Source organism: Anaerobacillus sp. ABR4_321 (assembly GCF_056158505.1).
This window is the reverse complement of sequence record NZ_JBSWTK010000001.1, coordinates 2,705,701-2,763,371: the sequence shown is the minus strand read 5'-3', so window position 1 is coordinate 2,763,371 and position 57,671 is coordinate 2,705,701. Positions and strand designations below refer to the sequence as shown.

Below are 57,671 nucleotides of genomic sequence, written 5' to 3'. Positions count from 1 at the left end.
AGTTACGCAGCTACTTCGTGAAAAGAAAGTAGTAGGTAAGTTTGTTGAATTCTTCGGTCCTGGTCTATCTAGCATGCCGCTTGCAGACCGTGCGACGATTTCAAACATGGCTCCTGAACAAGGGTCTACATGTAGCTTTTTCCCTGTAGACGAAGAAGCTCTTGAGTATATGCGCTTAACTGGACGCTCAGAAGAGCACATCAACCTTGTGCGTGAGTACTGTAAAGCAAATGGTCTCTACTATACGCCAGAATCAGAGGATCCTGAGTTCTCTAGCGTCGTAGAACTTGATCTTTCAACAGTTGAGCCAAGTTTAGCTGGACCTAAACGTCCACAAGATTTGATCCCTCTTTCTAGCATGAAAGAAGAGTTCAATAAAGCGCTTGTTGCTCCTCAAGGTAACCAGGGGCTAGGCATGGATAAGGATGAAATCAAGAAAGAAACAACTGTAAAGTTCCATGATGGTAAAGAGGTAACGATGAAAACAGGTGCGGTTGCAATCGCTGCGATCACAAGCTGTACGAACACATCGAACCCTTCCGTAATGCTTGGTGCTGCACTTCTTGCGAAGAAAGCAGTCGAAAAAGGACTTCAAGTACCTGAATATGTTAAAACAAGTCTTGCTCCAGGATCTAAAGTTGTAACGGATTACCTCGAGAAGTCTGGACTAATGCCATATCTTAAAGATCTTGGATTCCACCTTGTAGGTTATGGTTGTACAACATGTATCGGTAACTCAGGTCCACTTAAAGAAGAGATCGAAGACGCGGTAGCAAAGAGCGATCTAACAGTAACATCTGTTCTTTCTGGTAACCGTAACTTTGAAGGTCGTATTCATCCATTAGTAAAAGCAAACTATCTTGCTTCACCACCACTAGTCGTTGCTTACGCACTTGCAGGAAGTGTAAACTTTGACCTTCACAATGAATCATTCGGTAAAGACAAAGATGGCAATGACGTGTATTTGAAAGACCTCTGGCCATCTCCTGAAGAAGTAAAAGAAGCTGTAGCAGAAACGGTTACTCCTGAAATGTTTAAGCGTCAATACAAAACTGTTTTTGAAGAAAACGAGCGTTGGAACCAGTTGAGCACGAGTGAAGGCGATCTTTACAACTGGGATGAAGAGTCAACTTATATTCAAAACCCTCCTTTCTTCGAAAACCTTTCAAAAGATCCAGAAGCGATTCATGAGCTCAAAAACATGAGAGCCATCGCGAAGTTTGGCGATTCAGTAACGACGGACCACATTTCTCCAGCAGGTGCCATCGCGAAGGATATGCCAGCAGGTCAATATCTTCAAGACAAAGGTGTTCGTCCGATCGACTTTAACTCCTATGGTTCTCGCCGAGGAAACCATGAAGTCATGATGAGAGGAACGTTCGGAAACATTCGTATTCGTAACCAAATCGCACCGGACACTGAGGGTGGCTGGACGACGTATTGGAAAACAGAAGATGTTATGCCAATCTATGATGCAGCGATGAAGTATAAAGAAGACGGAACTGACCTGATTGTTCTTGCAGGTAAAGATTACGGTATGGGAAGCTCGCGTGACTGGGCAGCAAAAGGAACTAACCTTCTTGGTATTAAAACAGTCATCGCAGAGAGCTACGAAAGAATCCACAGAAGTAACCTCGTATTGATGGGTGTATTACCACTTCAATTCAAAGAGGGAGATTCTGCTGACTCTCTTGGCCTAACTGGGAAAGAAACATTCGCAGTAGAAATTACTGAAAATGTTAAGCCTCGTGAAGAAATTAAAGTAACGGCTATTTCTCCAGAAGGTGATGAGAAGACGTTTAATGTAGTCGCTCGTTTCGATAGCGAAGTAGAGATCGATTACTATCGTCACGGTGGAATTCTACAAATGGTTCTTCGTGACAAGTTACAAGCAAATTAATAAAAGTTCTAGACCGTCGAGTAAAACTCGACGGTCTTTTTTGTATCATTTCACAAAAAAATTGCGTTTTTTGTATTAAATATTCTGAATTCGGGAATACTTGCAATAAAGCGACGCGTTACGAAAGGAGAACATGATGAGAAAAACACAAAAGATTACTTTCAAAGAACTGGTCTCTCAGTATAAGCAGGAACTCATGAACGACAAAGAAGCAATCGAGCGTATTGAAGACAAGTTTGAAAAGAAACACGCAAAAAATTAACACGAAAACCTGATAATTCTCCTCTTATTGCACAGTATAACTGTAAAGGAGGAGATCTTTATGAGTAATCCAAAGCGATTTCCGAAATCTTTTGCTCCTAACCATTTATCTTCCCTTCACCCAGAAGCAGAAGGAAACAAAGGGAAGCAGATGCAAACGAAAGGGAATCCAAAGCCAGACTATGCTCCCCCTAAAGGGAAATAATGCTTCCTAGACCAGAAGGAGTGATCTTTCTGGTTTATTTCATTTATAACAATTTATAACAAAGTTTGTAAAAACGTCTTAAAGGTAATAAGAAAAGCGAATGATTACAATAGATATGTTTTTCGGGGGGATCTTTATGACGATTACAGCAAGAATAGAACCAATTTCAAATTTCAGTTCCAAAGAGGCACCAGAAACTGGACTCCTAATCAAGGAGTTAGAAATAAAGATGCAACAGATGGGTTACCTAGTTCCTTACCGTGAAGAGTTAAATTGGGAGAAGGCGATCGCCAGCCTAGAACTAGGGGAAAGTAAAACGTTGCATAGCTTGAAAAAAGCAGCAGCGAAGAATGACCGTGTGTTATTAACGTATGCGAAGCTTTTTAAAGGTACAATTTTTCAAAATCTAATTCTTCATCCAAACCATACAGGCATTTATCTTCCTTTTCGATTTGAAGAACCGTTCACACTCCAAATCGAAGGACAAAAAATTTGGGTAGGATCATCGATAAGGCTGCTTGAAGAATTGTCATGGTTACAAATTAGTTTTGATCAAGGAAAATACGATGAGAACGTAAAGGAATATTGGCGAAACTTCATCGACATCACTCAGAAAAGTATCGACTTTATGAGCCCTATTATCTTTGAAGAAGCCGTTTAGACGATTTTTTCCAATAAAAAAAGGGTAAAGGGTCCGTAAGGTGGGTGATGATCATGGAAAGAAAAGATTTACTAGGCAGTGAAATCTTTAAAATGTTTGAAGCTTCAGGTCCTCCGTATGGTTGTGGAACAGCCGCACTGACTGGAGGATTTGCCTCAAGACTAGCGGTCATGACGTTAACGATCTCAGGAATCGAGCATGACCTTGAAGATGTACCTAGAACATACTTCTTACTTTGTGATGAAGATGATGTGCAATTCGAAGAGTTCTTAGAGAATGGCAGTGCTAAAACGTTAAACGATGTACCGATGAGGCTTTTAGAATGTACGTATCGTCTTATGCTTGAACTCTCACAGTATGAGAAAGACATAAAAAAGAACGTAGTCGTTGACTACCGAATGGCGATGCGATTGTTAAGGCAAGTATTTGAGGCAGCGGAAAACATTTTGCTTTCAAACGGATGCAGTGCAGAAATGCGGAAAGACATGCTTGCTTACGAAAATGCCCTCTATGGAACCCTTCCAAAAAGCTTGCAAAACTAAAGGATAAAAGGATAGGACCACCCTTTCTCACACATACTAGTAGGGCAACTGAGTTGCAGGACTGTATGAATAGGGAGGGCAACATAATGAAAGCAAAACCTGATGATAGACGAGATAATGCTGAAAAGTTGAAGAGAATGGTACAGGATACGATCGAAAACATCCATGATGCTGAAGCATCGATTGAATTTACGGATAGCGATCAACAAAAACAGCAAATTCAAGCCAAAAACGAACGTCGTGCGGATAGCATCGATGCGATGAGAGAAGAAATTAAAGACGAGGAACATAAATAATCGGTAACCGATTGGAGCTGAATGGCGATTTCCATTCGGCTTTTTTCATTACGTAACGTGCAATTATGATAAACTAGAGATGGTTAGCTATAAGTAAGGAGGATATCCAGTGTTTATATCAACTACACCAATCACTGTCCGCTATGCTGAAACGGATCAGATGGGCGTTGTTTATCATGCCAACTACTTGATCTGGTTTGAGCTCGGACGAACCACTCTAATAAATGATCTCGGATTTAAATACGCTGATATGGAAGAAGAAGGGATCTTATCTCCTGTTGTTGACATTGAAGCGAGCTATAAACGCCCTGTGCGTTACGGAGACGAAGTACGAGTCAAGACCTGGGTTGAACACTACGACGGAATTAGAGTCGTTTATGGGTATGAAGTGACGAAAGAAGACGAAACGATTTGTGTGACAGGAAAATCGGTACATACTTGTGTGAAGAAGGAATCTTTTCGACCGATCTCGATCAAGAAACGTTTTCCGAAGTGGCATGAAGAGTATGAAAAAGTGAAAAAACCGTTGAGTAAGGAATTATAAAACGATGGCATTTGGACTTTCAAAAGAAGAATTAAAAGAATGGAAACGAAACGTTGCGAATGGAGAAGTTGCGTTTCTAACTCATTATTGGTATGACCCTCGATTTCCTCAATACAAAACTGTTACAAAGGCTGGCTGTAGAGATATAGCTAAGTTAGTGGAGTGGGGGAAGAAATACAATTTTAAAGGCGAATGGATCCATGATCGAGAAGGGTATCCGCATTTTGACTTATTAGGGAATGAGCAAGTGAGAGTGCTTAAGAGCGAAGGACTCATCAGCCATCTAGAAAGGTTTAAGCTGATTTGAAAACGCGAAAGCTTCATTGCTTTCGCGTTTTTTTGATCACTGCTTCCCATGTTGAAAAACGATTTCGTCTTTTTTTCTGCTGTATTTAACAGTGAAGTCAAGTTCTTCGAAAAACCAAATGTCTTTTTCTTCAACGAAAAACGTAATGCCTTCTTCTTCGGTCGATAAAGCTGGTTCAGTTGGGGCCTCAACGGTCATTCCGAGTGAGAAACCATCTTGAACGGTGCTGCATCCTCCTACGCGTACAAAAAAGCGGAGCGAATCACCTTTTTCTAATGCCATTTCACGCTTGAACCAGTTCAATGCTGGCTGGGTAATCGTTATCATCATAATTATTCCTCCTGACACTACACTACGTTACATATCTATTATAAAGATGTAATGTTATCTTGCAAAGGAATGCATCTGTTAGAATTAGTAGTTATAAGAAGATATAATAAGGGTATAGAAGGTATTGAACTGAGGAGGGCTTTAACTTGAGTAAGAAAAATATTTGGCTGATCGTTTTCCTCACCTTCGCCGGTGTCATCCTATTGAGTATCAAGCCAATCATGGAGCATAGGAGTCAGCGGCTGAATGAACTAAAACAAGCAGCTTCGATGATGGTCGTGAATGAAGTACCGAATGAAACCGTCATCTCTTCTATCGCTGAAAGAAACGAATTAGAAGAGGAAGAGGAAGCTGATTCACAAGAAAAAACGAAGGCTGCCCAAAACGAGAACGAACCTGAAGAGATAGAAGATGCTGATATAAGAATGGTTGGACTAGGGGATTCCCTTACAAAAGGAAGCGGTGATTCCACTGGTCAAGGCTATATCGGGCGTCTATCGACGAATATAGAGAGTGACACGGATACACGCGTTTCAGTCCAAAATTACGCAGTACATGGTAGACGAACACCAAAATTATACAAAATTCTTTTCGAAGAAGAAGTTGAGAATGCAGTGAGCGACGCTGATGTTATTTTGATGAGTATTGGCGGGAACGATTTGATGAAAGTCGTGAGAGAACATTTCTTAGACTTACAGATGGCAGATTTTCAAAGAGAGCAGTCTTCCTATGTCGATCGTCTTGATAAGATCATGAATCGCATTCGTTCTTTGAATAGCGATGCACCGATTATTTTCATCGGACTTTATAATCCCTTATTAGAGAGTTTCCAATCAATAACTGAGATCGATCAAATCGTTCAAAGGTGGAATGGCATAACACAGACCACTGTAGAAAAAGATGAGAACACAACGTTTGTGCCTGTTTATGAACTTTTCAATTCAGTTGATGAAAATCTGTTCTTTGAGGATCAGTTCCATCCAAACGACGATGGCTATGAATTGATGGCACGACAAATTCAATATCACTTAAATCAAAGTGACATCATGGATGATATCCCGATCGAATGAAGAGCACCTATAAGATATGAACAAAGGCAGTGGTTAACTTGGATAAACAATATGAAGAAGAATATAATCGATTAGCTGAGCGTTATTGTGTTGAGCCATTCATCACACCTAAATCTAGGTTGATTTTCATTCTAGAATCACCTCATGTTGCGGAGGTTAAGAATGGGGTTCCTGTAGCTGGAGCTTCAGGTGCTACGATGGCAAAAAAGCTATTCGGTCAGGAATACAACAAGCCGCTAGGATTATTGTTAAAAAAGCATGAAGAGGATGACGTCGATCGGCCTTCACTAGATACGATCGGATTGTTGAACGTATGCAACATCCCGATGCAGAAGCGTCCCTATCATCAAAATGACATCGAATCTGCTGCGGATTTATTAGAACGATTAGAAACAATTCGAAAATATAACCATAAGGATACTTTTAAAGAAGAAGAGCTCAATATCGTTCAATCGTTCATACTTCATAAGTTTAGGGAGCGTCTTGCTGCTTTATTAGATAAAGAAGTGACATTAGTACCGTGCGGGAGATTCGCGCAAAAGTTCTTCCGTCTCGCAAACGTTTCTAGCGAAAATTGGACGGTTATCGAAGATGTACCACATCCATCTTATAATTCATGGAGTCGAGAGCGCTATCAAGAGCCTGTTTCACAGGTGATCGAAGCATTAAATCGTCATAAAGTATAAGTAAGTTTATTGAAATGATCCATAAGCCTTATCCTAAGAAGGATAAGGCTTTTTAGTTATGTCCAAGCATAGAATAGGACAAACGCATAATTTTTCCCAAACCTGTAATATAAGTGTAACAAAGGGGGGTGAAGTGATGAAAAGATGGTCATTAATGCTACTCGTTTCCATCGTTTTATTAGGTGGCTATGCGATTGCTCCAGTAGAATCGAATGAAATGGCTCAAGGGGTTATGGTTCAACTCGATGAAGACGATCTACCATACTGTCACTAATTAATGAAAAGGGGTCTTTCACGTGTGTGCAAAAATGAAATACGATCGTAGAAAAATGAATAGTCCATAGCCTCATACGAAAGGAGGTAGCATGATGGAAGAGCTAATGTTATTCATCACTGCTGGTTTATTCTTTGTATCATTGTTTAACTTTATTGTGATTTTAATAGAAAAAACGAAGCATAAATAGGGTTAGCACCCAATCTTTTTAACAAACGTCTCGACGTGTTCTTTATAGGGTGTATTTTCTTCTAATTGAAAAATGGTGGATGAGGTGGACAAGTATGTTTGTGCAAGATCCTTGTTCCCAAGAAGGTGATGTAGCTTTCCACATTGAAAGGTGAGCTCACCAAATAAATAAAACCGCTGTTTCTCTCGACAAATTTGCACGCCATCTTTCGCAATTGAGAGCGATTTTTCGTAATCACCGGTAGAGGAAAGAGCTTTAGAATAATTATAGTATAGTCTGATCTCAATCGTCTCATCGTTGATGATAGGGTAAAAGCGAACATGATAGAATGCTTTCTTATACAAAGGAAGCGCTTGATCCCATTCTTTTTCTTCACAGTGTAAAATCGCCATACTGATTAATATTTCTATTTCTCGCTCAGAAAAATTTTTCGAGGTGGTTGCAGTTAATAGAAGGGCGTCCTTAAGTAACTGGAATGAACTGTGAGGATCATGCTCGATATAATAGTGGCAGATCGCCTTATGCCACAACAAAAACTGACGATTTTTAATCGTAGAAAAGAGAGGGTTGTTTTGTTCATCAGAGAGGATTTCAGCGACGGTATGATACTCACGGTTCTTAATGTGTCGCCTTACCTGACGACATACTTCGTTCACATAATCCAGGCGAGGCGTTTCTATCATATTAAAAAAGTAGTTGATGTCTACTCCTAGTCTAGATGCTAGGTGATAGAGAAGTTCTGCTGACGGTGAAACGTCACTGTTTTCAATCTGACTGATCAATGCTTGAGTACAGATGCCATCTGCTAAATCAGCCTGCGATAGCCCAAGGTACATTCGAAGTTCACGTAAGTAAGTTCCGAGTGTATCCTGTCGCATCTGCTATCCCCCTTTTAGTTTGATTATATCACAAGGAAATATTATCCATACATAATCTTTTTGTTTTGATTACCATAACAACATTATGTTAATTAAATAGTTGCAGGAAGTTCGCCCGATATCTAGAAGGAATTCATGTGACACAATTTTTACAAGGGGTGGGCTTTGGTGAATTATTTACCTTCATTCGAATTGACAGATCAAGTAGTAGTAGTAACAGGAGGAGGAAAAGGGATTGGAAGAGCCGTTGCGATCGGTGCGGCTGAAGCAGGTGCAGATGTTGCAATCCTTGCTAGAACTTCTTCTGATATTCAAGAAACGGCAGGTTTGATCAGAGATAAGGGGAGAAAGGCTTATCCGATTCAAACAGATATAACGAGCAAACAAGAAATTGAAGAAGCGGTGTCGCAGGTTTATCAAGAAGCTGGGAAGATCAATGTATTGATTAATAACGCTGGCATGAATATCCGATCGAAAGCTTCAGACGTAACGGAAAATGAATGGAATAAGATTTTCCAAACGAACCTTCAGGGGGCGTTTTTTATGTCGCAAGCATGCGCAGCCATCATGAGGGAACATGGGGGAGGTAAGATAATCAATGTTTCCTCAGTTGCAGGACATGTAGCTCTTCGTACGGGTGTTGTGTATGCTGCAACGAAAGCGGGCATGATACAAATGACGAAGAATTTAGCGCTAGAGTGGGCAGAAGATCGTATTTCAGTAAATGCGATCGGTCCTTGGTATTTCAGAACACCACTAACGGATCAATTGCTTGAGAATAAGGAATATCTTGAAGATATCTTATCAAGAACACCGATGAATAGAGTAGGAGAGTTGAAGGATCTCGTCGGAGCTGCCGTGTTTTTGTCCTCTGAAGCGTCGGACTATATGACGGGGCAAACACTATTTGTAGATGGCGGCATGACGATCTATGGATTTTGATCTATATGAAGTCAATATAAAAAACCGTTACAGAGTAACGGTTTTTTATATTAGTCAGCTACTTCTGCAGAGATGCTTGGAGCTGTAAGTCCAGCGTCTTCGTAAACTGTTGCTAACTTTTCTTCAGCTGAAGCGAATAGGTTATCTGATTCTTCATAAACATAACCAGCTTCATCAGATAGGTTTGATGCTTTTGTTTCATATGCTTTTGCAAGATCTTCTAGAGCGGCTTCAAGGTCACTCTTGTGAGCTTCAAGTTCTGCAGGAATTTCCATGCCACGAATATCTTCAGCGATCGTGTTTGCAGCAGTTTTTGCTTCTTCTTTCATCGTTGCAAGCTCTTCTTCAGATGGCTTTTCTTCTTGCGCTTTAGCAGCTTCAAAAGCGGCGATCGGTGCATCCTTTTCATTGATCATACCTGTAAGGTTCATTTGGAAATCAAGTAATGCACCTTTAACATCAGTTTGATCACCATTTTCTTCAGAGCTAGCTTGCTCGTTGTTCTGGCCGTTATTCTCAGAAGCATTTTCGTTAGCGCTATTACCATTGCTACAAGCTGCTGCGAATACTAAAACCAGAAGCATAGTTAGAGATAAAACCTTTTTCATCCGTGTAACCTCCTGAAATGTTAGAATGTTCTCTACAGATACAAATACTAGTCTAATAGCCACAATTTGTAAATAGATAATTTGTATTAAAATTAAAAAGTGTGTTTATACTTTTGACACAAAGAATATGTTAAGGTGAAATGGTATATATGTTAGACGGGAGTGGATTAACATGATTCTATTAAATGATGAAATAATATCAAAAGAAAACGCTTCTATTAATATAGAAGATAGAGGATATCAATTCGGTGACGGTGTCTATGAAGTGGTACGAATCTATGATGGCCGCTTCTTTGAATTAGAAGGTCATTTTGAGCGATTAGTAAGAAGTGCCAAGGAAATTCATATTGATCTGCCTTTCGATCAAGCAACGTTCACTAAGAAAGTGAATGAGCTAGTCGAACGGAATAACGTTTCGAATGGACACCTCTATATGCAAGTTTCTCGAGGCGTCGCACCTCGTAATCATCCATTCCCTTCAAAAGCTGAACCTGTGGTAGTAGCATATACCAAAGAATATGAAAATAATGAAACACCTCCACCTGGGAAGGCCATGTTCACAGAAGATATTAGATGGCTGCGCTGTGATATTAAAAGCTTAAACTTGCTAGGGAATGTACTAGCAAAAGAAGAGTCCAAAAAACAAGGGTTTGATGAGGCGATCTTCCATAGAGGAGAAATCGTGACAGAGGGAAGTTCTACGAATGTATTCATGGTGAAGGATAGCGTTCTTTACACGCACCCTGCTAATCAATTCATCCTTGATGGCATTACGAGAAGAGCAATCTTACGTGCTGCAGAGGATTCTGGGATCACCACTGTTGAAAAAGCGTTCAGTAAGTCACAACTACTTGAAAGCGATGAAGTTTTTATCTCGAGTACAACACAGGAAGTTAGACCTATTATCGAAGTTAGTGGTAATCAAATCGGATCAGGAACCATGGGGGATGTAACCGCTCTCCTGCAAAAGGAATTCAAAAAACGACTTCCGAATGCCGATTCATAAATGTAAAATATTTTTTTCTCGCAGTTGAATTTTTAATGCGATAGTGGTACTGTTAATTAGCGCTATATGTGAATGAAGAATTGCTTGTTTAGAGCATTTTCCAACATAAGGAAAATGCTCTTTTTAAAAATGATGTGGAGAGCATTCTCCAGTTTATAGCATTTAAATGTAAAAAGGAGTTTTTATACGTTGAAAAAATTTCAAGACCTTGGATTAAGTAATACAATACTCGAAGCTTTAAATCAGATGGGCTTCGAAGAAACGACACCAATTCAAGCTGGTACGATTCCTCTAGGACTACAGAATAAAGATGTAATCGGACAGGCTCAAACGGGTACGGGTAAAACTGCAGCGTTTGGTATTCCGATGATCGAGAAAATCGATACATCTCTATCACATGTACAGGGAATCGTTCTTGCACCTACTCGTGAGCTTGCTGTACAGGTAGCTGAAGAATTGAATCGTATCGGCCAAGCAAAGGGTGTCCGTGCGCTTCCGATCTACGGTGGTCAGAGTATCGGTCATCAGATCAAAGCCCTTAAAAAGCGCCCTCAACTCGTTGTAGCAACACCAGGACGCCTAATCGATCATATGGAACGTAAGACGATCCGTCTTCAAGAAGTTTCCTTCGTTGTCCTTGACGAAGCAGATGAAATGCTTAACATGGGCTTCATCGAAGATATCGAAAAAATTCTTAAAGGTGTTCCTGAACAGCGTCAAACGCTTCTATTCTCAGCGACGATGCCTAAGCGTATCGCGATCCTTGCAGAGAAGTTCATGACGAACCCTGAGACGGTTAGAACGAAATCAAAGGAAATGACTGTTCCTCAAATCGATCAGCATTACTACGATGTACGTGAACCGAAGAAATTCGATCTACTTTGTCGTCTTCTTGATATTCAGGCTCCTGAGCTAGCAATCGTTTTCGGTAGAACGAAAAAACGTGTTGATGAAGTAGCGGAAGGCCTTAAGAAACGTGGCTATATGGCAGAAGGCATCCATGGTGATCTTCCTCAAGGCAAACGTGACCAGGTGATTAAACAGTTTAAAGACGGTACCATCGATATCATGGTAGCGACAGACGTAGCTGCTCGTGGTCTTGATATCAGCGGAGTTACACACGTTTATAACTTCGATATTCCTCAAGACCCAGAAAGCTATGTTCACCGTATCGGTAGAACAGGACGTGCTGGTAAGTCCGGTCTCGCTTCAACATTTATCACGCATCGTGAATACGATCACCTTAAGACGATCGAAAAGATCACGAAGCGTTCGATGCAAAAGCGTTCGATTCCAAGCTTTGCTGAAGCGATGGAAGGGCAGCAGCAGTCTGCTATCCAACAGCTTCAAAGCACGATCGAAGAACAGGATCACAGCGGATATCGTTCTTCAGCTGAGCAGCTTCTAGACGATCACGATCCAGTAACGCTCGTATCTGCAGCTCTTAAGCTTCTAACTAGAGAACCAGATACAACGCCAGTTAAAATTACAGACATCGCACCTCTACGTGCGAAGAAAAGCCATGGCCGAGGTGGTGGTGGCGGCCGCGACCGTCGTAACCGCAACGACCGCGGTGGACGTAAAGGAAACTACCGTCAAGACCGTAGTTCTGGTGCAAAGCGCCGTAAGTTTAACGACAAAAAGAAAAATTCTTAATTATCATAGCCGGGGCCTTTCCCGGCTTTTTTTCATATATAAATACTGGGAAAAACCCTTTGAAAACGTTATCCTTATAGAGACACTACTTTGAAAGGCAGCGGAACGATATGAAAAACAGTCAGCAGACAGTACAACTAAAAAATACAGAATTACTGATAAAGAGGCTAGCACTAATCAAAAACGAGTTGGATTCTAAAGAAGTTTCTAAAATCGAACAGCTAATTGCGAAGCTTGAGAGTGGAGAGCAGCACTTTTTATTTTCTGGTCATTTCTCTGCTGGAAAGTCTACTTTAATCAACTCATTATTCGATCGAGATCTACTACCATCGAGTCCGATACCTGCTAGTGCAAACACAGTAAGGGTGAGAAGTGGAGAAGAGGGTGCAGCCGTAGATTTCTTTAATGGCAAAAGAATGGTGTTTCAAGCACCATACAATATTGACACAGTAAAAAACTACTGTCTGAACGGTGATGAAGTGGCTCAAGTCGAGTTGAGTGCTCCGTCGTCTTTTCTTGAAGAGGACGTCATTCTTATCGATACGCCAGGAATCGATTCAACGGATGAGGCGCACCGATTAGCGACTGAGAATTCAATGTATGTAGCTGATGTTGTGTTTTATGTAATGGATTACAACCATGTTCAATCTGAAGTGAACTATCAATTCATTCGTGAGCTCCATCGTCAGAAAAAGAAAATTATTTTAATCGTCAATCAAATCGATAAACACAAAGAATCAGAGTTATCCTTTAGCGCGTTTAAGAAGTCTGTAGCTTCTTCTTTTCAAGCTTGGGGCATGACGTTAGAGTCCTTCTTCTTCATCTCACTCAGGGACCGTTCTCACCCACATAACCAGTTTGAGCAACTGAAGGTGTATATTGAAGGACTTGCAAAAAAATCAAAAGAAGACAAGGTTCTGAGCGTATACGAGTCTGCCCAATCATTGATTAACGAAGTGACGACGGTTCATCCAGAAGATGATGAAGTGAGCGACGCTGTGTCTGCTATGTCAAAAGCAATCGCATCACAAAAAGAAAGAATTGCTCAAATGCAGGCAACGTTCGATTCTGAGGCAACAAACATTACGAAGGGTGCTATGTTGATGCCTTATGAGGTAAGAGAGGCAGGAAGGGCATACCTCGAATCCATACAGCCGGGCTTTAAAGTTGGATTGATTTTTCGCGATAAAAAAACGGAGCAAGAAAGAGAACAGCGGCACGACGTTTTCGTAGAGAAACTAAAAGAACAGGTCAAGTCTCAATTAGAATGGCATTTTCAACAGTTGCTACTTTCACTAGAAGAAGAGGCAGGAATGGTTCAGAAGAATGAATTAGCTGACTATGCCGTTTCGGTTGATTACGCGATTGTGAAGCATGAAGCTGAAAAAGGTACAGGAGCAACTGGCGAGGCTGTTTTACACTTCACAGAGAATATATCAAACAGGTTGAAGTCTCAGGTCAAAGGACAATCAGAACGTAAAAAAGACGCTCTTATAGAGAAGTTAGAGAAAGAATTGCAAAATTTTCAAGAAGAAGAGAAAGAGAAATTCTCTAATGCAGTAGGTAAAGAACGAGCGAAGGAATATTTCAAGTTAGTGAATGAAGCGTCCAAAACGCAGGAAGGATTGGAAGATCTATTAACAGGGAAACGCGATTCAGAAGCTAAAGGAATCGATATGGAAGAGCTTCTTGAGCTTCCTAAAAAAGAGGTTATTTATGTAGAACCTGATCACTCGACTGAATCTATAAAAAGAACGCATGTAGAGAGAAAAAAAACAATTGCCGATACCAGCTCTCATGATGATCTACCGTCTCGAAAAGAAACCGTTACAGCATTGAATAAGGCTGCCGAGATAATCCAAGACGTTCCTGGACTTACTCAAAGTCGTCGTTCACTGCTGTCAAGAGCGGATAAGCTTGAGCACAAATCGTACACAGTTGCTCTCTTTGGGGCGTTTAGCGCTGGTAAATCTTCATTTGCTAATGCGCTGATCGGTGAAAGAGTTCTTCCTTCATCTCCAAATCCTACGACGGCAACTCTAAACAGAGTATGTCCCGTAAGCCCTGATCACGTGCACGAAACAGCTGATGTGTTTTATAAAACTGAGGAAGAACTGCTAAAAGATATTCAGCATTCACTTGCGTTCTTCGGTGAGAAAACTTTCTCGATTGAAGATAGTTTACGCTTAATTGAGAGTGGAAAAATATTCGCAAGAGAATCCTCAGATACAAAACCACACGCATTGTTTTTAAGAGCGGTTTTAGAAGGTAAATCACAGCTTGACTATTTAGGAAAACGTCGTACTGTTGCGATAGAAGAGTACAAAGATTTAGTTGTTAACGAATCTAGAGCTTGTTTTATCGCTTCCATCTCCTTATATCATGACAACGCTCTTACTAGAAAAGGAATTACTCTAGTCGATACGCCAGGGGCTGACTCGATCAATGCGAGGCATACAGGGGTTGCTTTTCAATACATCAAGGAAGCAGATGCGATTCTCTACGTTACCTATTATAATCACGCATTTTCAAAGGCTGACAGAGAGTTTCTCATCCAGCTCGGTAGAGTTAAAGACGTTTTTGAAATGGATAAGATGTTCTTCTTGTTGAATGCGGCAGACCTTGCAAAAGATAGTGAGGAACTTTCGATTGTTGAAGAACATGTTGAGGACCAACTTGGTCAATACGGGATACGACAGCCTACGTTATTTCCAGTATCGAGTTTAGTTGCCATGACCGATGAAGCTGGCGTTTCAACACTTCCAGACGTATTGCAAGAAAAGGGCGGTGTGAAACGGTTTGAAGATCGTTTCTATACGTTCATTGAGTCTGATCTATCGAAAATGGCAATCCAGTCGAACTGGAGTGAGCTTAACCGAATGATTGTGATGCTTGAATCATGGTTAACGAATTTTGATAGTAATAGTGTTGAGAAGGAAGAGGATATCGAGCGGTTAAAAACAGCGAAGTCGAATGCGGTCAAGAAGATAAATGAGTTTTCTGTTAAGTCTACAGAAAGTAAGATCAAACAAGAAATTGAAGAGCTAATTCATTATATTCCTCAACGTCTTTTTTATCGGTTTGGTGATTTTTACAAGGAAGCATTTAACCCGTCCATGCTTACTAGAAAAGAGGGGTTAGGTAAAGCGATAAACGACCTTATAGGGGACTTAGAAAAAGATTTGATTCAAGAAATGAGAGCAGCTTCACTAAGGATGGACTATTTTATTCAACATGAATTGAAATCAAATCATCGAGAATTATTCAATTTGATCAACAAAGAGTTGCCAGATTTCTTAAGTGAAATGGATAAAATTGAGGAGATGGAAACTCCAGAATTTACAGCTTCTTTAAAAAAATGGATTTCTAGTGAAGAACTAGTGAAGACTGCTCGGTCAGAATATAAAAGTTCAAAGCAGTTCTTTGAACAACAAGGTAGTGCAAACCTGCAAACAAAACTCTCAGCTCTTCTAGAGGAGCCGGTGAAACGATATGTGGAACGTATTAAAGAAAGTTTAGAGAGCAAGGCTCATCGCTTTTATGATCAGCAAGTGATCAATGTAAGAAAAAACATCGAGAAGAGTGTAGATCAGTTTGTAGAGTCTCAAATCGAAATGAAAATGAGCTCTATTGAGAAAAAGCAGCTTGCAAGTAAGATCAACGAACTTAAGTACCTAGCAATGTAGAGGAGGGAGACAGATGAACAATATTGTATCAGTTGACTGGTTAAAGAAACACCTCGGTGATGAAGATACTATAGTAGTAGACTGCCAATATGATTTATCTGACAAAGAAAGTGGGTACAACGCATACCTTAATGGACATATCCCTGGTGCTCGTTATGCAGATCTAGAGAAGGATCTATCAGGACCAGAAAAAAAGCATGGCGGTAGGCACCCCCTCCCGAACAGGGACAAGCTACAGGCTGCATTAGAAAAGCTTGGAATCAACGAGAACTCAAATGTAATTGCATATGACAGACAGATGGGCGCTATGGCTTCAAGGTTATGGTGGCTACTTGGCTACGCTGGTCATACGAATCGAGCAGTTCTCGATGGTGGAATTAAAGCATGGGAAGATGCTGGGTATAGACTTGAATCGGAAGAAGTAGAAGTGAAGCGTACCGCATACCCTATTACACTTAATGAGGAAATGATCGTTACGATGGAAGAGGTAAGAGACGCAATCAAACGAGGAGAAAAAATCATCGATTCAAGAGCGGAAGAAAGGTATTTAGGACAAAATGAACCGATCGATAATCGAGCTGGCCATATCCCAACTGCGACGAACCTGTTTTGGAAAAACCACTTAAATTCAGATCATACGTGGAAAGACAAAGAGAGTAGGGGAGGGGTAACGAAAGAAAATAATGCCCCCATCATCTACTGTGGCTCAGGTGTAACCGCTTGTGTGAACCTACTGGCCTATCACGATGCAGGAATTGACGCAAAGCTTTATCCCGGCAGTTTTAGTGACTGGATTAGCTATGAAGACAATCCTATCGAACCGTAAAAAAAAGCGAGTCCTGATTCAACAATCAGGACTCGTTTTTTATTTTATAACTTAGAGAGGAATGACTCGAGACGATCCATGCCTTCTTTTAGAATTTCCATATCGTATGCGAACGAAATCCTCACATAGCCTTCACCATATGCTGAAAACGCGCTTCCTGGGACTACAGCAACGTTTCCTTCATTTGCAAGCTTCATCGCGAAGTCAAAGGAAGACATGCCAAATTGTTCGATCGATGGGAGGATATAAAAAGCGCCATCAGGCTTAACAGGAGAGAGGCCCATGTCTACAAGTCTGTTAAACACATAGTTCATTCGGTTTTCATATTCTGTCCTCATTGGAATGGAATCATTTGCCCCATGTTCGAGAGCTTCTAATGCAGCATGCTGTGATACGGAAGAAGCACACGAAACGTTGTACTGATGAACCTTTAAAATATGCTTTGCGATATTCGCTGGGGCGAATAGGAAACCGATTCGCCACCCGGTCATTGAGTGTGATTTAGATAATCCGTTGATGACGATCGTCTTATCTCGCATCCCTTCAAATTGTGCGATCGAGGTATGCTTTCCGGAAAATGCTAACTCTGAATAAATTTCATCAGATAAAACAAAGATCTCCTTATCTTTCAGTAACTCGGATAGATCAGCTAATTCTTGCTCAGAAAGAGCTACGCCTGTCGGATTTGAAGGCGAAGGAAGAATGATGCATGTTGTTTTTGGAGTCAAAGATTTTTCAATTAAGTCACGTGTAAGCTTAAAGTCATTCTGTCTTGTATCGATATGAACAGGTGTTGCTCCACAGAGTGTAATGATCGGCTCATACCCTGGGTACACAGGTCCAGGCAATAGAACTTCTGAGCCTTCCGTTAGAATCGTACGTAACGTTATGTCTATAGCTTGGCTCGCTCCTGAAGTTGTAATGATCTCATGATTTGGATCATAAGATAAGCCATATTTTGATTGGACAAAATGTCCAATTGCTTTCCGTAACTCGATCATACCAGCATTGTGTGTATACGTAGTTTTATTGTTATCGATTGCAACTTTCGCAGCATCTTTAATGTGCTCTGGAGTATGAAAGTCTGGCTGACCGATCGTGAGTGAAATCATGTCTTTGTAATCAGCAACCATATTAAAGAATTGTCTTATACCTGATATTTCAATTGATTTTACTTTTGGGTTGAGGAGGTGTTCCATAGTCGCGTCTTCCTTTCAGAGAACAATATAAACATAATTGTAGCATAGTTTTATTGGTATCGTCGAAATGGACTGAATCGATCCTTTTTTCCACAATCCCCTTTTTTCTCACCTGTTGATAAATGCAGGAATCCTTAGTATGATAAGCTTTCTGACACTTATCAACAGGTGAAACCATATACCCTGTAGAGGTATTTTTGAAAGTTTAGGGGGTATCATGGTCGGTGAGTAATTACCCACAGAATTCTGTGGATAACCAATTTTCTGACGATATAAAAAGTCCGCACGCTCAAATGCGTGCGGACTTTAATTTGAAAGAATACGGTCGGTTAGATAAGCTAACAGTGCGATTTGAATGTGAATGCGAAGCTCGTAGGAATAAATGTTGATTCCGGTTAATTTCTCAAGCTGTTTGATTCGATAGTTTAATGTGTGGCGATGAACAAAAAGTTTTTCTGCGGTTCGATTGATGACGAGATTGTTTTCAAGAAACGTCTCAAGTGTTTTAAGAAGTTCTGACTGATGTTTTTCATCATAATGGATAATTGGAAGCAAAAGAGGTTCGTAGTACGTTTTGAGGTCTACGCCATTGTCTTTTAGCTGTATAAACATTTGATACGCGCCAAGTTCTTCATACATTACGATTGGATTACCTTTATACTTTGAGAATAAATGAGCGGCATAAGCTTCTTTGAGTGCCTTGTCGAGATCATGAATTCCGACGACGTAGGAGCTGATGCCAGAAGAAGAGCTCTGAGTTTGAAATGCATCGATGTCAGTGAAATCTCCTGTGAGTAAAAGTATAAGGTGATCGATTTTCCTTTTTGCAATGCCTTTTGTCTTGGTTATAAGCCGTTCGTGAACGAACTTTTCTAGGTGTTCGAGGTTATTTGAGGAGATGATGACGATTCGATTCTTTCCTTCGAAATCAAATCCTAATTCATTGCTTTTCTTTAGGATGGCTTCTTCACTTTCATAGTTCTTTGTAAGCAATATATCTAAGAAATCAGCTTGAATTTGAACTTTCGTATCATGAATAATTTGTAGTTTTTGAAATTCGATTGCAAAGATCGGGATAGCTTGCTCTAACGCTAGGCGGTCTAAAGGTGAGATGTCACCTTCTTTTTGAATCACCATCTTACCGATGACCCGTCCATCTCCTCTTATCTGATACGTCTCCTCTACGTGAATTTTTCTATGAACGAGTGATGAACTTGCTAATAGGTTTTGATCTTTATCATATAAGAACACATTTCCGTTGATAAGCTTCGATAGAGATCGTGAAATGACAGAAAGTCCCACGTTTTTTAAAACGAGTGAAGTTAAATCTTCTTGTATTCGCTGCGTATATGCGAGCATAGAAAGCTGTTTGTTAACGAGCTGTTCGAGGATACTCCTCGTCACAGTTGAAAAGTTCATCGTTCTAGGTATCTCGAGTAAAGGTAGCCCCGAACGATTAGCAGCTTCGATCATACTAGTTGGAATCACATCGAGATAGAAGCCAGTATGAATGGCGAGTGCTGATAGTTTCCTGCTCGCTAGCGTATCGATTAAATCTGAATAAAATCCTTCTGCTTCATGCCAACCATACGCTGTTGTAATTAAAAACTCACCTTCATGTAAGCGTGAAACATCCTCCATCACTTCTACAATCGTGATCCATTTAATGTTATTGTGAAGCCCCTGTTTTCCTGCGATCAATTTTATTTCTTTCATCTCTGGTAATTGAAGCGCTTCATATACTGTGATCGACATGGATGTCCCCCCCTTCTCTTATCCAAATCGTACAATAAAGTCAGAATTTTTTGTATAAAAAGTAGATAGAAAATTCCTGTATTTCATCATAGGCTAATAATAAAAAGAAAAAGGGGAAGTGATTTTATGAATAGAACTCATTTAATCAAACCACTTCTCGGATTGGACTATGGGGTCATTTCTCACGGTCAGGGAATTTACTTGTATGACGAAGATGGCAATACGTTTATAGACGGTTCTTCTGGTGCCATAACTGCGAACTTAGGTCATGGCGTTAAGGAAATCAATGAAGCGATGACCAAGCAAGCTGAGAAAGTATCGTTTGTTTACCGTTCACAGTTCACTAGTCGTCCCGCTGAAGAATTAGCCGAAAAATTATGCAACTCAGCACCTGGGGATTTAAATTATATCTTCTTTGTAAATAGTGGTTCTGAAGCGATGGAAACAGCACTGAAAATCGCTGTTCAATTTTGGCAGGAGCAAGGGAGGCCTACAAAGAACAGAGTAATATCAAGATGGATGAGCTACCATGGGATTACGATGGGCGCATTATCGATGTCAGGACATGTGATACGTAGAAGTCGCTTTTCTTCCATGCTAGAACATTACCCATCTCTCTCTCCGCCTTATTGCTATCGATGTACGTTTGAGGGGAAGTGCCCGAACTGCTCGGAACTTTATGCGGCAGAATTTGAACAAACAATTCAGAGACTCGGTGCTGATACGATCGCAGCATTTGTTTGTGAGCCAGTGATCGGCGCAGCCGGAGGAGCCGTTGTGCCGCCTGATCACTATTTTAAAGCGATGAAAAAAGTTTGTGATCGCTATGATATTTTATTTATCGCTGATGAAGTAATGACTGGACTTGGGAGAACAGGAAAGATGTATGCGATGGAACACTGGGGCGTTCAACCTGACATCATCGCATTAGGGAAGGGAATGAGTGCCGGATTTACACCTATGGCAGGAACGTTAGTATCAGACCGAATCATCGAAACGATCTATAATGGGTCGAAGATTGTCCTGAGTGGTCATACGTTTAGCGCGAATCCCTTATCATCGGCAGTTTGTCTAGCGGTCTTTGACTATTTAGAACGTAACAACGTCATCAAAAATGTTGAACAACAAGGTAACCATCTTATGAAAGGTTTAGTGAAGCTCAAATCCTTTTTTCCAATCATAGGAGATGTAAGAGGAAAGGGTCTACTCACAGGCATAGAACTTGTGAAAGATACGATATCAAAAGAACCGTTCCCACTTGAACATCAAATAACCAATAGGTTGATCAGTCATTGCTACGATGCTGGGTTACTCGTCTACACTGCTGCAGGAGGACTAAACGGATCAGCAGGCGATGCAATTCTCGTTGCACCACCCCTCATCATAAACGAAAAAGAAATAGACTTGGTACTCGATAAACTTTATAAAGGATTCACGAGTTTAATGAAAGAATTGATGGATCAGGGACTATATGAAGCAAGATCGATCAGTTGATAAAGGGGAGGAAGAAAATGAGAAAGAGTAAACTCTGCCATCTAGATGATCTTGACCTTTTGAAAGATGGAATGACGATCATGTGCGGTGGTTTTGGAGGCGTTGGTTCTCCACCAACCTTGATCGATTGGATATTGGATTCTGGCATAAAGGGTATTACGTTGATTTCTAACGATGCAGGGTTTCCCTGGATCGGACCAGGAAAGCTCGTCACTGAGAAGCGTGTGAAAAGGTTGATCGCTTCGCATATAGGTTCGAATCCAGAGGCTGGGAAGCAGATGCATAGCGGAGACCTTGAGGTAACGTTTTACCCTCAAGGAACCCTTGCTGAGAAAATTCGAGCAGGCGGCATGGGACTCGGAGGAATCTTGGTGGACGTTGGACTAGGAACGTCGATCGAAGAAGGAAAAGAGAAAGTTACCGTTAATGGAAGAGAATATATGATTGAACCTGCATTACAAGCAGATTTAGCGATAATTTCGTGTAGAAAAGCCGATGGGTATGGGAACCTCATTTATGATCAAAGTGCGAGAAATACCAACCCCCTCGTCGCTTCAGCAGGGAATATTACGATAGCAGAAGCTGATGAAGTTGTGGATATTGGACAGCTGCATCCTGAAGAGATCATCACACAGGGTGTTTTCGTTGATCATGTCGTACAAAGTAAGGGGGTTGATTGGAAATGGGTATGGGAGCTGAAACAAGAAAGTTGATCGCTAAACGAGCAGCAGAGGAGATTGAGTTCGGGATGATGGTTAACCTTGGAATCGGTATTCCTACTCTCGTAGCTGATTATATTCCGGATTCTTTAGGGGTCATGCTCCACACGGAAAACGGGATATTAGGAATGGGAGGAAGTCCTGAACGAGGACACGAAGATGGAAATCTTTCTAATGCGGGAGGCTATCCCGTATCGATCATCAAAGGAGCTTCATTTTTCGATAGCGCTGAAGCGTTTGGGATGGTTCGAAGGGGCCATCTCGATATTACGATTCTTGGCGCATTAGAAGTAAGTGGTAAAGGTGATATTGCAAACTGGATCGTCCCAGGAAAACGGGTGCCAGGTATGGGAGGAGCGATCGACCTCGCTCAAAAAGCAAAAAAGGTGATCGTTCTGATGAGTCATACCACAAAGGATGGCAAGCCCAAAATACTTACAACCTGTTCGCTTCCTCTTACTGTAAAGGAAGGAGCAAACATGATCATAACAGAGAGGGCTGTACTTAAGATCGAGAGTGGTGGTCTGAAGCTGATTGAAATTATGCCAGGATACACCGTTGAAGACGTCCTTAATTCAACTGAAGCGGAAATTGAAATCGAGCTCGTCAGGAGGAATTGAAGCATGGAAAAAAACGTAAAGGAATGGATGGAGAGAAACAAAGAATATGGAATAGAACTTTTACAAAAGCTCGTTACATGTGACAGTGTGCAAGGGAACGAAGCGTATGTACAAGATATCGTTGAAGCAGAACTTAAGCAGTTAGAGTTACAAGTCGATCGGTTTGTTCCGGGTGAGGAAACGACATCTCACCCTTTCTTCTGTGCCAACCGTACTGACTTCTCAGATAGCCCGAACGTCGTAGGTGTAAGAAGAGGTACGGGTGGAGGACGTTCACTGATATTAAATGGTCACGTTGATGTTGTGCCCCCTGGTAAGAGAGAGGACTGGACTAGTGATCCATACAGTGGTGAGGTAAAAGACGGAAAGCTTTATGGAAGAGGTTCGACAGATATGAAGGGCGGCAACACCTCTATGTTACTCGCTCTTAAATGCTTGAAAGAACTAGGTGTTTCTCTAAAAGGAGACCTGATCTTTGAAAGCGTCGTAGAAGAGGAAAGCGGTGGGACAGGTACGCTTTCAACCATTCAGAGAAATTATAAAGCAGACGCTGCACTCATTCCTGAACCGACTAATTTGAAAGTGTTTCCGAAGCAACAGGGTTCCATGTGGTTTCGATTACGGATCAACGGTCAATCTGCTCACGGGGGAACACGGTATGAGGGAGTTTCAGCGTTAGAGAAGAGTTTGATTGTAATCAACGCGATTCAAGCTCTCGAAAGAAATCGCAACCAAAATATAAACGACCCACTCTATAAAGAAATTCCTATTCCAGTTCCGATCAATTTAGGAACAATAAAAGGAGGCGACTGGCCGTCTTCTGTTCCTGATCAAATTACGATCGAAGGCAGGATGGGTGTTATTCCAGGGGAGACTTTAGAGGATGCCAAGGAAGAGATGGCGAGCGCGCTTAACGCGATTGATGATGAATGGTTAAAGAAGCATCCCGTCGAACTCGAGTGGTTTGGAGCTAGGTGGCTCCCAGGAGAAGTACCTGTCGAACATCCATTGCTAGCTATCTTACAGCGTAATTATAAGAAGAGCGCTGGTGAAGAAATACAAATCGAAGCATCTCCTTGGGGGACTGATGGAGGCCTACTTACTGAATTGGCAGATACCCCTTCTTTAATCTTTGGTCCTGGAGAAACAGCTCTTGCTCATTATTCGAATGAATATGTAGACATTGATAAAATGATGCTCGTTGCAGAAATTTACGTTCATACCATTATAGAATGGTGTGGCCAAGCATAAGAAAATATAGTTAGCAATTCTTTCAGTTTAACTGATGAAGGTGATTAGCGTAAGCATCTAATAATTAGAACACGTCATTAGACATTTTTTTAAGCTTGATAAGAACGGGAAACCGTTCTTATTCTTTTTATTGTGGAGGAATTCAGTAAGAAAAAAGCGAAAAAACCTAAAAAGGAAATAAAGGTGGGGGAAGGAATGGAAGAGCATAGAGAATTAGCGATGGACCAGCACTATAAAGGGACTGACTATGCATTTCAATGTAATCACGATCTTTTTAATGAACGTATTAGAATTGAACACTACTCAGGAAATATAAAGCATGTGATCGCTCATGTGCTTCGTCTTTTTACAGACGATTATTCAAAATGTATCGTCAAAGTGAAAGAAGGAGATTTTTCAACATTTATCAGCATGGGATTTTCATATGAAGGAACAATTAATCGCTACTTTTCTGGTGTCGATATGCATGTGATGACGAAGTATAAACAAAGCTGGCGCCGTAATGCGAAACGCTGGGAAGAAGAAGAAAAAATCATCGATGGGGTATTTGCGAAAACACCTTCACCTCTCTCTGAAAAACCAAACATGAGACGAGCGTCTGAGAAGGATGCAGAAAAGCTATCAACCTTGTATAAAGAGGTATTCGACGTATACCCAACTCCGATGGACCAACCGGAGTATATACGAAAAGTAATGAAGGAAGGCACGATCTTTTATTTGGTTGAAGATGATAAAAAAATTACGAGCGCCGCATCTGCAGAAGTAAACAGAACGTTCCAGAATGCCGAGATTACAGATTGTGCAACGTTACCTGATAGTCGAAAAGGTGGTACGATGAGACATCTGATTCACGCTCTTGAATCCACCCTATTAGAGGAAGAAATCTACTACGCCTACTCGATCGCGAGGAGCTTATCGTTTGGGATGAACGCAGTCTTTTGCCAACTTGGATATGAATACGGTGGAAGGCTCACTAATAATGTGAAAATTTATTCCGATTGGGAAGATATGAATCTATGGAGTAAATCTCTTGGTGTTAGTGCCGAATAATTGGCGATGCAGACGGAAAATGGGCGGGAGGGTAGCTTATGGTCAAACAAAGCGCCATGACGGATGGGATGTTTCAAGCAATATTAGAAAGCATCGATGAAGGAATCCATGCTGTTAATAGTGAGGGTTTGACGATCTATTATAACGAAATCGCCGCGAAGCATGATGGATTGAATGTCGAAGATGTCTTAGGAAAACACTATCTTGAAGCATTCCCTTCACTTTCTAAAGAAACGAGCACACTTTCATATGTTCTTTCAACAAAGAAGCCGATCTTTAATAAAGATCAAACATATAGAAATGTAAGAGGAAGTCTTGTCTCTACCATAAATACCACTCTTCCGATCATCGTGAACGATGAGCTAGTAGGTGCTGTTGAAATTGCGCGGGATATCAGTAGAATAAAGAAACTTTCTGATAAAGTGATGGAACTCCAAGCTAAGTTGACGAACAATACTTCAAAGGAATTCGATAATGGCACGTCATACACGTTTACAGACATCATCACATCAGATGAAACGTTTCTGAAAGTGAAGAAATGGGCACGGATGGCCGCGCAACAAGTATCCCCTGTTCTCGTGTATGGGGAAACAGGTACAGGTAAAGAGCTAATTATTCAATCGATCCATAATGCTTCAGGAAGAAAAGGAGCATTTATCGCTCAAAATTGTGCAGCGTTGCCTTCAAGCATTCTAGAATCTATTTTGTTCGGTACATCTAAAGGGACGTTTACAGGTGCTGAAGAACGACCTGGTTTGTTTGAGTTAGCTGATAAAGGAACGTTGTTTCTCGATGAGATCAATTCGATGCCAATAGAAATACAAGCAAAATTGCTACGTGTTCTTGAAGATGGTGTTATTAGGAGAGTGGGAGCAGTCAAAACACGTCGTGTCGATGTTCGGATCATCGCAGCGTTAAACGAAGAGCCTGAATTAGCACTAAAAGAAAAAAGGTTACGAGAAGACTTGTTTTACAGATTGAATGTCGTGTATTTGAAGATTCCGCCTTTGAGAGAAAGGCGTGGGGATATACCTGACCTAATCCATCATTTCATCCAAAAGTATAATACTGTATTAAACAAAAATGTTCAAAGCATTGAGAAAGATGCTTTATCGCTACTGTGTGATCGGAAGTGGCAAGGTAACGTTCGAGAGCTTGAGCATGTTATCCAATCAGCGATGAACTTCTCAGAGACCGACAAATTGTTAATAGAGGATTTCCCTGCTATACAAATAAGCGAGACTCCAATGCAGTCGTCTGGATCACTTCGCGACGTGCTACGCCATACAGAAGTTCGGTTAATCGAGAAGGCTATGGAAAGCGCAGGAGGAAACATTCAGAAAGCAGCCAAGCAGCTTCAGATTCCTAGGCAAACATTGCAATACAAACTCTCGAAATACGAAGGTGCCGAAAATTGAGCATAAATTATTTATGCGAAAGAAAAGGTCAGTAATAAATGTATACTTAAAAGAGTTTTAAAGAAATAATGGAGCTGGCATCAAACTTGCATAGTATATCAGTAGATTCCAAGAAGGGGGAATGTACGATGCTTATGCAACTCTATAAGCCAGCACGACATTGGAAGGATATCGAACTTTGGAAAGATGTTACAGAAGATCAATGGAACGATTGGATCTGGCAGCTTACTAATACGATTCGAACGCTCGACGACCTTCGTAAAGTCGTTAACCTTACTCCAGATGAAGAAGAAGGAGTTAGAATTGCAACGAAAACAATTCCGTTGAATATCACACCTTATTACGCATCTTTGATGAATCCAGATGACCCTAGGTGTCCAGTGAGAATGCAGTCGATCCCTATTTCTAAAGAAATGCACAAAACAAAATATGACCTTGAAGATCCACTTCATGAAGATGAAGACTCTCCAGTTCCAGGCTTAACTCATCGTTATCCAGATCGTGTACTTTTTCTTGTTACGAACCAGTGCTCAATGTACTGTAGGTATTGTACGAGAAGACGTTTTTCAGGACAAATCGGTATGGGAGTTCCGAAGAAACAATTAGATGCAGCGATCAATTACATTTCTAAAACGCCTGAAGTAAGAGACGTTCTTATCTCAGGTGGAGATGGACTGTTGATCAATGACAAAATCCTTGAATACATCTTAAAAAATTTACGTGCAATTCCACACGTTGAGATCATTCGAATCGGTACGAGAGCACCAGTTGTTTTTCCGCAAAGAATAACGGAGGACCTTTGTAACATTTTAAAGAAATACCACCCTGTCTGGTTGAATACTCACTTCAACACGAGCATTGAGATAACCGAGGAATCAAAGAAAGCGTGTGAGATGCTCGTAAATGCTGGAGTGCCTGTTGGAAATCAGGCTGTTATCCTCGCAGGTATCAACGATAGCGTGGCGATTATGAAGAAGCTGATGCATGATCTTGTTAAGATAAGAGTTCGCCCATATTATATTTATCAATGTGATTTATCAGAAGGCATCGGACATTTCAGAGCGCCAGTATCAAAAGGACTCGAAATCATCGAGGGATTAAGGGGACACACATCAGGTTACGCGGTACCTACGTTCGTAGTGGATGCACCAGGTGGAGGAGGGAAGATCGCCCTTCAACCGAACTACATGATTTCCCAAAGTGCGAATAAGGTTATCCTGCGTAATTTCGAAGGTGTGATCACGTCTTATCCAGAACCAGAAAATTACACCCCTGGAACGGCCGATACGTATTTTAATAGTATCTATCAGACGGAGAAGAAACCAGCGATCGGGATAAGTTCACTTATGACGGATGAACGATTTAACCTTGTGCCAGAAGGACTACAAAGGTTGAATCGAAGAAGTAAGTATGGGGAAGATCCAGATCATGCTTCTTTAAAAGATCAAAGAGAGAAGCGAGATTTAATGAAAGAAAAGAAGTTTAAAGCTGAGCAAGCCAAATACAATAAAAAGGATGATGTGGAGGAGGAAAGTTCATGAGGTGTAAATGGTGTGAAACAGAAGGAGCTTTCGAGACTCTAGGCACTGGATACTGGGAACTTCCTGATGGTACACGAGCAGTTGAAATAAAGGAGCTACCTTCTGTTCAATGTATCGATTGCGGGATGTGTTACCAAACTGATGAACTTGTTGGGGATGTTGAAGAACAAATGATGTTGATCGATACTTCCAAGCTTTCTTCCTCGTTTACCTTTAAGGAATTGATGGATCAACCGAGGCTTTTAAAAAAGAATTACTTTGACATCGATCGTTATCCGCTTAAATAGCATGCCTTAGAAGAGGTTGACCAAATAAAAACGAAATTTAATCGGAATATTCTGAAAAATATTGATATTTTGACGATTCCCTCGTATAATAATAAAAAGAGCTTCTAAGGGGGGAGAGCAACATGAACAACCATCATAAATCGTATAGAGACAACATGAAAGAAAAAGCGATGAAAAAGAAGAAAGATCAAGAAACGTTTGAGTTGGAATTGTACGCCCAATTAATCCTTGATGAAGCTGTCTTTACCTTCCAGAAAAACCGTTATCAAGACACGATCAACTTAGCCCTTGATCGTCGAGACGAAAAAGCATTTCAGGAAGCATCAGAACAATACGTCACGTTTCTTCGTTCCTACAAGCAGGCGCTTCATTAATTCTTGAATAGAAATGGTCGACTCTGACACACTAATCGTAACGAAAGATAAAGGAGTGTCATCATGGGTCGTCAGAAAAAAGGAAATGCAAATGCTCAGCGTAACAACAATGCGAAGAAGGAACAGAACATCCCGTCATATGCAGAGATTGAAGCTAAGAAATTAAAGAATCCTCAACAATAAGTCCAACGCAGACTGCCGTTAATCGGCAGTCTGTTTCTTTGTTTAAGATGAAGTCCACTAAAAAATTGGAAAAGTTCATGCAGACGGTTTATGTTACCATAAAGGAAGGTATGTAATGAAAGGATGACCAAATTCATGAACCGATTAATTCTAATAGATGGATTTAATTTACTTAGTAGAGGATATTTTGCGACTGCTTACGGGAAATCTGAAGATCAGTTAACCCAAACACCAGAAGGACTTTATACGAATGCGCTAAGGGTGAAATTTCAAAAAATCATGTCGTTGATTAATGATTATAACCCAACTCATTTTGCAGTTGCATGGGACGTCAAACGAGATGAATCAAAGCGTAGGGAGCTTTTCAAAGAATATAAGGGTACTCGAGGTGAGCTTCCACCACCATTGATTCAGCAATACCAAACTGCAGTGAATTTCTTTGATGCAACAGGAATTCCTCAATTAACTGTAGAAGGGTTTGAGGCGGACGATGTGATGGGAACTCTTTCACATCGATGGAGTCTCGATGAAATGGGAGACTGTTTTATTTATAGCAATGATAGAGACTTGTTGCAGCTTCTGAATAAGAACGTCTCACAAATTATTGCGATTCGTAAAGAAGGAGACAAGGTGTACACGGAAGATCATTTTAGGACGGAATATGGAATTACGCCAGATCAGTGGATCGATGTGAAAGCATTATTAGGAGATAAAAGTGATAATATCCCAGGGGTTGCTGGGGTAGGAGACAAAGCAGCATTGCCACTTGTCCAACAATACGGCTCTGTAGAAGGAGTATATACGAGCATCGAAACATTAGATGCAAAATATAACAGATATCGAAAGAAGTTAATAGAGGGAGAAGAATCAGCTATGTTGAGTCTTCAACTCGTAAAAATCGAAAAACAAATACCAGACCTTGCTGAACATTCGTTTGAAGATATTAAGCTGACTCTGGATTATGAGAAGTTACAAACGGAGCTAGATGCATTGGGATTAAGGATAAGAATATAGGTTATCCTGCTGTGTTTAATTGGATGGCTTTTCTAGCAAGCTCATCTGCTACTTTATTCTTAGAACTAGGAATCCATTTAATAAAACAAAGATCAAATTCATCTACCAATGCGAGGGCACTGGAGAGGTAAGTTTCATACGTTCGCTTTTTCGTCTGTCTTCGATCGATCGCATCACTCACAAGCTGAGAGTCCGTTCGAATCGAGATGATTCGATGTTTCTTTTCAAGGCAAATGCGTAGTGCTTCAATCAAAGCCTGAAACTCTGCTTCATGATTGGAAAGTGTGCCAAGAGGAACCGAAGAGCGAATGACTTCTCCATCCCCTTTTATAAAGATTCCAGCACCTGATGGTCCTGGGTTACCAGCACTTGCTCCATCTATATAAACTTCAATCACTTTTGTTTCCTCCCCCCCTGATCAAGTCTTTTTGTATTCTATCATATACATCAACAGCACTGGAAGACATACATTTAAGGTAAATGGAGAAACTTGATATAGAAGGGGACGAGTGTAGGAGTGAAAGAAATGAAGAAAAAAGAAGTTATGATGGAAGTGGGTCTAATTCTAGATACATACTGTGATGGGTGTTTGTTAAAAAGAGTGAATCAACATGACTATGGCAAGTGCCACGCCCAGCGTTTTTGTATTACGGAATGTTCTGTAGGTGAAGAATTAAAGCAGCTCGGAAAGCACCTTACATGAATAAGGAGTTTAGATGATGAACGTGATTGTAAAGTGGAAATACAAGACGCCTCGAGGAATTCAAGCATGGATGACATCTGATGAGATACCTGCACATCAAGCGATTTTAATGGCAAAAGATATTGAAAAAACCGGACGCTCCATCGACCTTTATTTTCTTGATAACCGGGGGACGAAATGGTCACTGAAAGAATTTGAAAAATTCACATCAAAAAAGGAAGAAAGCCTTTCTTCCGTCGAGATTTTTTTTGATGGAAGTTTTGATAAGGAATCTAAAGAGTCTGGCTGTGGCGCTGTGATTTATTTTTTTGAAGGAAGAAAGAAAAAAAGGATTCGTGTGAATAAGGCTCTTAGCTATCTTGAAAATAATAATGAAGCTGAATACGCAGCGCTTTGGACTGGCTTACAGGAGCTAAAGAACATTAAAGTCGATGATACCGAGGTCATGATCAAAGGAGATTCAAAAGTAGTGATCAGCCAGCTCTCAGGAGAATGGGCAGTATATGAGCCGCTTCTAACAAAATGGATGGATCGTATTGATGCTACCTTGAAGGAATTAAGACTGCAGCCAATTTATGAGCACGTTTCACGAAATGAAAATAAAGAATCGCATAGACTCGCTGTACAAGCTTTAAAGGGAACTGAAATCGACAGTGTGATCGAACTTGATGATAACTAAACACAGAAAAAGCAGCCGACTGGCTGCTTTTATTCTTGTGCTTCCCTAAGCTGCGTATCGCATTTTTCAATGAGTTCACTGGAAAACTCAAAGAAATTTTCATTTACGCCAGTTTTATGTGCTACTGCTTGTTGAAATTGTTGTTTAGCTTGATTCAACGCATCTTGTGCGGCCTTCAACTGATTGTCGTTCATGCTTTTAGTAGCTTGTCCAACGAGGTGTTGAGCCGACTTAATCGACATTTCGATCTGTTGAAGATCAGAGTACGGTTCTGACATACTATCCCACCTTTACGTATTGTTCTGGAATAGTATGACCCAAAAGAATATCCGTTAATCGTTTCAACATAAAAAGAGACTGATGCATGCATCAGTCTCTTCCAAACGTATATTAATTAAAGCTTGTTTACGTTAGCAGCTTGAGGTCCGCGGTTTCCTTCAACGATTTCAAAAGAAACTTCTTGACCTTCTTCTAGAGTTTTGAAGCCTTCGCCTTCGATAGCGGAGAAGTGTACGAATACATCGTCAGCACCTTCAACTTCGATAAATCCAAAACCTTTTTCAGCGTTAAACCATTTTACTTTTCCGTTTTGCATGTTTGTTCCTCCTAAAAACTTAGCACGTTCTTCGTGCAACTTAATTTTCCCCATTCATATTGTTTGTTTGTGAATCAAGCAACAATCTTTATGTACGTAATGCACAGTCGAGAAGGTCTGACTAAATTCAATAAATAATCAGCAATATAAACGGTTGTTTAAAATATACTGTATTTTAAGAGAAGTGTCAAGCTTTCAAAGACTCCAGTTGATTATTCTTAACGTAATTAATAAACTTAGTTAAGATATATATGGAAATAGTATAGGGTATGGAGGGATTTGATGAAGTCGGAAGTTCGAATGAAGAGTGATATTGAGATTGCACAAGATGCAAAAATGAAACGAATAAACGAAATAGCAAGCGGCTTAGGCTTAACGGAGGATGAATGGGAGCCTTATGGGCATTACAAAGCAAAAATCTCACTTTCAAGCATGAAGAGGCTGAGTAAGAATCCATCTGGGAAAGTGATCCTTGTAACGGCTATCAATCCTACACCGGCTGGTGAGGGGAAAAGCACGGTTACAGTTGGACTTGCTCAGGCGCTTAATCGAATCGGTGAGAAAGCAATCGTTGCAATGAGGGAGCCTTCTCTTGGACCGAGTATGGGAATTAAAGGAGGGGCTGCTGGTGGAGGTTATTCACAAGTAATGCCTATGGAGGATATCAACCTTCACTTTACAGGAGACATACACGCGATCACATCATCTCATAATGCATTGTCAGCGATGATCGATAATCATATCCATCAAGGTAATGAACTCGATTTTGATACAAGACGAATAACATGGAAAAGGGTTTTGGATCTTAATGACAGAGCTTTAAGACAAGTGACGATCGGGCTAGGTGGTCCAACCCAAGGTGTTCCAAGAGAAGATGGGTTCGATATCACAGTGGCATCTGAACTGATGGCGATCCTTTGTTTAGCATCAGATTTAACGGATCTTAAGCAGAGAATTGGACGAATCGTTATCGGCTACAACCGTTCCAAACTTCCGATTACAGTAGCTGACCTTGGGGTGCAGGGTGCACTAACACTCCTCCTTAAGAATGCTATGAATCCGAACCTCGTTCAGACTTTAGAAAACACACCTGCATTAATACACGGTGGCCCTTTTGCGAATATTGCTCATGGCTGTAACAGTGTAGCAGCGACAAAAATGGCTCAAAAGCTTTCTGACTATGTCGTGACGGAAGCAGGGTTCGGGGCGGATTTAGGCGCAGAAAAGTTTTTTGATATCAAAACAAGAGCTGGCGATATCGATCCTGCAGCTACCGTAATCGTTGCTACAATTCGCGCGTTGAAAATGCACGGAGGAATTCCAAAAGATAACCTTAAAGAAGAAAACGTTGCAGCACTACAGGAAGGTTTAGCGAATTTACAGCAGCATATTTCTTCCATTAGAAAATTCGGCGTACCTTTCGTCGTTGCGATCAACCGTTTCATGACAGATACTGATTTAGAAGTGAACGCGCTTCTCGATTGGTGTAATGAAAATGATGTGCCAGTTGCTCTCACTGATGTTTGGGCAGAGGGTGGTAAAGGTGGAGAAGTCCTTGCTAAAACAGTCATTGATCAAATCGAGCATTCCGAAAACAACTTCTCTCCACTTTATGATCTGGATGCATCTATTGAAGATAAAATTACAACGATTGCACAAGAAATTTATGGTGCCGATGGGGTACAATTCGGTCCTAAGGCTCTCAAGCAACTAAAAGAGTTTGAAGCAAACGGATGGTCTCACTTACCGGTATGTATGGCGAAGACTCAGTATTCATTATCTGATAATGCCGCTTTACTCGGACGACCGACAGGTTTTTCCATTAATGTGAGGGAATTTAGACCATCGATCGGCGCTGGCTTTATCGTAGCACTGACAGGGAATGTAATGACGATGCCAGGACTTCCAAAGAAGCCTGCGGCGTTAAATATGGATGTAACAGAAGACGGTCAAGCAGTCGGTCTGTTTTAGAAAAGGTGAATGTCGTTATGTCAGATACTCAATTAACAAAAAAATTAATACGCGTTTCTAGAACAACAAAATCAAGCTTTGTTCTTCCTTCAGATACAAATACACACGGAACTCTTTTTGGTGGCAGACTCATGTCATACATCGATGACATCGCAGCGATCTCTGCGTCAAAACACGCTAGGTCAGCTGTAGTGACGGCTTCAGCGGACTCGATCGATTTTCTTCAGCCTATCCGCGAGGGAGAAGTCGTTAGTCTTGAGTCTTATGTCAGCTGGACACACAACACCTCGATGGAAGTATTAGTGAAAATATTTGCTGAGAACGTCATTACAGGTGCGAAGAAAGTTTGTGCGACATCGTTTTTAACGTTTGTAGCGTTAAACGAAGAAGGGAAACCAACGATGGTACCTGAAGCATTGCCAGAAACGAAGGAAGAAAAATTTGTTTACGATGGTGGAGAAGAGAGAATGAAAGCTAGAAAGGCACGTCGCAAACATTCTGAGAAATTAGCAAGTGAGTTCGGTTCCTTCGGGTATTCAGGATAGTAAAAGTAAAAGGTCTGCAGAAATGCAGACCTTTACGTATCGAAGCCTAAGATGAAGTCATTTTGACGATCTTGTACTTGCTGTCTTGCTCGTGTTAACGCATCTCGTTGTTCTGGTGTGGCACTATGGATCATTTTATCGATATCGATCGCCATTTGCTCAAGAAGCTGTTGAGTTTCAGTGTATTCTTTATCCGTAATTCCTGGCGCGACTTGAGTAGCTTTTTCAAGCTGCTCACCTGCATATTCAACGAGCTCATCGGCATTTTTAAGCATTTCTTCAAGTTTTCGGTAAGTTGACATGGTGCACCTCTCCTTTGATTGAAGTCCATGTTAGTATTTACAGGATGAAAAGATTTATGATAAATAGAGAATACATATTGGTGTAGTGATATACTAAGTAAAGGATTATGAAAGGCTGTGAAATGAGTTGGCAACACAATTATACGCTGGAGAAATAACGAAGCTAAAAGTAGCTCGTAAACAAGAATATGGATATTTTTTAACGAACGGGAACGAAGATGTCTTGCTGCACAAGAATGAGGCGGTAGAGCAACATGACGAAGGAAATGAAGTAGAAGTTTTTCTTTATCATGATCATGAAGGCAGGCTTTCTGCAACTGAGACGATGCCAGTCGTTACGCTCGATTCTTTTTCAATCCTTAAAGTGGTCGGTGTGCAACCTCGACTAGGTGTTTTTGTAGACATTGGCATTCAAAAGGACATGCTCCTTTCAAAAGACGACTTGCCAACAGACCGCACGAGGTGGCCAGATGTAGGAGACGAGTTATACTGCGGACTTAAGCTCGATAAGAAGAATCGGCTGTTTGCAGATTTAAGCAACTTTGAAGAAATCAAAGAACTTTCTACCGAAGCAAGCGAGGATTTGAAAAATAAAGAAACGGAAGGCGTCGTTTACCGTTTTTCTGATGAAGGAGCTTCAGTTTTCACAGATGATGGTTACCTTGCATTTCTTCACAATGATGAAATGAAGCAAAACGTGCGGCTTGGAGAAAGGGTTCAGGTCCGGGTTACATTCGTAAGAGAAGACGGCAGGATCAATGTCTCGACTCGTCCTTTGGTGAAAGAAGCACGACTTGAAGATGCAGACAAACTTTATCAATATATGGTTGATCGCGGTGGGAAGATGCCTTTTACAGATAAGAGCGATCCAGAAGCGATCAAGCGTGAGTTCAACATAAGTAAAGCTGCTTTCAAACGTGCGATGGGTAAGCTTTTAAAAGAAAAGAAAGTTGAGCAGAAGGACGGTTATACCTTCGTCCTTTAAGAAATCATTGTTATCTTTTTCTTCGTGTATGTGGAGTCCCCCTGCAAATACTATAGGTAAGCTCCTAGAAAGGGGGCAAGTCATTGGATATTACCGACTATGACAAAGCTCTTTATTACACTCATCACTGCGCTTGTATCGATCTAAGCGTTCTGATGATGAAAACTGATGACGATATCCTTGCAAAACGAATTGAAAAGTTCGTACATGCATTCATACGCGAAACAGAATTCGTTAAAGTAAAAGAAGCACGTGACAACCTGCTCACATACATCGATTATGTTTATCGACTAGAGCCTGTTGATGAAGAAATCACAGCGATCACTAGTACAATCGACTGACCCTAAAAAAAGGGTCGGTCTTTTTGTGATTAAAAAAATGTCGAATAGGGTAACAATTATAGTAAAAAATAAGGAGCAGGTGAGTGGGATGAACCAATATAAATTGCATAACGTACTCGAAAGCATGAGGTTACCGAATGGAGCTTACGTTGCGAGTACTTCTGATGATTATAATTATATATGGATCCGAGACGTCTGTTATACTGTGATGCCCTATTTAACATCGAAATGTACAAGGTACGAGAAGGCCTATCATTCCCTTCTTTCATTACTTAGAAAATACGAATGGAAGCTAGATATCCACACAAAACAGAAGCCAGTATATTTACATGAATACATTCACTCTAGATATTCAAAAGACCTAGAGGAGATTCCTGTCGAATGGGGTCATGCTCAAAACGATGCGATCGGCATCCTGCTGTTTGGAATAGGCCAAGGAATACAAGTAGGAAAACCAATATTACGTGATAAAGTCGACTATCGCATCGTTCAAAAGCTAGTGAATTATCTCGAATGTCTCGAGTATTGGAAAAACCCTGATAATGGTATGTGGGAAGAAAATGTAGAAATTCATGCTTCAAGCGTTGGAGCGTGTGTAGCTGGATTAAAAGCAGTAAGAACGTTAGTCGAAGTGCCGCAAGAGCTCATTCAAAAAGGAGAGAGAACCCTTGATCGTCTTCTTCCAGCAGAAAGTGCCACAAAGGAAGTCGACCTCTCACTTTTATCGTTGATCTATCCGCTGAGAGTCGTTTCTAGATCAACAGCCATAAAAATCTTAGAACGCATTACTGAACGACTTGAAAGGGAACGTGGAGTCCTCCGTTACGAAGGTGATCAATACTATAACGAAGGCAGTGAAGCAGAATGGTGTTTTGGATTCCCATGGCTAGGTCTCTGTTATGGTCAAATCGGTCAAGTAGATAAAATGAATGAATACTTTGAAAAAACGATGACGATCACGCCAGAAAGCGGGAAAATACCTGAGCTATATATTGGTGGAACGGATGTACCAAACAAAAATACTCCATTAGCATGGTCAGTTTCGATGACCTACCAACTATTAGAAAGAATGGCTCAATCACAAGAAAATGTATCGTAATTGTAAAGAAACCGTGGGTTTACCCGCGGTTTCTTTACATTGAAAAAACATTTCGACTAATCAGCAGTATTTTCAACTTTTTTTTCATGAAAATACAGGGATTGAAAAGGAATTGGAATGACGCTGTCGAATGATAACACAGTAGCGGAGTACATAAGTAAATCGCTACCATTAGCATGAGAGAGAGGTGTCGCAATGACAGTTTCGATGCCGACAGATTACGATCGGTATTTATTTCATCAAGGGAACTTATTTCAAGCTTACCGATCGATGGGTGCTCATCAAGCAGAAGAGGATGGCAAGATTGGGGTACGTTTCACCGTTTGGGCGCCGCACGCAAAAGCAGTAGCTGTTGTTGGAAATTTCAACGAGTGGGATGCAACAAGGAACGAAATGACCAAGATTGAAGAATCTGGCTTGTGGTCTTCGTTTATTGAAGGTCTTCGTGAAGGTGAACTTTATAAGTACGGCGTTACTTCACAAGATGGCTCACTTTTAATGAAATCTGACCCGTATGCTTTTTATTCAGAGCATAAGCCCAAAACTGCATCGATCGTAAAAAAAGTCGATGAGTACGATTGGCGAGATAGTAGATGGATGAATAAAAGGAAGAAAACACCGCCGTATGACCTTCCAATATCGATCTACGAGGTACATCCAGGTTCATGGCGAAAAAAACAGGATGGCTCTTATTACTCTTACGATGACCTGACAAGGGAATTGATTCCTTATGTGAAAGAGCATGGGTATACTCATATTGAACTCATGCCGGTGATGGAGCATCCGTTCGACCGTTCGTGGGGATATCAGATCACAGGTTATTACTCTGTAACGAGTCGATTTGGTGATCCAGACGACTTGAAGGCATTCATTGATCGGTGCCATCAAGAGGATATCGGGGTTATTTTAGACTGGGTTCCTGCTCATTTCTGTAAAGATGCTCATGGTCTCGGGCAGTTCGATGGTGGTCCGGTTTTCGAACCATCAGATCCAGAGCTTGCTGAGAGAAAGAATTGGGGAACATATAACTTTGATTATAGTAAACCCGAAATCGTTAGCTTTCTAATTTCTAATGCATTTTTTTGGTTTGATTTATATCATATCGATGGTTTAAGAATAGATGCTGTTTCTCAAATGATTTTATATCATCATGAGGGAGCTGGCGGGGTAGGAGAAAATCATGCAGCTAAAGAATTCATCCAGAAATTAAACAAAACGATTTTTGAACACTTCCCAAATGTTTTAATGATGGCTGAGGAGTCGACAGACTATCCACTCGTAAGTGCCCCGGTCCATGAAGGTGGTCTTGGGTTTAATTATAAATGGAATATGGGCTGGATGAACGATACCTTAAAGTACATGGAACTTCATATGGATGATCGACAACATCATCATAATCTACTCACATTTTCATTCTTCTATGCGTTCTCTGAAAACTATCTCCTGCCGCTATCTCATGATGAGGTGGTACATGGAAAGAAATCACTCCTGAACAAAATGCCAGGCGACTATTGGCAGAAATTTGCTAATCTTCGCACGCTTTACGGGTATATGATGTCACACCCAGGCAAAAAACTACTGTTTATGGGAGGAGAGTTCGGGCAGTTTGATGAATGGAAAGATTTAAGTGAACTCGATTGGATGTTGTTTGACTATGATCTTCATAACAAAATGAATGGTTATGTGAAAGACTTAAACCGATTTTACTTGGAATCAAGGGCATTATGGCGAATCGACCATGAGCCAGAAGGGTTTGAATGGATCGATGCGAATGACAGTTCGCAATCTGTACTCTCTTTCATGAGAAAAGGAAAGGCGAAGGGTGATTGCGACATCATTATTTGCAATTTTTCTGCAAATGTCTACTACGATTATCGAATTGGCGTTCCTTCATCTGGACACTATGTAGAAATGTTTAATAGCGATCAGAAAAAATATGGGGGATCCGGGCAGGTGAATGCAGACAAGTTGCTTAGTGAAAAACAACCGTATCACAATCAGCCATATAGTCTTCAGCTCAAAATTCCACCATTAGGTATCGTGGTTCTCGGCAAAAAAAATAAAAGCAACCTTGAAAGGAGAAATCGATATGTCTAAAAAACGTTGTGTAGCGATGCTATTAGCTGGAGGACAGGGGACGAGACTCGGCAAGTTAACAACGCGCCTCGCTAAACCTGCTGTCCCGTTTGGTGGTAAGTACAGAATCATTGATTTCACGTTAAGTAACTGTAGTAATTCAGGGATTGATACCGTTGGCGTATTAACACAGTATCAGCCTTACATACTCAACTCTTACATCGGTATCGGAAGTGCATGGGATCTTGATAGAAAGAACGGAGGCGTATCGGTATTGCCGCCATTCCTAGGCCAAAAAGGTGGAGAATGGTACAAAGGAACAGCGAACGCGATTTATCAGAACATGTATTACCTTCGTCAATATGATCCTGAATACGTTCTTGTTATTTCAGGTGACCATATCTACCGAATGGATTATTCTGAAATGCTAGATTATCACGAAGAAAAAGGAGCAGACGCTACGATCGCGGTGCTTGAAGTGCCTTGGAACGAAGCGAATCGCTTTGGGATCATGAATACAGACGACGATGATCGAATTGTAGAGTTTCAAGAAAAGCCAGCAGAACCGAAAACGAATCTAGCATCTATGGGCGTTTACATCTTCAGTTGGAAAGCTTTAGAAAAGTATTTGACTGAAGATGAGCAAAATCCGAATTCCTCAAACGACTTTGGAAAAGACATCATTCCTGCGATGATCGAAGACCAAAAGGATCTATATGCCTATTCGTTTAGCGGTTACTGGAAAGACGTTGGAACGCTTCAAAGTCTCTGGGAAGCTAACATGGATCTGTTAGATGACGATCCAGATTTAATCCTAAATGACCCATCTTGGAGAATTTATTCTGTAAATCCAAACCAGCCACCACAATACATCGCTCCAAAGGCGAACGTGAGCCGTTCACTCGTGAACGAAGGATGCGTAGTGTATGGCGATGTGTATCGTTCAGTACTATTTTACGGGGTGCACGTTGGCCTTGGTACAACGATCAAGAACTCAATCATTATGCCTGATGTGAAGATTGGTGCGAATGTTAAGATCGAGAATGCGATCATTGAGAGTGGTACAGTGATTGAAGATGGCATGGAGCTTGGAAATAAAGACGGATCTATCTCCTTGATTGCTGACGGCGAAATAGTCTCTGTACCAAAATAGAACAGGAGGATGAACGATGAGAAAAGTAGTAGGTGTCATTAACTTAATCGATGAAAAGAATGATCTTAGCGAATTAACAAGTCATCGGAGCTTTGCCTCTGTTCCTTTTGCAGGGCGATATCGATTGATCGATTTTTCACTGTCAAGCATGACGAATGCAGGTATTAATACGGTTGCTGTTTTCACAAGAGAGAAATACCGTTCTTTACTAGATCATCTAGGGTCAGGGAAAGAATGGGATTTAGATAGACATCAAGGCGGATTGTTCTTCCAGCCTCCAGCAAGTGAGGAACGAATCGAAAATGGTGATATCCGTTCATTTTATGAGAATCTATCATACTTTAAGCGTAGTCTTTCAAACTATGTTGTCGTAACGAATGGAAAGTTAGTATGGAATGTAGATTTTAACAGCGTAATCGATGAACACGAAGAAAACGGTGCGGATATTACGTTAGTATATAAACCATGTGATGATCCTTATGTAAGTGGCAATACGTACAATGTTCTTTATACGAATGAAGAAAATCGTGTTGAAAAGCTAAATCTTGATGTAGAGCCACTGCCTGGGGACGACGTGTACCTGAATACCTTTGTGATGAAGTCATCCCTTCTTATTTCAATCGTTGAAGAGAGCATGGAGACGGGTAAATACAAGTCAGTTAATGAGGCAATAGCGAGTAACTTAGAGCGTTACAATGTTCACGGCTGTCATTTCGGCGGCTACGTGACATTTATCGATAACGTTGAGAGCTATTACCGCTATAGCATGGAACTACTTGACCCAAATGTAACTCAGGAACTCTTTTACAACAAAGGTCCGATCTATACGAAGGTTAAGCATGAGGCACCTGCTAAGTATGATGAGTCTTCAACCGTTGCTAATTCCTTGATTGCCAATGGCTGCAAGATTTCAGGGACAGTCGAAAATAGTATTTTATTTAGAGGAATCAGAGTAGGAAAAGGTGCGATTATTCGTAACAGTATCATCATGCAGAAGTGTGAAATCGGTGAGGGCGCTGTTATTGAGAACGTTATCCTTGATAAGGATGTATCCGTCTCACCACATGAAAAAGTGACATCTGAAGATGAACCGAGAGTAATTGCAAAGTCTACAGTTATTTAGCAGGAGGGAACAATTCATGAATGTATTGTTTGCCGCATCCGAAGGCCACCCGTTCATTAAAACGGGAGGCCTTGGTGATGTGATCGGTGCTTTACCGAAGGAACTACAAAAGCAAGGGATCAACGTATCTGTCATCCTCCCGAAATATGAGGATATGAATGAATCGTTTAAAGAAAAACTTGAGCTAAAAGAAGCAATCACGGTACCAGTTGGATGGAGACATCAATATTGTGGTATCGAAACACTTCGGTACAATGGTATTACGTATTACTTTATCGACAATGAATACTACTTTAAAAGAAGTGGTAGCTATGGATATTACGATGACGGAGAGAGGTTTTCTTTCTTCTGTAGAGCGGTCTTAGAAGCCATTCCTTACTTGGATGAACGACCAGATATCCTCCACTGTCATGATTGGCAAACTGGGATGGTACCGGTATTGAAAAAAGCGCATTACCGTAATCATCCTCACTACGATAGCATCAAGACCGTGTACACGATTCATAATTTACGCTATCAAGGGATATTTCCAAAAGACATCCTTCATGACCTTCTGGACTTGAGTGAATTACATTTCACGAATGAGGGTGTAGAATTTCACGGTAACGTAAGTTTTATGAAAGGCGGACTTACATACTCGGACTATATTACGACTGTAAGCCCTTCTTATGCTGATGAAATCAAGCAGCCTTATTTTGGAGAATATCTAGATGGGATCCTAAGGAAGAGAGAAGCTGATTTCAAAGGAATCATTAACGGAATCGATAGCGAGCTTTATGATCCATCAACAGATGCTGCGTTAAAATATACGTACCATGCATCATTTCTTCTAAAAGAAAAAAACAAAGTCGATCTTCAGGAAAAGCTTGGTCTTCAAAAAGGTGAAGGTATTCCAATGATATCTATGATCACTCGGCTTGTTGAGCAAAAGGGAATGGACTTATTCTTCAGAGTACTTCCAGAGATCATGGAAGAAAAAGTACAGGTTGTCGTTCTTGGAACTGGAGATGAGCACTACGAGCACATGCTTAGAGAGGCTGAGCATCGATACCCAGGTAGATTTTCGGCTAACATTTATTTTAATGATGACTTTGCAAGACAGCTTTATGCAGCCTCCGATCTATTTCTAATGCCTTCTCAATTTGAACCATGTGGGATCAGTCAGCTCATAGCACTACGATATGGAAGTTTACCGATCGTTCGAGAAACAGGTGGACTGAAGGACACGGTACAACCTTACAATAAGTATACGGGTGAAGGGCATGGCTTCAGTTTTGCTGATTATAATGCTCACGATATGCTAAGTACGATTCGACTCGCATTACACTACTACCATCACGAAAGTCTTACATGGAGAAAGCTCGTTGAACGTGCGATGCGATTGAATTACTCTTGGGAAAAGTCTGCTGAAACTTATTCAGACCTATATGAAAACCTCTTAAAATAGAGTTATAGTGTAGGAAGACAGGGGGCATTCCCCTGTCTTTTCTTATGATAAGGAGATGATGATAAACTTGCTCTGTAATAATTGTGGATTTATTCCAAAAGTCTTGCCGAATGGTATCTTCGAAATTACGACGCCTTCCCCGATATTGTTAGAAAGTTTAAACGCTTTATTTAACCTTTCAGGAGAAAGCTTTTTAATCCCGTATGACAACCTTACTGATTTGACAGACATATGTAGTCGGATTGACGATCATTTTAGTTCAAACGCTTCAAAAACATTTAGCTGTGCTACTTTAACTTTACGCGATGATAAGAAGCCTGCGATAGCTTTTCCGCATTTTTATGTTCGGTTGCAGAATCTGAACTATATCACCATAATGCAAGAAGGTCTGTTTACTGCACACATGCAGCCGATCTTATCACTTGAAAGAAACGAAACCGTTGCATATGAATTTCTATTGAGACCTACTAATGATCATTACTCATTTCAGCCCTTCAAACTTTTTGAAATGGCTCAAAACTCTGGTTTACAATCCTTTTTAGATAGCGCAGCTCGAACCAAAGCGATTGAAATCAGTTCAAAGTTCCTTCCGAATGGAATCAAGAGATTTATTAACTTTTTACCTTCTTCTATTTATGACCCTGCTCATTGCTTGAAGACGACATTTCGAGCAGTTGAAGACTATAACGTAAATCCTGGTGATCTGGTGTTTGAAGTGGTGGAAACGGAGCAGATTCAACGCATCGACCATTTGAAGAAAATCTTTACTTCTTATAAACAAGAAGGCATGAAAGTCGCTCTCGATGATTTAGGGACTGGGTATGCAACAAAGGAAATTCTACTAGCCTTAAAACCTGATTACGCAAAGATCGATCGACAATTTATCGATCAATGTTATAGGGATAGGAGTAAACAGGATGCATTGCGCGAAATTGCGAAACTCGCAAATGAAGAAGGAATCCAACTATTAGCTGAGGGGATCGAACGGAAAGAAGAAGCTGACTTCTGTAACGATATTGGAATCTCACTAGGCCAAGGCTATTATTTTGGCAAACCTTCTGAAAAGCCATTGTTTCATCTGCACACATAAAAAATAGGGATCTAAGCCCTTTTTTTATGGAAAAGAGAGCGTAAAAAAGATATGCTTACGTCATAAGAGTGACAAGAGGTGAAGAAATGTTAACGTTTTATAGGCAATATGCTCGTACTGCTTTCGATATTGGTTTGATTGTCTTAACAGTATTTTTAATCATGTTTGTTTTTAGCTTTTTGTTTGATATTGCAGCTCCTATCTTTGTTGGATATGTTATTTTCTTGATCATCGAACCGTTCGCTAGGTTTTTACATAGAAAAGGTTTGGGAAAAACAGTAGCAACAACGATTTCGACCCTGCTGTTTGTTTTAGTCGTATTAAGTGTAGTCTTTCTTGCTGGTGCCATTTTTGTCGTGCAATTACAAAACCTAATATCTTTGATTCCTGGCTATGTAGACATCTTTCAAGAGCAGGTGTTGAATTATGTTGAGTGGGCTCAGCTCCAGATGAATGCATTACCACCTGATGTCTTACTTAAAGCACAAGAATACTCCGTTACCGTTGTTGAGAAAGCTTCGTTTATATTGACTGGATTTCTTAATGGCATCTTTTCTTTTGTGACATCGATCCCTACGTTAATTATCAATTTTGTGATCGGCATCGTTCTTGCGTATTTTTTGAGTGTAGAAATCGAAATGTGGAAACGAATCGCGAACAAACGCACGCCTAACACATTTAAGAAAGCATATTATTTCTTAAAAGAAAACGTTCTTAGTGGGATTGGTGCTTATGTTAAAGCTCAGCTAAAACTAATCATGATTACGTTTGTTCTTGTTCTTTGCGGGCTATGGATATTAAGAGTAGATAATGCTTTTACGATCGCATTGTTAGCAGCGTTTTTTGATATTCTTCCATTGCTAGGCGTATCTGCAATCTTCTTACCATGGGCGATTTATTTGTTCATTGTGGGTCAGACTACACTAGCATTCTGGTTAATCGGTTTATTAGGAGTCGTCATGCTTGTTAGACAGATTATGGAGCCGAAAATCACTGGTGACTCTTTAGGTGTGTCTGCGTTTACAATTCTCTCCTTTATGATCATTTCTCTATCACTGTTCGGGATTGCTGGGGTCATTCTCTCGCCAATTTTATTAATTCTAATTAAGGCGCTATTCGATCACGGTTATTTAGGAAAATGGATCCATCTTCCAAGCGAAGAATTTACAGACATCAACGAACGAAAATAGGAAGGAAGAGGGCAACGTTGAAACGACCTGCACGATTGATAATAACTACGATTATAGCAAGTGTCATAATCGCACTTTTCCTGCAAGGGAACAGTGAACCGTTCCGTTTTCAATTATCGAAGTCTCATATTCCGGAAGAATACGTCGATACGTATAAAAAAGCTGCTGAAGAGTATGACATACAGTGGGAATTACTTGCTGCGGTGCATCGCGTAGAGACCAAATTTTCAACGATGGCATCTCTAGAAAGTCCAAAAGGGGCCATCGGCCATTACCAGGTGCGACCATAAGGTCATATAAGAAATCTCTCTTTGGCAAGGGAGCAAGCCAGACCACAATCGCTTGTCACCACTCAACTTATCCGTGAGGGAAACCAATATCGGGGAGTGTAGCATGTTGAGAAAGCCATAAGTTATCGAATTACCGCGATACGACTGAATGGCAAGGTGAATAGTTGTAAATAAGGATAAAAGCTAAACTGCTTGAACGATAGTCCAAGGGGATTAATGGCCCATCTATAGCGGAAGGTAATTATTAACGCTATACAGCTAAAGAGGGTAAGGTAATTGCATACTTATTCTTATTGAGTACTATATAATTGGTAGATAGTATTCAGGTGGTCTAAAGGCTGACCGTTCCCAATAAGGGAAAAAGGACGAAAGTCGTATCCGACATTACAACATGCCAGTTCTTATATGTAACTAAATGGTGATTACCTAAGTTGGAAAGCTATAAAGCTATAGCACGAGGTGCTTGAATATCCAATAAGGTAACGGAGTTCTCGTAGTAGTCCGAGGTAAGGAAAGCTTGCCACATGGCGAAGGAGAACAGCTTATCTCGTCTGACATCAAATTGGAAAGGAGCGTGAGGCTCTATGAGAAGTCCAAAAATAGTGTTAGACAATCTAGCGAAACAGACAACTCGTCAAGACTATAAATTCCGTAGAATCTATAGAAACCTGTATAATGTAGAATTTTACCTTCTAGCATACTCAAAAATATATGCCAAGGAAGGCAATATGACACAGGGTGTTGACGGTAAAACCATAGATGGTATGAGTCTAAAACGTATTGAAAATTTAATAGAACGTCTGAAAGATCAAAGCTATCAACCGCAACCATCAAAAAGGGTCTATATCCCTAAGAAAAATGGAAAAAAACGTCCGTTAGGGATTCCATCATTTGAAGATAAACTCTTACAGGAAGTTGTAAGGCTCATCCTTGAAGGAATTTATGAGAACACATTTTCCAATGTGTCCCATGGTTTTCGACCTCAAAAAAGTTGTCATACAGCCCTTTTTCAAATCAAAGAACGCTTCACAGGTGCTAAATGGTTTATTGAAGGTGACATTAAAGGTTTCTTCGATAATATAGACCATCATATACTAATCAATATTTTGAAGCGTAAAATTGAGGATGAAGCTTTTATTAATCTCATGTGGAAATTTTTAAAAGCTGGCTATATGGAAGATTGGAAGTATCATACAACTTTTAGTGGTACACCACAGGGAGGCATCATCAGTCCTATTCTTTCCAATATTTATCTTAATGAATTTGACAACTATGTATTAAAATACAAAAAACATTTTGATAAAGGAGAGTCTCGACACAGAAATAAGGAGTACAGAGCAAGGGAAAATAGACTCTATAAAGCCAAAAAGAGGTACAAAGAAAAATGGACTGAGATGACTGTAAGGGAAAAGAACGAAGCCAGGGAAGAAATAAAATCCCTTAAGAAACACATGATGGAACTTCCATACAAGGACCCGATGGATGAATCCTATAAAAGGATACAATACACAAGATATGCGGATGATTTTTTGATTGGAATTATCGGTAGTAAAGAAGATTGTAGACAGGTTAAAGATGATTTGACGGATTTTCTAATGAGTGAATTAAAAATCGAGTTATCTCAAGAAAAGACATTAATTACTCACTCAGGAGACCGAGCTAGGTTTCTCGGATATGATGTTAAAATCAGTCATGATGATTTAACTACAAAAGTTACGGCTAGTGGACATAAGCAAAGAACTAGAACGATGAGCTGTGAGCTTCTTCTACCGCATGATGTTTGGCGTAACAAACTATTAGACTACAAGGCGTTAAAAATAGACCCACATACCGGAGAATGGAAATCGACGCACCGCGCTCATCTTCTCCAAAATGATGACCTTGAAATTTTAACAACATACAACGCAGAAATAAGAGGTTTATATAATTATTACAAGTTAGCAAATAACGTCTACAAACTCGATGGTTTTAAAAACATCATGGAATATAGCATGTACAAAACTTTCGCTAACAAATATAAATCTAGCGTTAGAAAGATATTGCGAAAATACAAGGTAAATGGTCATTTTGGAGTAAGGTACAACACCTCTAAAGGTTCTAAAGTATCATTTTTCTACAAAGATGGTTTCAAGAAAAGCCATTCCCTCAATAAGCGGAGTGAAATTGATATCATCCCTACGGAACGAAATAATATTTACAGCAGGACGAGTCTAATCGAAAGGTTATTAGCAAGTGAATGTGAGTGGTGCGGTACCAAAAATATCCCTCTCGAAATACATCACATAAAAAAGCTAAAAGACCTAAAAGGCAGGAAGCGATGGGAAAAGCGAATGATTGAAAGAAACCGCAAAACCATGGCATTATGCACGACCTGCCACGTCGATTTGCATAACGGTAAACTAGATTGATAAGTGGAGAGCCGTATACATCGAGAGGTGTACGTACGGTTCGGGGAGGAGTTCACGGAAACCTGTCATGGAGACATGATAAGGCGCTGGGTTCTTACTCTACTTCATGCCTCGTACATGGCTTGGTTGGCAATATGAAGGTAGTGCCTTAGGAAAATTAAATGAGGGTGACGATATCGATATCACTGATCCTGCCTTGATTAATAAATACGGCGGCTATGGAAAAGACGGAAACGGGGATGGCAAAGCAGACCCATACAATATTACTGATGCAGCATTCACAGCCGCAAGTTATCTATCAGCTAACGGAGCGAGTGAAGGTAAGTTAGAAACCGCTCTGTATGCTTACAACCATAGTGATGAATATGTGGATGATGTATTAAGTTATTATTATGAGTACAAAGAAAATGCGACGGTTGTTACACTTAATGAGTGATGGGTCTTAATGGTACATGTTAATCACTTATGATAAAATCACTTGAAGAAGGGGGAGGTTCTATGAAGATCGTATCGATCGAACCAACACCGAGTCCAAATTCGATGAAAATCAACCTGAACGAATCGTTAGCCGCAGGGGATACGCGCCAGTATAAGCAGGGGAGTGACCTTGCTGACGCGCCGGATTATATTCAACAGCTAATGGAAGTTCCTGGTGTAAAAGAAATCTATCATGTAATGGACTTTATTGCTTTAGAACGTAATGCAAGATTTGCCTGGGAAGATATCTTACCTGGCGCAAGGGCAGCATTTGGACAAGAAACGAATGAAACGAGCAATTCGAAGGATGCCGTTGACGATGATTTCGGCGAAGTAAAAGTGTTCATTCAAATGTTTAGGGGTATTCCTATGCAGGTAAAGCTGCTCGATGGTGAAGAAGAACATCGTTTCGGTCTACCTGATCGATTTATGAAAGCGGCGATGGATGCTTCTTCAGCTTCTGACAATATGGTAATGGAACGAGAGTGGAAAGAGCAAAATCCTCGCTATGGTTCTCCGGAAGAAGTTGGCGTTGAAGTCACTGAGGAAGTATCTGCAACTTATGATGAAAAAAGACTTGGGGCACTTGTGAAAGATGCTTTTAACCCAGGACAGCCTGATTCAAGAAAACAAGAAAAGAAGCATGTTACGCTTGAGATGCTCGACCATCCAGAATGGAAGGAAAGATATGCTGCTCTAGATCGATTAGATCCAGAAATCACCGACCTTCCTTTACTAGAAAAAGCGCTACAAGATGAAAAGGCTTCTATACGTAGACTAGCTGCTGTTTATCTTGGGATGATTGAATCAAAAGACGTCTTGCCTCTACTATATAAAGCGTTGAAAGATAAGTCAGTGACTGTGAGACGTACTGCGGGAGACTGTTTGTCTGATTTAGGTTATGTAGAAGCAATTCCTGAAATGGTGGAAGCCCTATCTGATAAAAACAAGCTTGTTCGTTGGAGGGCTGCCATGTTCTTATACGAGGTAGGCGATGAATCAGCAGTACCTGCTTTAGAACAGGCAACAGAAGATCCAGAGTTCGAAGTAAAGATGCAAGCAAGGATGGCACTCGAGCGTATTAAGGGTGGCGAAGAAGCAAAAGGCTCAGTATGGCATCAAATGACGCAAGCACGGAAATCGAAATAAGAGGAGGTTCTCATAATGAATCCATATGAAGAATATATGAAACAAATGGCTCAGCCAATGCGAGACGAATTAACTTCTGCAGGTTTTAAAGAACTCACCACTGCTGAAGATGTTGCAGAATTTGTAACTGGCACGAAAGGTACAACACTAGTTGTGATCAATTCTGTCTGCGGCTGTGCGGCAGGTTTAGCGCGACCAGCAGCTCGTGAAGCAATTGAACATGAAAAGAAACCAGATCATATTGTGACAGTGTTTGCCGGACAAGATCGTGAAGCAACTGCCCAAATGAGAGAGTATCTAGAAGGATACGAACCTTCTTCTCCTTCCATGGCATTGATGAAAGATGGACAGGTTCTCCATTTCATTCCTCGTGAAGAAATTGAAGATCACGAAGTTGAAGACATCGTGGAAAACTTGACAGGAGCTTTCGAGCAATATTGTTAAATCAACCTCCACTCTGTTCCAAGAGTGGAGTTTTCTTATAAGAAAAATTAGATGGAGGTATGTAGGATGGAACATGTATTTGAGCTAAAGGGAAGCTACAAAGGCGGGAGAACTGGGAAAGGTGAAATTCATTCTGAAAATCTTTCAGCAAGTGTAACGATCCCAACGTCAATGGGGGGCTTAGATGAAGGCACCAACCCTGATGAACTATTGCTTAGCTCTTCTGCAGCTTGTTATTTTATGACGCTTGGACTTTATCTTGAAGCAAAAAAGATTCCTTTTGACGATATTCAAATCTCATCTAAATTAATTGTGAGTGAAGAAGGAAGAATACATGTTGAATCGATTCACCATTTCCCAGTTGTCTATTTGAAGGAATCTCCTGATGAATCACTGAGACAACAGATCATGGACATTGCAGAACGAGCAGAAGATGGGTGCATGATCACACGTGCCATCAAAGGAAATGTGAAGGTATTTGTAAAACCATCAATTGAAATCGTTTAGCTTCCTTACTGTGCTCATCCCTGAAACCATATGGTAATTCAAAACCATCTATTTGCATTCTAGCGAGAATTTATTATAATAATATTTTGGAGCGGTTGAGCCTGTTATGGAAACAGTGAAATAAAGGAGATACGATTATGAGCAATAAAGACTATCGCGTATTATTGTATTATAAATATGTACAAATCGATAATCCTGGAGAGTTTGTGGAGAAACACCAGGAGTTTTGTAACGAACATGAATTAAAGGGCAGAATCCTTGTTGCTGAAGAAGGCATCAATGGAACGCTTTCTGGAACAGTTGAGCAAACTCAAGCTTATATGGATATGATGCATGCTGACGAACGTTTTTCTGATCTTTTCTTTAAGATAGACGAAGCAGATGAGCATGCGTTTAAAAAGATGCACGTTCGTGAACGGCCTGAATTGGTAACTCTTCGATTAGAGGATAACCACAATCCTACCAAAGTAGGTGGAAAGCACTTATCCCCTAAAGAATGGCGTGAAGCGATGCAGGATGAGGACGTCATCATTTTAGATACTCGTAATGACTATGAGTATGAGCTTGGTCATTTCAAAGGTGCGATAAATCCAGATATCAAGAACTTCCGAGATTTACCAGAGTGGGTGCAGGAAAATCTTGCTGATAAAAAAGACAAGAAGATCTTAACTTATTGTACTGGTGGTATTCGTTGTGAAAAATTCACTGGCTGGATGATCAATCAGGGCTTTGAAGATGTGAACCAGCTTGATGGTGGCATCGTTACGTACGGTAAAGACGAGGAAACGAAAGGTGAATACTGGAACGGTCAGTGTTACGTATTCGATGAGCGGATTTCTGTTCCGATCAATCAAAAAGAGCACGTGATCGTTGGTAAAGACCATTTCACTGGTGAGCCTTGTGAGAGATACGTCAACTGCGCAAATCCAGATTGTAATAAGCAAATCATTACTTCTGAAGAGAATGAGCATAAATACTTGCGAGGGTGTTCTCATGAATGCCGAGTATCTCCACGTAATCGCTATGTGGAAGAACACGGACTATCAGAAGAAGAAGTAACAGAACGCATTCAAGCGATCATGAAAGAAAATATAGAGCAAGAAGTATAATAAAAGCTAGCTGTCTTTTTTGACAGCTAGCTTTTATTCGTTATCGTATCTCATCTTGTTAACTTTTAAGAGATGGTCAACTTTAGATAATCTTAGTTGCTCTAACTTTTCCAACAGTTGGTGAAGCGTTAGTTCCATTTTACATAACGCCTGAAACAGGTCACCGTGTCTTAATTCTTTATTATCCTTAGATAAACCGATATATCCTCCTAAAAGGTCAGGGATTTCAGTGGATAGCATCCGTTTCACTGTGTGTCTTTCCTCGATATCAAGAAGGTCTAGTTCAGGTAACATCGTACTGATGAGATTTAACAGTCGGTTTGCTCTTGAATAAATAACCCCTTTGATAGATGGGTCTTTCAAAAGCTGTTCGACCAACTGTACATTTTCTTGTAAAGTAGCATCAATTTGAGGCGCATGGGCTACGTATTTTGGACCTAATAGAGCTCGATCTAATTGTTTAATTCGATGAAAGATGCCAGAAAAATAAGGGGACCGTTTCACACTTCGCTTGATGATTCGTCCGCGATCATTGATTAAGATCAACCCCTGTTTACATTTCCCATGTTCACTCGAAGACTTAACTTGTCTTTGCCATTGTATAAAGAATTTTTTTGGGGTAGAAGAGCGAGTTTTTTGGCTGTCATACCCTGAAAAAAGAATGAGATTCCGTTTGATCTTTAAGAAAATAGTAAATCCTTTTTCTGTTCGCTTCCATTTTTCTTGTTTGTGAGAATCGTTTGAGATTTTATGAATAAATTCATCTAATAGTTGCTCTGCAAAATTTAAAAATTCATAGGAACCTACGTCTTGTAATAACGATGATTCCACAGTTTTAAATCTGGGAGGCAAAAATTTCTCCACCCATTGATATTCAGGAGAGTTTAGTAGCCCCACGTTCATAACCTCCAGTCTTATAGACGGTCTGCAGCTTCAGAAAGCTGCTTTTGCTTTACAGTTGATCCGTCAAGCTTAAGCTTCATTTCATTGTTGAGTTGTTCCATCTCAGTAATAAATAGTTTTCCACTATCGATGATTCTAGCGTTCGATTTTTCTGTAAGATCGATCGCTTCGAATACGTCGTTATAAGCTTTGCGGAAAGATTCGATCGCAATTGCAGGTTTTTCAAGAGTTTTAATCGTTTCCTCAGTGTTCTGTTTGAGCATTTCTGCATTTCGAAGCAGCATTGATTCCGTTGCTTCATTCACATTTTGAACAGCTGTGATAACTTTTTGCTGATTACCAAGTGCAAGTTGGATGGAAGCGGTAACTGTGATGATGTTTTTCGTCATCGTAACAGCATTGAAAATCGCTTCTTCTAGCTTTTCGTTATTTTCTATGATTAGATCAACGGAAGCCATCGATTGCCTCAATACCATTACAGCTTGTGACATATTTTTAACGCGGCTGACCACTTTTTGTTGAGCTTTTTGAATGGGTAGAGGATTTTCCTTCCATTCATCTTTCGCAGCTTCTTCATCAAGCATCGTCATCAACATCTGTCCAAGTTCCATTTGCTCTTCTAATCCGCCGATCCTTTCACGTGCAACATCTTTGAGTTCTCTCAACATCAAGTTGTCTTCTTGAAGTTTGTCTCTGCCTGTTAATAATGACTCAACAATAACCTCTACTTGAGATTCCACGGTCTTATACTTTTTTGCATACTGTTCGATTTCATTACGTCCAAGAACTTTGTTCATTAGCTTGTTGAACTTAGTTTTCTTTAAATAAGTCGGTTCTAGTTCAGATACATGCTCCCTTAGCTTGTGGAGGTTTTCAGGAAGATCATTATCTGGTTGATCGATCATTCCTTTTACAGGACGTTTTAACGCTTCTAAAGATTGCCCTGCGTTCCTCTGAGCATCTTCTCCTAATCCTGATAAAGATTGTAGGATTTTATCAGAGTCATCTTCATTATAAAAGCTCTGGATAATTTCTTCCGCTTTTTCTCGCTGTTTATCATTTTGTTCAGATAAGTTGTTCATATATGTCACTCCTTCAAAAGAATGAAAAGTTGAGTACCATGTAATACCTTATACGTTCTATCTTCAAAAAAAGTTTCAACTACTTGTCGGCATAATTCCCTTCATCGATCGGGAACAAACGTTTTAAAGAACAGATGTGTTGCAAGTATGAAACGCTGGTGATATGTTTTATACGGAAAAGATTCTATTAGGGAAGTGACGTTTATGAAGAATGTAAAAGTTTACACGCAGCCTGCTTGTCCGCCGTGTGAGTTTGTTAAACAATATTTCGATGTGAATGGGATAGAATATGAGCTGCTTAATATTAAAGAAGATGCAAGAGCTCGTGATGAATTGATCAATACTCATAAATCGATGTCTACGCCTACGATCGTGATCGATGAAGAAGTAATTATCGGCTTCAAGCAAGACCGAATCGATGAACTGTTAAATATAAGAACTTAATTTGCTTTTATCGTAATTGAACGGTGATAAGTAGTCAACTAAAGGAAGGTGACTTATTTGATAGAAAAATTTATTCGTAATGAGCGTGAAGAAAAACTTCATCATTTAGCGCAGGATTTAAGTGAAGAGTTACAGGAATTCGCATCGAAAATCGATGAAGAAGCGAGTATTCCAACATCGATTCTAGATCGGTTCAGAACATCTGGTTACTCAGCGCTACCTGTTCCAAAGCAATATGGTGGAGAAGACCTTTCTTTATATGAGCTTGTTTTAATTCAAGAAGAGCTAGGTAAAGGAGAGGGGGCTACTGCGCTTTCGATCGGCTGGCATCTTGGTATTTTGAAAGATCTAAACGATCGACGACCGTGGAACGACATTACATTCGGGAGACTTTCTAGAGATGTTGTAGAAGGAACGATCATTAATCGTGCTCAAACAGAGGAAAAGACAGGGGACCCTACGAGAGGTGGGCTACCTGTAACGATTGCTAAGAGAGTTGATTCAGGATATCGTTTGACAGGTAGAAAGACGTTTACAACTCTTAGTACTCATCTCGATCAGGTGATTGTGAAAGCGACTTTGGAAGACAGTGAGGAAGCTTGCGATTTCCTCATTTCTATGAAAGATGAAGGAGTTTCTATTGAAGAAACTTGGGATGTAATTGGCATGCGGGGTACGAGGAGTGATGATCTTGTTCTTAATGGTGTCCATGTCCCTGCTGAACGATTATTAGAAGTGTATGACAAAGAGCGGAAAACGAAAGCTATACCACCTGGATGGCTGTTGCATATACCTGCGGTTTACCTTGGAATTGCTGAAGCAGCTAAGCAGGAAGCGATCGAATTCGTAAATACGTATCAGCCGAACAGTTTGGATAAACCATTGAGTGAAGTGCCTCATATTCAAGATAAGATTGGACAGATTTCATTAAAACTATTGAGTGCACGCCATTTTCTATATTCTGTTGCCGATCAATGGGATAAGTATCCTGAAGAGCGAATGCAGATGCAGTCACAGCTATTCGCTGCGAAACATCAAGCAGTAAACGCGGCGATCGACGTAGTCGACCTTTCTATGAGGATAATCGGTGGTAGAAGTTTAATGAAAAAGAACAAGATTGAACGTTTATATAGAGACGTACGAGCAGGACTCCATAACCCACCTAGTGACGAATTGACGTTGCAAGTTTTAGCAAATAGTGAATTTAAATAAGGTGGAATAAGTTTCATGTTGTACGGTTTTCTGGAAATACGGCCTTCGATTTCCTATTGAAATGATGATGAATATGCTCTAACCTTTCTAACTGTGACGATTTTGAGAGATAGGAAGGGTGAGGCTAAGTGAAAAAACATGTATCATTGTTAATGATTATGACTCTTTTCATAAATCTGATCTCTTATCAATCACATCAGGTTGAAGCAGTTACTTCGGTTAAAGCAGAAACGAAACTGCCTACACGAGAATTAGATACTCCTAAAGAAACAAAACCTGATCCAGAAACAAAGCACCAGGTAGCATTACGAATGAACCTACCTATTAATAATATGAATGATGTAAAAGAAGTAAAAGGTCACCAATTATCAGTTAAAAAATACTCTGTAAAAGAAGTTGAAATGCTAGCTCGATTGATCAATGGTGAAGCTAGAGGAGAATCGTTCGAAGGGAAAGTGGCAGTTGCGGCTGTTACGCTAAACCGTGTTCGTTCATCAAAGTTCCCAAATTCGATCAAAGAGGTTATCTTTCAGAGTGGAGCATATACAGCAGTATCTGACGGTCAATATAGCAAGAAACCTGGAAAAAAGGCTTACCTTGCAGCATATGAAGCATTAAAAGGTGAAGATCCAAGCTCCGGGGCATTGTTTTACTATAATCCAAAAACAGCCACTGATGATTGGATTCGAAGCAGACATGTCATTAAGACAATTGGAAAACATGTATTTACAAGATGAAATCCTCCAGACCCTGGAGGATTTTGTGATATCATCAGGTTGTAAAAGCATTGGTGAAGGAGTGAAGACATCATGGCAGATAAAAAGTCATTTGAACAAGGTGAAATCGTTACAGCAGGTTATAAAACAGGGAGATACATTGGAGAAATCGTCGATGTGAAATCTCCCAAAGCAGTCGTTAAGGTTCTTGCAGTCATTAAGCACCCAACACAAGGGGACCTGCACAACCCGAAGCAGCTCGACGTGCCATTATTTCACCAGCGTAAGGCGCTATCACAATACGAAAAAGCGCTTGTCCCTATTTCCGCCATCAACCACTATGATGAAGAAATTCCAGATTACCTCGAGTCGTTAAAGGAAGCGGTGGACACACAAGTCAACGAACTAAAACACGAAGGTGGAAGATGGGCAGAGGCTTCTTTAATCGAGTTGGAAAAGCTTAAGGATGAATACTTTACATCGTGAGAATCATCTTTACATCACATCAGAAATCAGGTAAGATTTAATACTGATTTTAGAATACGCAGAAGGTGGTTTTTGACTTGCAATCAGAAGCTTCAGCATATCAAGTGCTGTTATATTATAAGTATGTAGAAATAGAAGATCCCGAGTACTTTGCTAGAAAGCATTTGAAATTCTGTAAGTCTCTAGACTTAAAAGGTAGAATACTCGTAGGTAAAGAAGGCATAAATGGTACCGTCTCAGGACCAAAAGAATACACTGAGCAATACATTCAAGAGTTAAGGAACGATCCTCGTTTTTCTGATATTGAATTTAAGATCGATGAAGCGGAAGCTCACACATTTAAAAAAATGCACGTTCGAGCTAGAAATGAGATCGTATCACTCCGTCTTGATGAGGATATCGATCCAAATGAGCTTACGGGAAATTATCTTGAGCCAAAAGAGTTTATGAATGCACTTGAACGAGATGATGTTATCGTTATTGATGCGAGAAATGACTATGAATATGATATCGGTCACTTCAGAAATGCAATTCGACCGAATATAAAAGCGTTTCGTGAATTACCGGAATGGATTGAAGAGAACTTATCAGATCAAAAGGACAAAAAAGTACTCACGTATTGTACAGGTGGAATTCGTTGCGAAAAGTTTTCTGGTTATTTGAAGAAGAAAGGTTTTAATGATGTATCTCAGCTTCATGGTGGGATCGTAACATATGGCAAAGACCCAGAAGTACAAGGGAAATATTTTGATGGTAAGTGTTTTGTGTTTGACGATCGCTTAGCTGTTGATGTCAATCAAACGGATGAAGCAAAGGTAGTTGGAACATGCTATCATTGCGGCACACATGCAGACACTTACATTAACTGCGCAAATGTAGAGTGTGATAAACTACACATCGTTTGTAATGAGTGCTTGGACTCACAACAACGTTACTGTTCATCATCTTGTGCTGGTTAAGTTGATACAATAAAGGGTTGAAGGAGCACAGTGGTTAACACTGTGCTCCTCTGCTTATCGGAAGGCGGCAAATCGTATGTGTTTAATCGCAGTTGCAATCGATGTTAACCGAAAATACCCATTCATTTTAATTGCTAATCGAGATGAATTCTACGAACGACCCACTGAAAGGGCTCATTATTGGACTGATTATACTAACCTTTTAGCTGGAAGAGACCTAAGAGCAAAAGGTACATGGCTTGGAATTACGACTGAGGGTAACATTGCTGCATTAACAAATTTTCGAGAGCCTAATGAAGATCGTAAGGAGCGGTCAAGAGGGGAGCTGCCTGTCAATTACCTCACGCAGTCTATTCATCCATACGATTATTTAAAGAGTTTGCAGGAACAAAAGGATCACTACAATGGTTTCA

The 57,671-nt window shown here is 40.4% G+C and carries 64 protein-coding genes (2 of these 64 only partly in view); 53 read left to right on the top strand and 11 right to left on the bottom strand.

What is annotated here, in order from left to right; translation table 11 throughout:
- From acnA to ACXADT_RS14340, 8 genes are all read left to right on the top strand, one after another.
- Positions 1-1,900: the 3' portion of an aconitate hydratase AcnA gene (gene acnA, locus ACXADT_RS14375; protein WP_270181946.1), read on the top strand. Its footprint begins 815 nt before the window's first position; the window shows 1,900 of its 2,715 coding nt (coding positions 816-2,715); its start codon lies off the left edge, out of view; it ends in the stop codon at positions 1,898-1,900.
- A 136-nt stretch (positions 1,901-2,036) separates the two neighbouring features.
- Positions 2,037-2,162: an FbpB family small basic protein gene (locus ACXADT_RS14370; RefSeq protein WP_270181947.1), complete on the top strand. Its 126-nt coding sequence runs from the start codon at positions 2,037-2,039 to the stop codon at positions 2,160-2,162.
- A 60-nt stretch (positions 2,163-2,222) separates the two neighbouring features.
- Entirely contained in the window at positions 2,223-2,366 is a 144-nt protein-coding gene (gene sspN / locus ACXADT_RS14365) for a small acid-soluble spore protein N (protein WP_270181948.1), read from the top strand.
- 136 nt (positions 2,367-2,502) lie between these two features.
- Positions 2,503-3,027 carry a hypothetical protein gene (locus ACXADT_RS14360; protein WP_270181949.1) on the top strand — a complete coding sequence of 175 codons (525 nt, stop codon included), beginning with the start codon at positions 2,503-2,505 and terminating at the stop codon, positions 3,025-3,027.
- A gap of 53 nt (positions 3,028-3,080) precedes the next feature.
- Positions 3,081-3,569, top strand: coding sequence for a hypothetical protein (locus tag ACXADT_RS14355; protein WP_474812003.1), 489 nt, complete (start codon positions 3,081-3,083; stop codon positions 3,567-3,569).
- Between the two features lie 86 nt (positions 3,570-3,655).
- On the top strand, positions 3,656-3,865 hold the full coding sequence (gene tlp / locus ACXADT_RS14350) for a small acid-soluble spore protein Tlp (protein WP_270181951.1): 210 nt from the start codon (positions 3,656-3,658) through the stop codon (positions 3,863-3,865).
- A 109-nt stretch (positions 3,866-3,974) separates the two neighbouring features.
- Positions 3,975-4,409 (top strand): acyl-CoA thioesterase, encoded by a 435-nt coding sequence (locus ACXADT_RS14345; protein WP_474831715.1) that lies wholly within the window; start codon positions 3,975-3,977, stop codon positions 4,407-4,409.
- Between the two features lie 4 nt (positions 4,410-4,413).
- Positions 4,414-4,716, top strand: coding sequence for a hypothetical protein (locus tag ACXADT_RS14340; RefSeq protein WP_474831714.1), 303 nt, complete (start codon positions 4,414-4,416; stop codon positions 4,714-4,716).
- A 36-nt stretch (positions 4,717-4,752) separates the two neighbouring features.
- Here the strand turns inward: ACXADT_RS14340 and ACXADT_RS14335 are convergent, their stop codons facing one another.
- Positions 4,753-5,046, bottom strand: a complete 294-nt coding sequence (locus tag ACXADT_RS14335) for a HesB/YadR/YfhF family protein (RefSeq protein WP_270181954.1) — start codon at positions 5,044-5,046, stop codon at positions 4,753-4,755.
- 146 nt (positions 5,047-5,192) lie between these two features.
- On the opposite strand from ACXADT_RS14335, the gene ACXADT_RS14330 reads away from it, so the two are divergent.
- The 4 genes from ACXADT_RS14330 (at position 5,193) to ACXADT_RS14315 (ending at position 7,266) form a co-directional block, all read left to right on the top strand.
- Positions 5,193-6,116 (top strand): SGNH/GDSL hydrolase family protein, encoded by a 924-nt coding sequence (locus ACXADT_RS14330; RefSeq protein ID WP_270181955.1) that lies wholly within the window; start codon positions 5,193-5,195, stop codon positions 6,114-6,116.
- 38 nt (positions 6,117-6,154) lie between these two features.
- Positions 6,155-6,802 (top strand): uracil-DNA glycosylase family protein, encoded by a 648-nt coding sequence (locus ACXADT_RS14325; protein WP_270181956.1) that lies wholly within the window; start codon positions 6,155-6,157, stop codon positions 6,800-6,802.
- 136 nt (positions 6,803-6,938) lie between these two features.
- Complete coding sequence (locus ACXADT_RS14320) at positions 6,939-7,076, top strand: hypothetical protein (protein ID WP_270181957.1); 138 nt, start codon at positions 6,939-6,941, stop codon at positions 7,074-7,076.
- 94 nt (positions 7,077-7,170) lie between these two features.
- On the top strand, positions 7,171-7,266 hold the full coding sequence (locus ACXADT_RS14315; protein ID WP_425545208.1) for a putative holin-like toxin: 96 nt from the start codon (positions 7,171-7,173) through the stop codon (positions 7,264-7,266).
- Between the two features lie 2 nt (positions 7,267-7,268).
- Here ACXADT_RS14315 and ACXADT_RS14310 read toward each other — a convergent pair whose 3' ends face one another.
- Positions 7,269-8,144 carry a helix-turn-helix domain-containing protein gene (locus ACXADT_RS14310; RefSeq protein ID WP_474831712.1) on the bottom strand — a complete coding sequence of 292 codons (876 nt, stop codon included), beginning with the start codon at positions 8,142-8,144 and terminating at the stop codon, positions 7,269-7,271.
- Between the two features lie 168 nt (positions 8,145-8,312).
- On the opposite strand from ACXADT_RS14310, the gene ACXADT_RS14305 reads away from it, so the two are divergent.
- The gene (locus tag ACXADT_RS14305; protein ID WP_474811990.1) at positions 8,313-9,086 is read left to right on the top strand and encodes an SDR family NAD(P)-dependent oxidoreductase; all 774 of its coding nucleotides are present in this window, start codon (positions 8,313-8,315) and stop codon (positions 9,084-9,086) included.
- 50 nt (positions 9,087-9,136) lie between these two features.
- On the opposite strand, the gene ACXADT_RS14300 is transcribed toward ACXADT_RS14305, so the two are convergent.
- On the bottom strand, positions 9,137-9,694 hold the full coding sequence (locus ACXADT_RS14300) for a hypothetical protein (protein ID WP_474831710.1): 558 nt from the start codon (positions 9,692-9,694) through the stop codon (positions 9,137-9,139).
- Positions 9,695-9,866: 172 nt separating this feature from the next.
- Here ACXADT_RS14300 and dat point away from each other — a divergent pair, with 172 nt between their 5' ends.
- The 4 genes from dat (at position 9,867) to ACXADT_RS14280 (ending at position 16,868) form a co-directional block, all read left to right on the top strand.
- A complete protein-coding gene (gene dat / locus ACXADT_RS14295) occupies positions 9,867-10,700 on the top strand; it encodes a D-amino-acid transaminase (protein WP_474831709.1) in 834 nt (277 codons plus the stop codon).
- 189 nt (positions 10,701-10,889) lie between these two features.
- Complete coding sequence (gene cshA / locus ACXADT_RS14290; RefSeq protein ID WP_270181961.1) at positions 10,890-12,356, top strand: degradosome RNA helicase CshA; 1,467 nt, start codon at positions 10,890-10,892, stop codon at positions 12,354-12,356.
- A 110-nt stretch (positions 12,357-12,466) separates the two neighbouring features.
- Positions 12,467-16,042 (top strand): dynamin family protein, encoded by a 3,576-nt coding sequence (locus ACXADT_RS14285; RefSeq protein WP_474831708.1) that lies wholly within the window; start codon positions 12,467-12,469, stop codon positions 16,040-16,042.
- A gap of 13 nt (positions 16,043-16,055) precedes the next feature.
- The gene (locus tag ACXADT_RS14280; protein ID WP_474831706.1) at positions 16,056-16,868 is read left to right on the top strand and encodes a sulfurtransferase; all 813 of its coding nucleotides are present in this window, start codon (positions 16,056-16,058) and stop codon (positions 16,866-16,868) included.
- Between the two features lie 44 nt (positions 16,869-16,912).
- On the opposite strand, the gene ACXADT_RS14275 is transcribed toward ACXADT_RS14280, so the two are convergent.
- Positions 16,913-18,067, bottom strand: coding sequence for an aminotransferase A (locus ACXADT_RS14275; protein WP_474831704.1), 1,155 nt, complete (start codon positions 18,065-18,067; stop codon positions 16,913-16,915).
- 306 nt (positions 18,068-18,373) lie between these two features.
- A complete protein-coding gene (locus ACXADT_RS14270) occupies positions 18,374-19,822 on the bottom strand; it encodes a PucR family transcriptional regulator (protein ID WP_474831703.1) in 1,449 nt (482 codons plus the stop codon).
- A 126-nt stretch (positions 19,823-19,948) separates the two neighbouring features.
- Here ACXADT_RS14270 and ACXADT_RS14265 point away from each other — a divergent pair, with 126 nt between their 5' ends.
- The 10 genes from ACXADT_RS14265 (at position 19,949) to ACXADT_RS14220 (ending at position 29,773) form a co-directional block, all read left to right on the top strand.
- Entirely contained in the window at positions 19,949-21,316 is a 1,368-nt protein-coding gene (locus ACXADT_RS14265) for an aspartate aminotransferase family protein (protein WP_474831701.1), read from the top strand.
- Between the two features lie 17 nt (positions 21,317-21,333).
- On the top strand, positions 21,334-22,029 hold the full coding sequence (locus ACXADT_RS14260; RefSeq protein ID WP_474831699.1) for a CoA transferase subunit A: 696 nt from the start codon (positions 21,334-21,336) through the stop codon (positions 22,027-22,029).
- Positions 21,999-22,655: a 3-oxoacid CoA-transferase subunit B gene (locus tag ACXADT_RS14255; RefSeq protein ID WP_270181968.1), complete on the top strand. Its 657-nt coding sequence runs from the start codon at positions 21,999-22,001 to the stop codon at positions 22,653-22,655. Before ACXADT_RS14260 ends, ACXADT_RS14255 begins: the two co-directional genes overlap by 31 nt.
- Positions 22,656-22,658: 3 nt before the next feature.
- Positions 22,659-23,906 (top strand): peptidase, encoded by a 1,248-nt coding sequence (locus tag ACXADT_RS14250; RefSeq protein WP_474831697.1) that lies wholly within the window; start codon positions 22,659-22,661, stop codon positions 23,904-23,906.
- A 195-nt stretch (positions 23,907-24,101) separates the two neighbouring features.
- Positions 24,102-24,956 (top strand): putative beta-lysine N-acetyltransferase, encoded by an 855-nt coding sequence (gene ablB, locus ACXADT_RS14245; protein ID WP_474831696.1) that lies wholly within the window; start codon positions 24,102-24,104, stop codon positions 24,954-24,956.
- 38 nt (positions 24,957-24,994) lie between these two features.
- A complete protein-coding gene (locus tag ACXADT_RS14240) occupies positions 24,995-26,374 on the top strand; it encodes a sigma-54 interaction domain-containing protein (RefSeq protein WP_474831694.1) in 1,380 nt (459 codons plus the stop codon).
- 128 nt (positions 26,375-26,502) lie between these two features.
- Positions 26,503-27,915 (top strand): lysine 2,3-aminomutase, encoded by a 1,413-nt coding sequence (kamA, locus tag ACXADT_RS14235; RefSeq protein ID WP_270181972.1) that lies wholly within the window; start codon positions 26,503-26,505, stop codon positions 27,913-27,915.
- On the top strand, positions 27,912-28,202 hold the full coding sequence (locus ACXADT_RS14230) for a YokU family protein (RefSeq protein WP_270181973.1): 291 nt from the start codon (positions 27,912-27,914) through the stop codon (positions 28,200-28,202). The genes kamA and ACXADT_RS14230 overlap by 4 nt, the downstream gene beginning before the upstream one ends.
- 122 nt (positions 28,203-28,324) lie before the next feature.
- Complete coding sequence (locus ACXADT_RS14225; RefSeq protein WP_270181974.1) at positions 28,325-28,576, top strand: IDEAL domain-containing protein; 252 nt, start codon at positions 28,325-28,327, stop codon at positions 28,574-28,576.
- A 318-nt stretch (positions 28,577-28,894) separates the two neighbouring features.
- Entirely contained in the window at positions 28,895-29,773 is an 879-nt protein-coding gene (locus ACXADT_RS14220; protein WP_270181975.1) for a 5'-3' exonuclease, read from the top strand.
- A 1-nt stretch (position 29,774) separates the two neighbouring features.
- On the opposite strand, the gene ACXADT_RS14215 is transcribed toward ACXADT_RS14220, so the two are convergent.
- On the bottom strand, positions 29,775-30,170 hold the full coding sequence (locus tag ACXADT_RS14215) for a reverse transcriptase-like protein (protein ID WP_270181976.1): 396 nt from the start codon (positions 30,168-30,170) through the stop codon (positions 29,775-29,777).
- 129 nt (positions 30,171-30,299) lie between these two features.
- On the opposite strand from ACXADT_RS14215, the gene ACXADT_RS14210 reads away from it, so the two are divergent.
- Together ACXADT_RS14210 and ACXADT_RS14205 are read left to right on the top strand one after the other, a co-directional pair.
- A complete protein-coding gene (locus ACXADT_RS14210; RefSeq protein WP_270181977.1) occupies positions 30,300-30,476 on the top strand; it encodes a zinc-finger domain-containing protein in 177 nt (58 codons plus the stop codon).
- 16 nt (positions 30,477-30,492) lie between these two features.
- Positions 30,493-31,155, top strand: a complete 663-nt coding sequence (locus ACXADT_RS14205; RefSeq protein ID WP_474831692.1) for a reverse transcriptase-like protein — start codon at positions 30,493-30,495, stop codon at positions 31,153-31,155.
- A 29-nt stretch (positions 31,156-31,184) separates the two neighbouring features.
- Here ACXADT_RS14205 and ACXADT_RS14200 read toward each other — a convergent pair whose 3' ends face one another.
- On the bottom strand, positions 31,185-31,433 hold the full coding sequence (locus ACXADT_RS14200) for a DUF2564 family protein (protein ID WP_270181979.1): 249 nt from the start codon (positions 31,431-31,433) through the stop codon (positions 31,185-31,187).
- A 116-nt stretch (positions 31,434-31,549) separates the two neighbouring features.
- Positions 31,550-31,750, bottom strand: a complete 201-nt coding sequence (gene cspD, locus ACXADT_RS14195) for a cold-shock protein CspD (RefSeq protein WP_224882404.1) — start codon at positions 31,748-31,750, stop codon at positions 31,550-31,552.
- A gap of 282 nt (positions 31,751-32,032) precedes the next feature.
- Between cspD and ACXADT_RS14190 the strand changes: the two genes are divergently transcribed.
- Entirely contained in the window at positions 32,033-33,721 is a 1,689-nt protein-coding gene (locus ACXADT_RS14190; RefSeq protein ID WP_474811954.1) for a formate--tetrahydrofolate ligase, read from the top strand.
- Between the two features lie 17 nt (positions 33,722-33,738).
- Positions 33,739-34,266, top strand: coding sequence for an acyl-CoA thioesterase (locus ACXADT_RS14185; protein ID WP_270181981.1), 528 nt, complete (start codon positions 33,739-33,741; stop codon positions 34,264-34,266).
- A 32-nt stretch (positions 34,267-34,298) separates the two neighbouring features.
- On the opposite strand, the gene ACXADT_RS14180 is transcribed toward ACXADT_RS14185, so the two are convergent.
- Positions 34,299-34,568, bottom strand: coding sequence for a DUF2524 family protein (locus ACXADT_RS14180; RefSeq protein WP_270181982.1), 270 nt, complete (start codon positions 34,566-34,568; stop codon positions 34,299-34,301).
- A gap of 127 nt (positions 34,569-34,695) precedes the next feature.
- Here ACXADT_RS14180 and ACXADT_RS14175 point away from each other — a divergent pair, with 127 nt between their 5' ends.
- From ACXADT_RS14175 to trhO (ACXADT_RS14100), 16 genes are all read left to right on the top strand, one after another.
- On the top strand, positions 34,696-35,553 hold the full coding sequence (locus ACXADT_RS14175; protein WP_474811951.1) for a CvfB family protein: 858 nt from the start codon (positions 34,696-34,698) through the stop codon (positions 35,551-35,553).
- An 83-nt stretch (positions 35,554-35,636) separates the two neighbouring features.
- On the top strand, positions 35,637-35,894 hold the full coding sequence (locus tag ACXADT_RS14170; protein WP_270181984.1) for a YhdB family protein: 258 nt from the start codon (positions 35,637-35,639) through the stop codon (positions 35,892-35,894).
- An 88-nt stretch (positions 35,895-35,982) separates the two neighbouring features.
- Entirely contained in the window at positions 35,983-36,993 is a 1,011-nt protein-coding gene (locus ACXADT_RS14165) for a glycoside hydrolase family 15 protein (protein WP_474831691.1), read from the top strand.
- A gap of 195 nt (positions 36,994-37,188) precedes the next feature.
- The gene (gene glgB / locus ACXADT_RS14160) at positions 37,189-39,090 is read left to right on the top strand and encodes a 1,4-alpha-glucan branching protein GlgB (protein WP_474831689.1); all 1,902 of its coding nucleotides are present in this window, start codon (positions 37,189-37,191) and stop codon (positions 39,088-39,090) included.
- Positions 39,083-40,222, top strand: coding sequence for a glucose-1-phosphate adenylyltransferase (locus ACXADT_RS14155; protein ID WP_270181987.1), 1,140 nt, complete (start codon positions 39,083-39,085; stop codon positions 40,220-40,222). Before glgB ends, ACXADT_RS14155 begins: the two co-directional genes overlap by 8 nt.
- Before the next feature lie 16 nt (positions 40,223-40,238).
- Positions 40,239-41,345 carry a glucose-1-phosphate adenylyltransferase subunit GlgD gene (gene glgD, locus ACXADT_RS14150; RefSeq protein WP_270181988.1) on the top strand — a complete coding sequence of 369 codons (1,107 nt, stop codon included), beginning with the start codon at positions 40,239-40,241 and terminating at the stop codon, positions 41,343-41,345.
- 16 nt (positions 41,346-41,361) lie between these two features.
- On the top strand, positions 41,362-42,792 hold the full coding sequence (glgA, locus tag ACXADT_RS14145; RefSeq protein ID WP_270181989.1) for a glycogen synthase GlgA: 1,431 nt from the start codon (positions 41,362-41,364) through the stop codon (positions 42,790-42,792).
- A 67-nt stretch (positions 42,793-42,859) separates the two neighbouring features.
- On the top strand, positions 42,860-43,882 hold the full coding sequence (locus tag ACXADT_RS14140) for an EAL domain-containing protein (protein ID WP_270181990.1): 1,023 nt from the start codon (positions 42,860-42,862) through the stop codon (positions 43,880-43,882).
- A gap of 86 nt (positions 43,883-43,968) precedes the next feature.
- A complete protein-coding gene (gene ytvI / locus ACXADT_RS14135) occupies positions 43,969-45,072 on the top strand; it encodes a sporulation integral membrane protein YtvI (RefSeq protein WP_270181991.1) in 1,104 nt (367 codons plus the stop codon).
- A gap of 17 nt (positions 45,073-45,089) precedes the next feature.
- The gene (locus ACXADT_RS14130) at positions 45,090-45,362 is read left to right on the top strand and encodes a hypothetical protein (RefSeq protein WP_474831688.1); all 273 of its coding nucleotides are present in this window, start codon (positions 45,090-45,092) and stop codon (positions 45,360-45,362) included.
- Between the two features lie 584 nt (positions 45,363-45,946).
- Positions 45,947-47,770 carry a reverse transcriptase/maturase family protein gene (locus ACXADT_RS14125; RefSeq protein WP_474831686.1) on the top strand — a complete coding sequence of 608 codons (1,824 nt, stop codon included), beginning with the start codon at positions 45,947-45,949 and terminating at the stop codon, positions 47,768-47,770.
- A 106-nt stretch (positions 47,771-47,876) separates the two neighbouring features.
- A complete protein-coding gene (locus ACXADT_RS14120; RefSeq protein ID WP_474831685.1) occupies positions 47,877-48,206 on the top strand; it encodes a lysozyme family protein in 330 nt (109 codons plus the stop codon).
- A gap of 62 nt (positions 48,207-48,268) precedes the next feature.
- Positions 48,269-49,396 (top strand): conserved virulence factor C family protein, encoded by a 1,128-nt coding sequence (locus ACXADT_RS14115; RefSeq protein ID WP_474831684.1) that lies wholly within the window; start codon positions 48,269-48,271, stop codon positions 49,394-49,396.
- 12 nt (positions 49,397-49,408) lie between these two features.
- Positions 49,409-49,840 (top strand): BrxA/BrxB family bacilliredoxin, encoded by a 432-nt coding sequence (locus ACXADT_RS14110; RefSeq protein WP_270182070.1) that lies wholly within the window; start codon positions 49,409-49,411, stop codon positions 49,838-49,840.
- 66 nt (positions 49,841-49,906) lie between these two features.
- Positions 49,907-50,347 (top strand): OsmC family protein, encoded by a 441-nt coding sequence (locus ACXADT_RS14105; protein ID WP_474811937.1) that lies wholly within the window; start codon positions 49,907-49,909, stop codon positions 50,345-50,347.
- Between the two features lie 137 nt (positions 50,348-50,484).
- Positions 50,485-51,456 carry an oxygen-dependent tRNA uridine(34) hydroxylase TrhO gene (gene trhO / locus ACXADT_RS14100; protein ID WP_270181995.1) on the top strand — a complete coding sequence of 324 codons (972 nt, stop codon included), beginning with the start codon at positions 50,485-50,487 and terminating at the stop codon, positions 51,454-51,456.
- 33 nt (positions 51,457-51,489) lie between these two features.
- Here trhO (ACXADT_RS14100) and ACXADT_RS14095 read toward each other — a convergent pair whose 3' ends face one another.
- Together ACXADT_RS14095 and ACXADT_RS14090 are read right to left on the bottom strand one after the other, a co-directional pair.
- Entirely contained in the window at positions 51,490-52,353 is an 864-nt protein-coding gene (locus tag ACXADT_RS14095) for a hypothetical protein (RefSeq protein WP_474811935.1), read from the bottom strand.
- A gap of 17 nt (positions 52,354-52,370) precedes the next feature.
- Entirely contained in the window at positions 52,371-53,441 is a 1,071-nt protein-coding gene (locus tag ACXADT_RS14090) for a toxic anion resistance protein (protein WP_474831683.1), read from the bottom strand.
- A 204-nt stretch (positions 53,442-53,645) separates the two neighbouring features.
- Between ACXADT_RS14090 and ACXADT_RS14085 the strand changes: the two genes are divergently transcribed.
- The 6 genes from ACXADT_RS14085 to ACXADT_RS14060 form a co-directional block, all read left to right on the top strand.
- Entirely contained in the window at positions 53,646-53,885 is a 240-nt protein-coding gene (locus ACXADT_RS14085; RefSeq protein WP_270181998.1) for a glutaredoxin domain-containing protein, read from the top strand.
- A gap of 48 nt (positions 53,886-53,933) precedes the next feature.
- The gene (locus ACXADT_RS14080) at positions 53,934-55,097 is read left to right on the top strand and encodes an acyl-CoA dehydrogenase family protein (protein ID WP_270181999.1); all 1,164 of its coding nucleotides are present in this window, start codon (positions 53,934-53,936) and stop codon (positions 55,095-55,097) included.
- Positions 55,098-55,225: 128 nt separating this feature from the next.
- Entirely contained in the window at positions 55,226-55,834 is a 609-nt protein-coding gene (locus ACXADT_RS14075) for a cell wall hydrolase (protein WP_474811928.1), read from the top strand.
- 72 nt (positions 55,835-55,906) lie between these two features.
- Positions 55,907-56,299, top strand: a complete 393-nt coding sequence (gene kapB, locus ACXADT_RS14070; protein ID WP_270182001.1) for a kinase-associated lipoprotein KapB — start codon at positions 55,907-55,909, stop codon at positions 56,297-56,299.
- 77 nt (positions 56,300-56,376) lie between these two features.
- Positions 56,377-57,258: an oxygen-dependent tRNA uridine(34) hydroxylase TrhO gene (gene trhO, locus ACXADT_RS14065; RefSeq protein WP_474831681.1), complete on the top strand. Its 882-nt coding sequence runs from the start codon at positions 56,377-56,379 to the stop codon at positions 57,256-57,258.
- Between the two features lie 76 nt (positions 57,259-57,334).
- Positions 57,335-57,671 carry the start of an NRDE family protein gene (locus ACXADT_RS14060; protein ID WP_474811924.1) on the top strand. The gene runs 419 nt beyond the window's last position, so the window shows 337 of its 756 coding nt (coding positions 1-337); its start codon is at positions 57,335-57,337; the stop codon falls past the right edge of the window.

What these genes read in the sequence shown, in the direction of transcription:
- ACXADT_RS14340 (WP_474831714.1), top strand. Translation starts at nt 4,414, where the DNA reads ATGGCATTTGGACTTTCAAAAGAAGAATTAAAAGAATGGAAACGAAAC.
- ACXADT_RS14285 (WP_474831708.1), top strand. Translation starts at nt 12,467, where the DNA reads ATGAAAAACAGTCAGCAGACAGTACAACTAAAAAATACAGAATTACTG.
- ACXADT_RS14120 (WP_474831685.1), top strand. Translation starts at nt 47,877, where the DNA reads ATGCCTCGTACATGGCTTGGTTGGCAATATGAAGGTAGTGCCTTAGGA.
- glgD (WP_270181988.1), top strand. Translation starts at nt 40,239, where the DNA reads ATGAGAAAAGTAGTAGGTGTCATTAACTTAATCGATGAAAAGAATGAT.
- kamA (WP_270181972.1), top strand. Translation starts at nt 26,503, where the DNA reads ATGCTTATGCAACTCTATAAGCCAGCACGACATTGGAAGGATATCGAA.
- glgA (WP_270181989.1), top strand. Translation starts at nt 41,362, where the DNA reads ATGAATGTATTGTTTGCCGCATCCGAAGGCCACCCGTTCATTAAAACG.
- ACXADT_RS14310 (WP_474831712.1), bottom strand. Translation starts at nt 8,144, where the DNA reads ATGCGACAGGATACACTCGGAACTTACTTACGTGAACTTCGAATGTAC.
- ACXADT_RS14085 (WP_270181998.1), top strand. Translation starts at nt 53,646, where the DNA reads ATGAAGAATGTAAAAGTTTACACGCAGCCTGCTTGTCCGCCGTGTGAG.
- ACXADT_RS14370 (WP_270181947.1), top strand. Translation starts at nt 2,037, where the DNA reads ATGAGAAAAACACAAAAGATTACTTTCAAAGAACTGGTCTCTCAGTAT.
- ACXADT_RS14355 (WP_474812003.1), top strand. Translation starts at nt 3,081, where the DNA reads ATGGAAAGAAAAGATTTACTAGGCAGTGAAATCTTTAAAATGTTTGAA.
- ACXADT_RS14230 (WP_270181973.1), top strand. Translation starts at nt 27,912, where the DNA reads ATGAGGTGTAAATGGTGTGAAACAGAAGGAGCTTTCGAGACTCTAGGC.
- glgB (WP_474831689.1), top strand. Translation starts at nt 37,189, where the DNA reads ATGACAGTTTCGATGCCGACAGATTACGATCGGTATTTATTTCATCAA.
- ACXADT_RS14275 (WP_474831704.1), bottom strand. Translation starts at nt 18,067, where the DNA reads ATGGAACACCTCCTCAACCCAAAAGTAAAATCAATTGAAATATCAGGT.
- kapB (WP_270182001.1), top strand. Translation starts at nt 55,907, where the DNA reads ATGGCAGATAAAAAGTCATTTGAACAAGGTGAAATCGTTACAGCAGGT.
- ACXADT_RS14190 (WP_474811954.1), top strand. Translation starts at nt 32,033, where the DNA reads ATGAAGTCGGAAGTTCGAATGAAGAGTGATATTGAGATTGCACAAGAT.
- dat (WP_474831709.1), top strand. Translation starts at nt 9,867, where the DNA reads ATGATTCTATTAAATGATGAAATAATATCAAAAGAAAACGCTTCTATT.
- ACXADT_RS14270 (WP_474831703.1), bottom strand. Translation starts at nt 19,822, where the DNA reads ATGTCGATCACAGTATATGAAGCGCTTCAATTACCAGAGATGAAAGAA.
- trhO (WP_270181995.1), top strand. Translation starts at nt 50,485, where the DNA reads ATGAGCAATAAAGACTATCGCGTATTATTGTATTATAAATATGTACAA.
- ACXADT_RS14260 (WP_474831699.1), top strand. Translation starts at nt 21,334, where the DNA reads ATGAGAAAGAGTAAACTCTGCCATCTAGATGATCTTGACCTTTTGAAA.
- ACXADT_RS14255 (WP_270181968.1), top strand. Translation starts at nt 21,999, where the DNA reads ATGGGTATGGGAGCTGAAACAAGAAAGTTGATCGCTAAACGAGCAGCA.
- ACXADT_RS14240 (WP_474831694.1), top strand. Translation starts at nt 24,995, where the DNA reads ATGGTCAAACAAAGCGCCATGACGGATGGGATGTTTCAAGCAATATTA.
- ACXADT_RS14105 (WP_474811937.1), top strand. Translation starts at nt 49,907, where the DNA reads ATGGAACATGTATTTGAGCTAAAGGGAAGCTACAAAGGCGGGAGAACT.
- ACXADT_RS14220 (WP_270181975.1), top strand. Translation starts at nt 28,895, where the DNA reads ATGAACCGATTAATTCTAATAGATGGATTTAATTTACTTAGTAGAGGA.
- ytvI (WP_270181991.1), top strand. Translation starts at nt 43,969, where the DNA reads ATGTTAACGTTTTATAGGCAATATGCTCGTACTGCTTTCGATATTGGT.
- tlp (WP_270181951.1), top strand. Translation starts at nt 3,656, where the DNA reads ATGAAAGCAAAACCTGATGATAGACGAGATAATGCTGAAAAGTTGAAG.
- ACXADT_RS14280 (WP_474831706.1), top strand. Translation starts at nt 16,056, where the DNA reads ATGAACAATATTGTATCAGTTGACTGGTTAAAGAAACACCTCGGTGAT.
- ACXADT_RS14265 (WP_474831701.1), top strand. Translation starts at nt 19,949, where the DNA reads ATGAATAGAACTCATTTAATCAAACCACTTCTCGGATTGGACTATGGG.
- ACXADT_RS14125 (WP_474831686.1), top strand. Translation starts at nt 45,947, where the DNA reads ATGAGAAGTCCAAAAATAGTGTTAGACAATCTAGCGAAACAGACAACT.
- ACXADT_RS14315 (WP_425545208.1), top strand. Translation starts at nt 7,171, where the DNA reads ATGGAAGAGCTAATGTTATTCATCACTGCTGGTTTATTCTTTGTATCA.
- ablB (WP_474831696.1), top strand. Translation starts at nt 24,102, where the DNA reads ATGGAAGAGCATAGAGAATTAGCGATGGACCAGCACTATAAAGGGACT.
- ACXADT_RS14320 (WP_270181957.1), top strand. Translation starts at nt 6,939, where the DNA reads ATGAAAAGATGGTCATTAATGCTACTCGTTTCCATCGTTTTATTAGGT.
- ACXADT_RS14250 (WP_474831697.1), top strand. Translation starts at nt 22,659, where the DNA reads ATGGAAAAAAACGTAAAGGAATGGATGGAGAGAAACAAAGAATATGGA.
- ACXADT_RS14155 (WP_270181987.1), top strand. Translation starts at nt 39,083, where the DNA reads ATGTCTAAAAAACGTTGTGTAGCGATGCTATTAGCTGGAGGACAGGGG.
- ACXADT_RS14335 (WP_270181954.1), bottom strand. Translation starts at nt 5,046, where the DNA reads ATGATGATAACGATTACCCAGCCAGCATTGAACTGGTTCAAGCGTGAA.
- ACXADT_RS14165 (WP_474831691.1), top strand. Translation starts at nt 35,983, where the DNA reads ATGAACCAATATAAATTGCATAACGTACTCGAAAGCATGAGGTTACCG.
- ACXADT_RS14360 (WP_270181949.1), top strand. Translation starts at nt 2,503, where the DNA reads ATGACGATTACAGCAAGAATAGAACCAATTTCAAATTTCAGTTCCAAA.
- ACXADT_RS14185 (WP_270181981.1), top strand. Translation starts at nt 33,739, where the DNA reads ATGTCAGATACTCAATTAACAAAAAAATTAATACGCGTTTCTAGAACA.
- sspN (WP_270181948.1), top strand. Translation starts at nt 2,223, where the DNA reads ATGAGTAATCCAAAGCGATTTCCGAAATCTTTTGCTCCTAACCATTTA.
- ACXADT_RS14180 (WP_270181982.1), bottom strand. Translation starts at nt 34,568, where the DNA reads ATGTCAACTTACCGAAAACTTGAAGAAATGCTTAAAAATGCCGATGAG.
- ACXADT_RS14200 (WP_270181979.1), bottom strand. Translation starts at nt 31,433, where the DNA reads ATGTCAGAACCGTACTCTGATCTTCAACAGATCGAAATGTCGATTAAG.
- ACXADT_RS14090 (WP_474831683.1), bottom strand. Translation starts at nt 53,441, where the DNA reads ATGAACAACTTATCTGAACAAAATGATAAACAGCGAGAAAAAGCGGAA.
- ACXADT_RS14300 (WP_474831710.1), bottom strand. Translation starts at nt 9,694, where the DNA reads ATGAAAAAGGTTTTATCTCTAACTATGCTTCTGGTTTTAGTATTCGCA.
- ACXADT_RS14210 (WP_270181977.1), top strand. Translation starts at nt 30,300, where the DNA reads ATGAAGAAAAAAGAAGTTATGATGGAAGTGGGTCTAATTCTAGATACA.
- ACXADT_RS14115 (WP_474831684.1), top strand. Translation starts at nt 48,269, where the DNA reads ATGAAGATCGTATCGATCGAACCAACACCGAGTCCAAATTCGATGAAA.
- cspD (WP_224882404.1), bottom strand. Translation starts at nt 31,750, where the DNA reads ATGCAAAACGGAAAAGTAAAATGGTTTAACGCTGAAAAAGGTTTTGGA.
- ACXADT_RS14225 (WP_270181974.1), top strand. Translation starts at nt 28,325, where the DNA reads ATGAACAACCATCATAAATCGTATAGAGACAACATGAAAGAAAAAGCG.
- ACXADT_RS14205 (WP_474831692.1), top strand. Translation starts at nt 30,493, where the DNA reads ATGAACGTGATTGTAAAGTGGAAATACAAGACGCCTCGAGGAATTCAA.